A 56,477-nucleotide genomic window follows, 5' to 3' on the forward strand; every position below is an offset into this window, starting at 1 on the left:
TTGGTACTCCGACGAAACTACCTAAACCGAGGGGAAAATCTCCTGGTTGGGAAACAGGAAAGGTACGGATATCGGCACCACGATATCCCACTGTCAAAAAACGAGTCTCTCGACGCAAAAAGTCCTCAAGATTAGTTGTTTAATCTCCTCTATTTGGAATTATTGAGCAATAACTTGCCCGGTGTTGAAAGGCAGGTACTTTTAGATGCGATCGTTTTTTAGTCTAAACTCCAGTAATTCTTATTGAGAGGAAAAGACTCATTCATGACACAAACTCAATCCCGAATAAGCGAGCCCGGGGTTGTCGCCAACTTGGACGAGATGACGACCAATTCTTTTCCTGTTTGGCATAACTCTCTCGATCTGCTGAGTGTAGGCTACGCCATTAATGTCATTAATAAAGATCGGGCAACACGCCTTCTCCAAACGGATGAGGGGCAAAAACAGCTATCGCCTGAAAATCTGGCGGTTGCCGTCACCGACGACTTGCTAACACTGGGGCCTAAGGCGTTTTACTCGGAAACCTTTGGGAATGAAGTCTTTCAAAAGGATGCGGTTAGTGCTTTTGATAGCCCGATTAACCCTGTTACCCTTCAGAATTCTTCAACAAAATTTACCCAACGCCCGATGAACCCGGTTTCAACCAAACTATCAGGATGTCCGGTTAAAAGAATCACCAAGAATCGGATCGCCGATCGATAAAACTGATTTAGAGGATGAAAAATAATGCAATTAAAGCCCATCAATCAGCAAGTTGTTGCCGTCGTTGGGGCTTCCAGCGGCATCGGACGCGAGAGTGCTCTTCAGTTTGCTAAGCGAGGGGCAAAGTTAGTTGTCTCGGCTCGCAGTGAGTCGAAACTAGCCTCCCTGGTAGATGAGATTCGGGGCTTCGGTGGTGAAGCAACGGCTGTAGTTGCCGATGTGTCGGTGTTCGAGCAGGTCAAAGCGATCGCAGACCGTACCGTCGAAGTCTATGGGCGGCTCGATACGTGGGTACACGTCCCTGCCGTTGGCATCTTCGCGACATTCGACAACACCACACCCGAAGAGTTTAAGCGCGTCATAGATGTGAGCTTGATGGGGCAGGTATACGGTGCAATGGCGGCGCTACCACATCTCAAGCGTGAGGGACGGGGGGCGCTGATCCACATCTCTTCAATGGAGGGCGTGCGAAGTCTCCCTTACCAAAGTGCATACTCCGCCGCCAAGCACGGCATTGAGGGATTCATCGAAGCTATGCGCTTGGAGTTGCAACATGAGAACATACCTGTCAGCGTGACGAGCGTGAAACCAGCGGTCATCAATACACCCTTCTGGAACAATGGCCTCACCAAGCTAGGCGTTAAGCCAGCAGGGATACCGCCCTACTACGACCCCAGGTTGGTAGCTGACGCCATCCTCTACGTTGCTGAACATCCAACTCGTGACTTCTTGGTTGGGGATGCGGCTAGAGCTCTAGGTGCGCTACAGCGGCTCTCACCCGAACTGGCAGATGCCTTGTTGCTGCTTGTCGGCTTTCAGGCTCAACACACCAACGAGCCGAAGTCTCCAGACGATCGGAACAACCTTTACGAACCTGTCCCAAGCGATACCAGAGTTGATGGAGACTTTAGCCATATGGTCATACCGAGCGTTACGGACTGGCTGGCTAAGAATCCCGCTCTCCAGTGGGGGGCGATCGCTGGTGTGATGGCTTTAGCTTTGCTGGCAACACAATCCTTCAACAACGAAAAGTGATTTTAGGATGAAATCAGTAACGCCCGTACATCAACAAATGTGAGTAGAAAATGCTGCCTCATCAAATATTTAGGTAGATTTGAACGTTTCTGGGAGGGTAGCTAATCAAAAATTAGCTTTATCTGTTTTATACTCAGAGTTTTACGGATGGACGAGGGAACTAACTTATCGATCTGCCATCTACGGCACTGTTGTAGAAGTGGTAAATCGATGGTATCCCTCATCTAAAACTTGTTAAAACTGCGACCACGTTCAACTAATGCCACTTCAAGCGCGAGTATTTGTTTGTTAGCAGTGTGGCTCTAGTTGTAATAGAGGTTTGAACGGCGCTCTTAATTTAGCTTTAATCTCACAATAAAAAGTAAGGATGCGTCGTTCTGAATAGACGCCTGCCCAGTAGAAGGAGCCGACTCCCTACCGTGAAGCAAGAAGTAATTTTTAAGTGTACAAGATGTCGATATTGTGCCTTTCATATCAATCTTATGTAGCAGACGTAAATATGTGGGGAAGCTGGTTCGATTTCATCAAGTCTGCAACAACTCCCGCAACGCCTGGTGCGGTCAATGCTACTCAAAATCAAGCCGAGTTGTGGCAGATTTACCTGAAGGGGTTGCAAAAGTTGACTCAGCTTTGGGCAGAATCACTACAGCAGTCACAAGAAAGCGGAACCTGAGCAGTAGGGGGTTACGCTGGAGCATTGATTGAACTCAGCAACCTAGCTTAACGTTAATATCCATCTAACAGTAGACAAAAACAGAGCTTCATTGATGCTAGTTTATAAGCATCTATAAAGATAAGCAATCGCATGATTAGGACGTAATTCAACACCCCAAACTCAGCACGCCAGTGGGATGTTAATTAAAGCGAACGTTGAACTGCAAGAGCACCTTAGCTAACAAGGAGAGAGGCTGTATGGCTCAAACAAAAAACGATTCAGAGATCTTGCCGGAGGATGTTAGTGACCCATCCGCAGATAACGCTTTAATCGAGCCGAAAAAAGACAGATTAGGATATGCACCCTTCGCCAAACATCTTGCAGACAGTATTTGCCAAATGAACTTTCCTGAAGGGTTCGTTATTGCAGTTTACGGTTCCTCAGGTTTTGGCAAATCCACACTATTGAACTTTTTAACGTGCTATCTCAAGCAAAAGCCAGAGAGCGAACAACCTATTATTGTCCCTTTTAACCCCTGGTTTTTTTCTGGGGGCGAAGACATCACAAGGCGCTTTATTGGTCAATTACAGGCTATTTTGAGCCAATTTAAAGCTGTCCCCAAAGGCATCCTAGGTCGAATAACCAATCTGGCTAAAGCAGTTTCTGAAATTCCTATTCCTTACGCTCAAGCTAGCAAGGTACTTGTAAAATTATTTGACGATAAAGAAAAGGAAACTTCCGACTTAAAAGAAGAAGTCGAAGATACACTAGAAAAGCAGCATCCGCGAATCGTAGTAACGATTGATGATATTGACAGGCTCAGCGCTGAGGAAATTAGTCAATTATTTCATCTTATTAAAGCAATTCCGAATTTTACTAACGTTGTCTATTTGCTAGTTTTCGATCGAGAAGTGGTCATCAAAACTCTCGCAGATACACAACCTCTACCCGGACAAATCTATCTCGATCAGATTGTTCAAGCTTCTTTTGAGTTACCTCTCCCAGATAAAACCTCACTCCGCACGCTACTTTTTGAAAAACTAAATGGCATACTGACTGACGCACCAAAGCCACTATTCAATCAAAATCGCTGGGGCAATGTTTATTTACAAGGAATAGATCATTTTATTAGCAATCCTCGTGACATTGCTCGTCTGACCAACATCTTAACCGTGACATACCCAGCGGTGAAAGGTGAAGTGAACCCAGTTGATTTCATTGCTATTGAGTCTCTGCGAACCTTTCGCCCAAAAATATATGACATAATCCGCAAAAATCCTCAATTCTTTGCGGGAAATGCGGATGCGAAAGGTTCTCTAATCCCGACATTGGACGAAATCAAAGATTTTCACGATTCCTGGGTGACTAAGTTTGAAGATGACGAGGATAAAGAACCAGTTAAACGGCTGCTCTTACAGCTTTTTCCTAAGTTAGAAGCCGTTTGGCATAATACCTACTCGCCTGCACAAGATGAGTCAATATGGAGCAAACAATTACGGATTTGTAGCTTAGATATATTTCCAAAATACTTCCGTTTAGTCTTAACACAAGATGAATTCTCTCATGCTGAGATTAAAGCAATTTTTGCCTTGGCAAAAGATGCTAAGGCATTTGGGGAAAATCTTGTAGAACTCGCTCATCAAAAACGCTCTGATGGCACGACGCAAGTTCGGGCATTTCTTGAACGGCTTGAGGATTACCCTGAAAAAGAAATTCCTACCGATTGCATTCCTTCAATTGTGAAAGCTTTGTTTGATGTCGGCGACCAGCTTTTGCCTCCGGAAGACGAACCGCAGGGAATGTTTGATTTTGGCAATGACATGAGAATTGAACGCCTGATCTCACAACTGTTGCATCGGATTGACGAACAAGCACGGTTTGAAACCTTGAAAGAGGCAATGTCAAACGGTAACGCCTTATCCATAATTGTGTACGAAGTAGCAGCCTTGGGTCAGGAACAAGGTAAGTATGGAGCAGAGGAATTTATCCCCGCAGAGGAATGGCTCCAGAGTGTAGAACACCTGAAGGAGCTTGAAGGAATAGCCTTGAAGCGGCTGCGAGATGCTGCACAACAAAACTTCCTACTGCAATCCCCAAAGCTCTCTGGAAATTTACACTATTGGCAAAGTTGCGCAGGAGAAGAGGAAGTCAAGCAATGGGTTGAAAAGATTATTGACAATGATGAAGGGCTAGTTAATTTCTTGGAGAAGTTGCTGCAAAAAGATTTTAGTGAGGATGGCTCGAACTGGACTAAAAAAGCAGGCTATAAACTTGACCTTAACTGGCTCGAACCCTATCTCGAACCATCCGCGATCGTTGAGCGAATGAGTAGTCTCGCTGAAACGATCGACTTAACAGAAGATCGGAAAAATGCGATCGCCCAATTTATCCGAGAATATGAGATGCAGCAGCAGAGAGAAAGCCCGGATCAGTCAAGGATTTAGGCGATCGAATAGCAGTGCTAGAGCCTCGTCCGGTAATCCAAATGATGTAGAGGGTATGACGCAACTGACTGGCGACGAACGTTAGAAACTCATCGTTCAGGGAAGCAACCAGGGCTAGACGATAAATTTATTGCTATTCTTTTGCTTCAATCAGCTCTGTTGCTTGCCTGGCTGGGAATAGGGCGCGTATTAGCTGACCCACAGGCACAGAACGCTGCTCGCGAACAAACACCAAGGGCAGCAGAGCAAACAGTCGCAAGACGGCTGAGAGAGCAAACGCCGTTGCCAAACCACCAAAACCAGTCAGACTCGCGACATACCCGCCAACACTAATTCCGATCGCCCCAGTGATTCCAGGAACCGCCGCCGCAACAGCAAAATAAATCGACTGATTGCGTAGCGGTGTCACCGACATCATCAGATTGCCGCTGCACAGGTCGATCGCTGCCCAAGTCGCACCCCCGAGTATGTGCAACAAGGGGAACCAAGCCCAAAGGAAAATTGGAGAAGTTCCAGATTCTAGCCACAGTAGAGGCGTCAGAGCCACCAAGATTCCCACAGTTATCATCAGTGGGCGATTGCCAATCCGGTCAGCCAGTCTGCCCCAAAACATCAGCATCAGCAAGTTAGCACCAGCTCCCAAGCTGTTATAGAGCGTTACCACGCTGACATCTAGCTTGAGGTCGCCCAGTAAGTAGAGGTTAAAGAAGGGAGCGCTGACGTTAACCGCAAAGCTCCACAAGCCTGAGTAAAACAAAAACCTCAAAAAATTGGCATCCTGGAAGAAGCTAAAAACTTTCGCCCAGGGCGACCTGTGGTCATCCGAGTCGGCGGCGTGTACTAGCTGCGGGTTGACATCAGTTATCAAGAACTGAAAGACCAGACTGAGTATTGCGAACACAACTCCCACAACCAAGACCACACCGAAGCCATAGAGCGAACCACCCGGCCACTTCGATACTGCTAGACCCAGCAGCGGCACGCCGATGAGATTGGTTAAGGTCACAACACTATTGCGAAAGCCAAAATACCGCCCCCGCAATCGGTCTGGTACTAACACAGCCATCCAGCTAAGAAAGGAAGCACGGCCCAAAGCTTCCATGAAATTACTCAGGCAGATAATTGCCAATGTCAACAGCACCAACTGGCGCGGCTGGATACGGGATGAGCCGACCAACCAAATCCCTGGCACAATCAGCAACCACGGCAGGCGCGAGGAGCCAAAAATCAACAGGGAATACCAGTGGCGGCTCTTGATGCGGTCTCCCAGATAGGCTCCCAGCGGTTGCAGCAAATTGGTTAGCTGAGGAATTGAGGCGAGCAGACCTATTTCTACTGTACTGGCACCGAGATCCAGCAAGAAATTACTAAGCAACGCGCCGCCAATAATACTGTAAAATACGGTAGCAAAGGCACCTTCGGTAGTTAATGCCTTGAGGCTTTTCCGAATATCTCGCTTGGGAATTTTAAGATGCGGGTTTGTAGTAAGTACCGGCTCTGATAATGCCTTATGGTCTGGGATTTCCTGAATGGCGAGAGAAGCCAGAGGACTCGTTTCTACTAAAATCTTATCTTCTTGTGGATGCAGCATATTCTCTAGGCAATATTTAAACGCTCGACCGGAACTACATTACTCCATTGCTCTGAGTGCATTTCTAAAGACAAATGTCCTAAAAAATGCTTTATTTAAATCCTGTAATGGCAACCCCTTACCTGGTCGGCGTTAATTAGTAAACGCCATAAAGTATTTCAGAAATATAACCAGAACCTGTCCCAAACAGTCAGGTTTTTTATACAGAACTTATATAAAAATACTCTCTATTATAGTAGAGTAGAAATTTAATAATTTGCAAAAAGTTTTTATAGGAATTTTTTATTTATTGTAAACAAACTTTAAGCTTTCAGTTACAATATTTGCTTAAATTATTTTATTGTAAATCCTTAAAAGTTATTTCTCAAGATAGATGTGTTTGTCAACTCTGAGGATGATGCAGATATGCTAGCTCTCAGGTGTTGGGAGTTAGAAGTTGAGCTCGTAAATTTCAACTCGACCGAACTTTCCTAGAGTGACTTCATCTTCAAGCGGAAGATTTTTTAATGAGGATTTTAAGGAGTAGGCTCGATGCAACAGAAGCCAATAAATTAGCAGGTGGTTGTCGTTGTTGGGGCTTCGAGGGGCATCGGACTTGAGGTGAACCTCCTGTTTGTTTGATGAGGGAGCGGTAAAAGGAAGAGGTTGTCTCTGCTGGCAGTGAGGTGCGACTAAATTCCTAGGTGGGCGAGATTTCGATCTCTGGCGGTGAGGCAACCCCTTTCGTTTCAAGATAGGTCGATCGCCCTAGCAGTACATTCCATTAGCTAGAGGAGAGGAAATGGAGCGCAGCTTAGGATGTTTAATAAAATAGGGAATTTTATAGGGAACGATGAGCTTATTACTAATAGATATGGATGGTACGCTCCGCGAACCGCTCAGCGGACAACAATACTTCCAACATCCCAAAGATCAACGCATTGTTGAAGGTGCTCAGATTGCCATTGGCGCTTACAAAGACGATTGGATAATTGCCGGCATCACCAACCAAGGTGGAGTTGCCGCAGGTCATAAGTCTATGCAAGAGTGCATCAAGGAACAGCAATACACGCTTGAGTTATTCCCAGAGTTGAGAGAAATCTACTTCTGCCCCGACTTTGAGGGTAAAAAGTGTTTCCGCGTCACTCGTCACAATGTTTATAACCACAGCCAAACTAAGTGGTCTGGACAGTACCGCAAACCGCGATCGGGTATGTTGCAACTAGCAATGGTCAGACACAAACACACCCCGCAAAATTCGCTGTATGTGGGTGATCGACCCGAAGATGAACAAGCTGCCAAACGAGCTGGTATACCCTTTCAATGGGCATGGAACTGGATCGAGCAACATCAACAGGCGATCGTCCCCAACCTTACAGAAGTACAGTAATTCACAGGATGTCATGGAACGAGAGATTACAGATAGCAACGGCATTACCTGGATGTGTATTCAAGCCTATTCTGGGCTTTCCCACAACGCAGAAAACCAAGATGCGGCTCAGGTTAAAGGACAAGAAGATAGCTACTGGGTAGTCTGTACAGTGGTGGCGCAAAGTCGGTGCGGCTCAAGCTTGAGGGCGAATGGGAAACGTCCTACTCTGACGAGATGTTGCTCAACGAAATTGAAGCACGGCAGGGAGTATGACTACAGCCAAACCAAGTGGTCTCGACAGTATTGTAAATCGCGATCGGGTACGTTGCAACTAGCAATGTCAGAGAGAAACACACTCCGCAAAATTCGATGTATCTAGGCGCAAAAAAGTAGTCTTTGTAAGACTATTTTTTTGCGCCTAGAATAAGTGCAAAAGAGCGCAGAGGAAATAATTTCCAGCGGTAAGCATGAGAACCCTTTATCTACTTCGAGAAACTATTCTAGTTACACGCTAGCTTGAGCACTCGATGAACTCTGCATAGTGATTTCTGCTGACTTCACAAATCCGTAGTAGAAAGCGATACCAGCATTAAGGGCATTGAGCCAGATATTATTTCCAAAAAGCGGTGTAAGCCCGAACAAGGTATTTGCAAATGGCAGCAATCCTAAAATTGTACCTGCTGCATAAAGGATAGCGAAGATGCGATTGAACACAATTGACCCGCTTAAGCTAGTAAATGCAGCAATTCCCCAAACACCCACTAAAATACCAATTGCATTATGAAAATAGTTGGTGGGGAATACCCCGAATATATAGCCGAAGCCTGGTTGGGTCGCTCGGTTCATCAGGGAGCAACTGCGCGCAATCTCGATCGACAATTAATGCACGCCAGGGGGCTTCTTTCACGTCCTAGGGAAAAGTAAATGACCCACAGTTGACACGCTCAATTGCGAGTTCCGGAACGAGTTGCGATCGAGGGAGCTTGCTGGCAGCGCATCTCGCCTTACATGGATGAAGCTTTTGGTTCCGGCTACCAATAGAAATGAGTCAAACCGCGTTCTCAGGTGTTTGAGATTTAATAGTTTTTGACACCGTTGCTATAAAACTGTTTCTAATTGGTCTAAACTACTAAAATAGCGATTGGCTATTGGTTCATTGGTCTGAGATATTCCCACCTTCTTTGACGCCCGACTTTTTCACCATTGAGTTCGCTCATCCCATCGGCAAATGCACGCCCATTCCGTAGTCCACCATCAGGAAATTGTGGAAAGTGGCGGCGCAGCCGTAAGTTGCGATCGCACGATCGCAAAATTTACCCGTCGCGACAATCAGCGTTTACTCTTCTCCTAAAGTTCTAATAGTCCGGAGATGAACAATGCCTTACAAACAGATTGATGACTTACCCCCGTCCGTTAAGGATCACTTACCCAAGCACGCTCAAGAAATTTTTCGAGCAGCTTTTAACAGTGCTGTAGAAGAATATGGTGAAGAAGAGCGTGCATTCCGAGTCGCTTGGGGTGCAGTAAAACGTGATTACGAGAAGGGTGGCGACGGAAAGTGGCACCCCAAGTCCGAATAAGAGCCTGCTTTAAAAACTCATCGTTTACCTTCCCCAAATATAAGAATAATTAGCGGGGAATAATGGAAATGCCACCGCTGCGCTCTAACACAGCGTATTTGATTCGATCGGTTCGTTCCAATCCTTGCAGTTCCTGTGCTGCCGTCAACACATCATCACCAATGCGTGCCTGGTTCATCCGCTATCTCAAGGGTTGACCATCTTTCGCAACCACCATTGACACACCATCCAATGCGTTACTCAGGGATTAGCATTGAAGCGTTTCAGGTCGCTGGAGGTTTGCTGCTTCTGCAATGGAGCGAGATTTAGCTACATCGACAATCATCCAACCCAATTGGTGGATTTTGAGAATGGCGTACTGTCATTGAGCGGGCGTCAGGAAAATGGCGGTTAAGCAACTTTCATTACCAACAAACACCACGCGATCTCTATCAGCAGGCTTAAGCAGCCTGCCCGTGAATATGCCTCAAAAGTTGGAGGAAAAGATTGGTTTAGACTTTTAGACTGATTGCGTAAGTTGTCACCTCCCGCCCCGCCGAGCGGTGTATCAGTGACCGTCAAACCTTGCAGAAATAGGTCTTTGAGAAACGATGCCAAACGCCGCAGATACCAACATTGCTCGGGCTGTGCCACAGGTGGCTCATCCACTTACAAGTGCAGCCTCAGATTGCGATCCTCTGATGGATTTAATTGATGGTGCTCGCCTGGTGTTGATTGGCGGAGCAACGCATGGAACCCGCGAATTCTGTCAACGGCGGGCAGACATTACTAAACGACTCATTTAAGAAAAAGGTTTTACGGCGGTGGCAGTGGAAGCAGATTTTTCCGATGCCGATCGAGCCAACCGTTTTGTGCGAGGTGTGAATGATGTTCGACTTTGCCTGTTTGCCAGATCGGTTTGATGCCGTCATTAATGTTGACGGCACAAAAGCAGTGGAATCCCTCGATCGCCTTGAAGGGGAATCACTTGGCAACCGCACTGCTCACCCAGAATCAAGTGAAGCACCAGAAACATTTCCCTCAACGCTCTAACCGTGATTCAAACATGAGCCGCTTATGCATCTGTACAGTCCTGAATTTTTAGCGGGAACTTTTATTCCCTTTAAGTACACCTGTGATGGGGAGAACCATTCGCCTCCCTTGACCTGGGAAGACCCCCCTCCTGGAACCCAGAGTTTTGTGTTGATTGCGAGCGATCCAGATGCTCCAAATGGAACTTTCACGCACTGGGTTCTCTACAATCTGCCAGCAGATCTGCGACAGTTACCGGAAAGCGTCCCCAATCACGGTTCTCTACCCAATGGCAGCAGGCAGGGCAAAAACGATTTCGATCGGATCGGGTTTGACGGTCCTTGTCCGCCTAATGGCAACCATCGATATTTCTTCAAACTCCACGCGCTCGACAGAGCGATCGACATTGCGCCAGGAGCAAGTAAGGAAGATGTTTTGCAAGCGATGGACGCTCATGTTTTAGATGCGGCGGAATTGATGGGGCTATACGGCAGAGCCAATTTTTAAACGGGAAATTTTATATGTTTGACGCATTGCAGCGAGGACTGACGCGCCGCACCCTGTTGAACCGAACGGGTCTGGGGTTATTGGCGATGGGAGCGGCCGAAATCATCTACAAACCTGTACGAACGCTGGCACAAGCGGCTCCTTCCCCTTCTGAGGAACCCTCCCTTCCTCCAGAGCAGAAGCTAGGTTGGGCGGTTGTGGGGTTGGGCCAGTTTGCCACCGAACAAATCATGCCTTCTTTTGGGGAGTGCAAGCGATCGCGCTTAGTAGCCTTGGTGAGCGGCGACCGCGCCAAAGCTGAACGCTATGCCCGACCGTACGGGGTGAACCCTCAAAACATTTATAACTATCAAAACTACGACACGATTCGCGACAATCCTGAAGTCGATGTCGTCTACATCGTTTTGCCGAACGGAATGCACGCGGAGTACACTATTCGAGGTGCTAGAGCGGGCAAACACGTTATGTGTGAAAAGCCGATGGCAACCTCAGTAGCAGAGTGTCAGGCGATGATTGATGCGGCGCGGCAGGCAGGTAAAAAACTGATGATTGCCTATCGCGCGCAGTACGAACCCTATAACTTAGCGGCGATCGACCTTGCTAGAGGTCCGCGCAAAGAATTGGGCAAGTTGAAAGCAATTGTGGCCGATCACGGGCGGATTGTTAAGCCATCTGAACCCCAAGACCGCTGGCGAATTGATAAAAAACTAGCGGGAGGCGGTTCGCTGCCCGATATCGGGATTTACAGCCTGAATGCCGCCCGATACATCACAGGTGAAGAACCGATCGAAGTTAGCGCCATGCTGTACAGCACGCCCAACGATCCCCGCTTTGTTGAAGTCGAAGAGAACGTGAATTTTATGCTGCGGTTTCCCAGCGGTGTATTGGCAAACTGCACCTCAAGCTACGGCTACTCTGACACGAAACGAATTCAAGTTTTTGGCTCGGAAGGGACGCTAGAACTCAGTCCGGCAACAGACTATTACCAACATCGGCTGTTTGTCGAGAAGGGAAATGTGCGGGAAGAACGCAATATTGACGAGAAGAATCAGTTTGCGCTGGAGATGGATCATCTGTCGGAATCGATCGTGCAAAACCGAGAGCCGAAAACCCCAGGAGAGGAGGGCTTACAGGATATTCGGCTGATTCAAACCATCTATGAAGCCGCACGAACCGGACGCAAAATTCAACTTGAGCCGATGCAACCTCCCCGCAATGAGCGGAGTGTTTGAAAACGATTAACTAAACCATTATTATCAGGAGACTTTTCATGAAAGCAGTTGTATTTCACGGTATTGGTGATATTCGTCTGGATGATGTTCCAGAACCCAAGATTCAAGAACCCGCTGATGCCATCATCCGTTTGACTTCCAGTGCCATTTGCGGAACTGACCTGCACGTGATTCGGGGAACCTTTCCAGGTATGATACCGGGAACCATTCTGGGGCATGAAGGGGTTGGCATTGTGGAAGAAGTGGGGCGCAACGTGCGCAATTTGAAAGCGGGCGACCGCGTTGTTATCCCCTCGACCATTGCCTGCGGCTCTTGCTCCTACTGTCGCGCCGGATATCATTCCCAATGCGATACGGCCAATCCCAACGGTCCCCAAGCGGGAACTGCCTTCTTTGGAGGACCAGAAACCACAGGACCGTTTAATGGGTTGCAGGCAGAGTATGCCCGCATTCCCTACGCCAATGCTGGATTGGTGAAGCTGCCGCAGGAAGTGGATGACGATCGGGCAATTATGATCTCAGATATCTTCCCAACCGCTTACTTTGGAGCAGAGTTAGCTGAAATTAAACCGGGTGATACCGTTGCTATTTTTGGCTGCGGTCCTGTGGGACAGTTTGCGATCGCCAGCGCTAAATTGCTGGGAGCCGGACGAATTTTGGCAATCGATACAGTTCCCTCTCGCCTGGAAATGGCACAGGCACAGGGAGCCGAAATTATTGACTTCAACCAAGAAGACCCGATTGAGGCGATCCAAAGTTTAACGGGCGGCATTGGCGTGGATCGGGCGATCGATGCCGTAGGTGTGGATGCAGTTGCGCCCAACAGCGGTCCAGCGGCGGAGAAAGCTCAACAGCAAGCAGAACGTTTCCAGCAAGAACTTGAGAAGATTGCGCCTGAAACCAATCCTCAAAATGGCAATTGGCATCCCGGCAATGCCCCGTCTCAAGCGTTGGAATGGGCTGTACAGGGACTCGCCAAAGCTGGAACGCTTTCGATTATTGGTGTGTACCCGCTAACGCACAAGTTCTTCCCGATCGGCATGGCAATGAACAAAAATCTGACGCTGAAGATGGGGAACTGCAATCATCGCAAGTACATTCCATTGATTGTAGATCTCGTCCGTAGCGGTGTCGTAGATCCGACCGACATCCTCACCCAGATTGAACCCCTGACGAATGTAATTGATGCCTATAAAGCCTTTGACCAGCGCAAATCGGGTTGGGTGAAGGTGGAACTGGTGCCGGGTGCAAGCCGTGCCAACCAAAATCCTCAATTCCAGAATCATCAGATTTAAGCGAAGGTCAGGTACGACTTCTCACCCCCCTTGGGTAGTGCTAAACAAGTAATGATGCGTTATAGAACCCATTTGAGATCTAGCTATGCGCTAAACGCTTGAGCATTAGCCGAATGAAAAACAGCTTGAGCTTGGCGTTGGAACGTTGGAGTGTCCGGTCAAAATTCTTGACTAAACTTTTACATCGCTCCACCCAAGCATTTGACCGTTCAATTACCATCTAGCCGCAACAGGCACAAATCCAGATTGCCCTTTAGCCGCCTTTTCTGCTTTCGATGGTTTAGCTGAAAGTTCAAATTGAATCTTCGTCATAATCTCTGGATAAACCGTCTCTAAAGCTTGAGTTAGTTTCTCAGGATGATAGCTATTATCCAACAAGATTGTGGTCTTGGGCAGGTCGTCCGGTTTATATTTAAAGTAATCGATGTTGTGTGTGAGCATTTCAATTAACCCCGAAGGTCATCAGATACACTAGCTTTGGAGAGGGTGAGTAAAGAAGGGGAAACGTAGTATATCTACCGCTAGATGTCTTTTGATGCCATTCGTGCATTTATAGAAACAAAACCCTTTTGACTCAATACTGGCATTACAAGTATTTTTCACAGCTTGGGAGTCAATGATAATTAGAGTCGTCCACTGCGTTTTTTTTTGACTTGTTCGCGTACAGGGCTATGTAATTGTGTCTCAATCCGTTCGAGAGAGCCATGCTCAAACCAATTTTGGTAATGCCAGAAGACTGTTGAATATGGCGGTATATCTCTGGGTAAATCTCCCCAATTACAACCGTTCTTGAGCTGATAAAATATGCCCGAAAAGGAGTTGTCGCGCAAGTCCCCACTGGGGGTCGAGTTTTCTTCTTCTGGGATAGTAAAGGCTCGATTATTTCCCACTATGAGTCTTTCAAATCGCTTGAATATCCCATTTCTCACCCCAGCTCACTTGAATTTATCTACTCCGCCTTGATTCTACGCGATCGCCCAAAAGATGATATCAAATGGTTTCTATAAACGGACGCCTGCTGGCACGACCAACGCAGCCTACTGGAACGGCACCAAGCGGTCTGCAACCGTTGGGACTTTCCACCAAGCGGGACGGACTCCTCTACGTGCCTAAAAATTACCAAGCTTCCCGACCCGCACCACTGGTGGTGATGCTGCACGGCGCAGGTGGCGACGCACGCGGCGGTCTGACTCCGTTCCAAAACCTCGCCGATGCTGCTGGACTCATCCTGCTGGCACCTGCCTCGCGCCGCCAGACGTGGGATGTGCTGTTCGGTGAGTACGGCCCCGATATCGCCTTGATTGACCAGGCGCTGGCGCAGACGTTCAGCCACTACGCTGTAGACCCTACCCGCATTGCGATCGAGGGCTTCTCGGATGGGGCTTCCTATGCCCTAAGTGTCGGCATCACGAACGGCGACTTGTTCACCCATGTCATAGCGTTCTCGCCGGGGTTTATGGCACCAGCTTCACAGGTTGGCGAACCGCGTCTGTTCATCTCGCACGGCACGCGAGACTCTGTTTTACCGATCGATCCTTGTAGCCGTAAGATAGTGTCACAGGCGCGGGGTGCTGGCTACGATGTGGTTTATCGGGAGTTCGACGGCCCCCACACAATTCCCCCTGCGATTATAGAGTCTGCACTAGACTGGTTCACGGCGTAGCAGGGTATTCTCGCACAATCTAAATTTATTTACTGTTGCTCCAGCTCTCTCGATTACGTTCGCATCAGTTGCTGAATGCGCTGTGGCTCGTCTCCCAGCCAATCTAGATTCTGGGCAGTGCTGTCGAAAATTGATGAAGTTTTGAATGGCTCAAACTCGCCGCGTGATGCGGCTTCTGCCGTTTTTGCTAACAGCGATCGCACCTGCTCGTCATTCATTGGCTGGAACGTCCGCACCGCCTCAAACGCTTGATCGAGAATCTCCATGCTGTCAATTCCGGTAATCACAACCGATGTAGGTAGATTCAGCGCATAGTGCAGACACTCAATTGCCGTTACCGTATTTGACCGTAACAAAATCCCGTTTGCCATGCTTTTCATGCCAAGAATGCCGATGTCCTGTTTAACCAGTTCTGGCACAACCAGCTTCGCAAAGCTTCGGTAGTGTGCATCCATCACATTCAGCGGCATCTGAGCCGCATCAAACTTAAACCCATAACTATCTGCAACTTCCAGCATATGCAAATGAATCTGGGGGTCTTTGTGCCCGGTGAAGCCAATATATCGGAGTTTGCCAGCTTCCCGCGCCTCAATTAAGGCGGCATTTGCCCCTTCTGGATCGAAAACTCGATGCGGGTCCTCAAACCGGAGGATTTCGTGGTGCTGGACGAGATCGATGCAATCAACTTGCAGGCGTTGCAGCGATTCGTCTAGCTGTCTTGCGGCTTCTTTCTTGGAGCGACCGTCAATTTTCGTCATCAGGAATACTTTGTCTCGGTAGCCATCGCGCAGAGCTTTCCCCATGCGAATATCGCTGACTCCACCGTTGTAATCCCAACTGTTATCCATAAAAGTGATGCCGCGGTCGATCGCACTGCGAACAATCCGCATACCCAGTTGCTCGTCAACATATTTCAATCCGATGTGCCAACCACCCAATCCGATCGCGGAAACGTTCTCTCCTGTACTACCGAGAGTTCGGTATAACATTTCTGAATTTGACGTATTTTCTGACATCTGTTCTCCTTGTTTTGCAGCTATTGCTTAAGTGCATACAGCTATGATCAAATTCAAACGCAAGGAAACGTTTATAACATCTTGCTAGAGACACACTATAACTGAGTATTGGCAATTTAGGAGGTGTGGATTAATGGGTTGAGTTGAAGTAAGAAAATAGAAGTTTAGCCCAAGTCAGAATTAAAGTGGAGCCTATCATTTGATTCTTGCAGATATTCCGAATTTTGTCTGACCGTTATCGAAATCGAAGACAGCGATTTGGATTGCGAGTAAACCTGATTGCAGCAATTTATAATTACGATCTCAAAATAGCTAGATTATGTTAATTCCGCCAGAGTTCTATTGACTTCATAATCGCTCCGAAGTTCAATGTGCCAGTTGCGTAAGTCCTGGGCTTGTAAAGCTAGTTTAGGTTTTGTTTGGGCTTGAAATTTGTTTAAGTCCTGCTAACCAAGACCAGGGAAGTTGTCTATTTAAATTTAGAGTAGATTTCATCGTTACCTCCTCCCTCTGGAGCTTTCTTATAAATGCTGTGACTGGTGTGCCTCTAACTGTGCCTTCAACTGTGCAATTTCCTGAGCCATGTCTAAAACAATTGCGGCTCCCACTAAATTCAGCCCCAAATCCCGACGCAAGCGCTGAATTTGGCTGATGCGACCGATGTCGCGCGATCGCAGCATCGAACCCCTCGGTTCAATTAATCCCATTTCAACAAAGCGTTCCACTAAAGTGACAGAGGTTTCTGTCACTCTAGCTGCATACTCAAATGAATAAAGGCGATCGCCCTCTTGTGAAACAACAACCCGTGAAAGACTAACCTCGTTCATAGCCTTACCTCGTCTAAATTGGCACGCGGATTAAAACTGCTGTTGGCACGAATTTTTTCATAGCAGTCACGCTCAATCTGGCTTATATCCTTAGGAGATACAATCTGTAACTTGACAATTTGATCGCTGCGTCCATCCTTGGGTTTTGGCCATCCTTTGCCCCGCAACCGCAAAGATTGCCCAGAACGAACACCAGCAGGAATGCTCATTGTGACACTGCCGTCAGGCGTTGGTACTTTTATTTGAGAACCCAATACAGCTTCATCAGGCCTAATCGGAATTTCACTGACAATATCATCACCTTCAAACCGGAAAAATGAATGGGGCAGTAGCTCGATAGTCAGGTATAAATCTCCCCTAGATTGCGAGAAGGGACTAGCACGACCTTTGCCTTTAATGCGGATGCGGCTTCCGGGTTTGGCCCCTGCTGGAATTCGCACGTTAATCGTTTCATCGTCTAGTTGCAGCCGCTTCTGTACTCCATGAAAGGCTTCAGAAAAAGTGAGGGCGATCGCCGCTTCGGTATCGGGAGCAGGCGCAGAGGTGCGAGAACCGCCGCCAAAAATATCCTCATACTCATCAAATCCAGTGGCGTCGGCTGTACCCGTGCCATAGGTATAGACTCTGCGCCCAGTTCGACCTCCATCTCCAACGCGACCCAGCAGGTCATTGATGAAATCATCAAAATTGCTGTACTGGTCGAAATCAAATCCCTCCACCCCAACCCCAGCGCCTCTGGGGGAAGGTGCTGGGCCTGCCTCTGCCTGCCTCCAGTGCTGACCAAATTGGTCATACTTTTGGCGTTTCTGGGGATCGGAAAGCACCTCATTTGCTTCATTGAGATCTTTGAATTTTGCCTCGGCTTTTTTATCTCCAGGATTCAGGTCAGGGTGATATTTCCTGGCTAGTTTCCGGTAAGCCTTTTTAATCTCCTCTGGAGTTGCACTCTTGCTTACCCCTAGAATTTCATAATAATCCTTGAAGTCGGTTGCAGTTGGCATGGCTTTTCAAAAATAGGCGTGGCTGTGTCAGGGAAGAGTGATTTTCATAAGTTTTATCAGTCACATTTTCCATCACCCCCGTCACTCCCTAGACCCCCCTAGACCCTCTTATTCTTGGAAGAATATAAGGAAGAGCTTTTATTCTTGGGGGAACATAAGGAAGAAGTTTTATGCTTGGGAGAATTTAGCTCCCTCCCCTTACTAAGGGGAGGGGTAAAAAGGCTTGGTGCAAGATATGAAATTAGTCCTCGGTCATTAGTTATTAGTTTTTTTGCTAGTGACTGTTAAACAAAGTCCGCATCAATCACATCTTCATTGCCGCCACCACTAGAGCCAGCCTGACCACCTGTTGCTCCTGTTGTACCAGCACCCGCTTGGGCGTAGACGGCACTACCTATCTGCATGAGAGCTTGTTGTAATTCATTAGTCAGGGACTTGATGCGATCGCTATTTTCTTGGTTAATCGCTTCCTGCAGGTCTTTGATTAATCCTTCAGCGCGACTCTTATCAGCATCAGAAACTTTGCCGTCCAAGTCTTTCAATTGTTTCTGGGCTTGATAGACTAGCGAGTCCGCTATATTTTTGGTGTCGATTTGTTCGCGGCGTCTCTTATCTTCTTCAGCATGGGCTTCAGCATCCCTTACCATTTTCTCAACATCGCCTTTGTTGAGAGTAGAGGCACCCGTAATCGAAATCGACTGCTCTTTACCTGTGGCTTTATCTTTAGCAGTGACAGAGAGAATGCCGTTGGCATCAATATCGAACGTAACTTCGACTTGCGGCACACCTCTGGGTGCTGGGGGAATACCGTCCAAACGAAAAGTACCCAAGCTCTTGTTGTCAGATGACATTTCCCGTTCGCCTTGCAGAACGTGGATTTCCACGTTGCTTTGTCCATCAGCAGCGGTGGAGAAGGTTTCGGATTTCTTAACGGGGATGGTGGTGTTGCGAGGGATAATTTTTGTCATCACGCCGCCGAGAGTCTCCACACCCAGAGATAGCGGCGTAACATCCAACAGCAGCACATCTTTGACTTCGCCTGCGAGCACACCTGCTTGAATGCCAGCACCGACGGCAACAACTTCATCAGGATTAACGCCTTGATTTGGGTCTTTGCCAGTGATGCGCCGCACCAGTTGTTGCACAGCGGGAATTCGGGTGGAACCTCCCACCAGAACGACTTCATCAATATCCGCGTTGCTCAGTTTGACATCCTTGAGGGCTTGTTCAACGGGAATGCGACAACGGTCTAACAAATCCGAACACATTTCCTCAAACTTAGCCCTCGTCAGGGTCATTTCGAGGTGCTTAGATCCTTCTTGAGTAGCGGTGATGAAAGGAAGATTGATAGTAGTTTGGGTGGCGCTGGAAAGTTCGATTTTGGCTTTCTCAGCGGCTTCGGTCAGTCGTTGCAGTGCTTGCTTATCTTTGCGGAGGTCGATGCCTTCATTGCGTTGGAATTCGTTAGCAATCCAATCCACTATCTTTTTGTCGAAGTCGTCACCGCCGAGGTGGGTGTCACCGCTGGTGGCTTTAACTTCAAAAACACCATCGCCCACTTCCAGAATGGAAACGTCGAAGGTGCCACCGCCGAGGTCAAAGACGAGAATGGTTTCATTGCTCTTTTTGTCTAAACCGTAGGCGAGGGCAGCAGCCGTCGGTTCGTTGATGATGCGGAGGATTTCTAAACCAGCAATTCTGCCTGCATCTTTGGTGGCTTGTCGCTGCGAGTCGTTGAAGTAGGCGGGAACGGTGACGACAGCTTGGGTGACTTTTTCACCAAGGTATTTGCTGGCATCGTCCGCGAGTTTACGCAGAACTTGAGCGGAGATTTCTTCGGGGGCAAACTGTTTTCCGGCAGCGGGACAGTCGAGTTTGAGGTTACCGTTACTCTCACGCAGGACTTTATAGGTAACTTCTGTGAGTTCTTGAGTAACTTCCTCGTATTTGCGCCCGATGAAGCGTTTGACGGAATAAAAGGTATTTTCTGGGTTCATCACCGCTTGGCGTCTGGCAATCTGACCAACCAAGCGATCGCCTCCTTTGGTATAAGCTACAACGGATGGAGTAGTACGCTGTCCTTCTGCGTTTGCAATCACAAGGGGTTGCCCTCCCTCCATTACAGCAACGCAGGAGTTCGTTGTTCCTAAATCAATTCCAACTACTTTTGCCATGATGCTCCACTCTTGAAATTCAGTTGTTATGAATTTGGGTTGGCAAAGAATAAACAGGACTGACAGGGGAAAATTTTGGATGCCGATTTTCCTGTCAATCCTGCTGCTTATTCTTGCCTTTCAGTGTTTCTTAAAACGGTTCCAGGAGGAATATAAACGGCTAATTAATCAAAGCCTTGGGGAAGCTCAACCAATGTTTAAACTGCTTGGGCTTCAGTCTGAGGTTGGCGTGCAACTTGCCCGTCGCCCTGAGGTTGTCCTTGCTGAATTTGTTCTGGCTGGTTTTGTCCTCCCAAGTTAATTCTGACAACCTTGTTTTTTTCTTCCTCAGCTTTAGGCATGGTGAGGCAGAGAACGCCGTTATTAAATTCAGCTTGTACCTTGTCGTTTTGAATTCTCGCTGGCAACGGAACGATCCGTTGAAATCGGCCGTACCGGAATTCGGTACGATTCATGCCTTTGCCGTCGCTCTTGGTTTCAGATTTGCGCTCCCCAGTGATAGCCACTGCTTCCGCAGTAACTTTAATATCAAGGTCTTTGGCTTCTATGCCAGGAACTTCCATTTTGAGTTTGATGTCATCAGGCGTTTCGTGCATTTCCGCAGCCGGCATAAAAGAAGATCCACCGGGGAGAATGTCAGACTGCCCCTCATTACCAGGAGCCGACATCATTCGGTCAAACAGGCGGTTCATGTCCCGTTGCAGCATTTCCATTTCTCGGAAAGGTTCCCAACGAATTAATGCCATAGTTTTTTCCTCGACTTTTTTTGCAATTACAAGAGTTTGAACAGTCTTTTTTCAAGCATTTTTATGGTATTTAAAAGCACTAATTTGCTCCTCTATCACTAGACTTATATTATTGTTGTGTTAAGACCAATTCTTGAGGAATAGAAAACAACTAATTTGGACTTTTTGGCAGCCGTTATCGGACTTATCTGCTGTAGCCTAACTTCCTTTGTGGCACTAAATAACGGGCTTAACGATAAATTTCTTCTTTTTCTTTTTCCCTAACGGGAGAGGCTGGTGACGCAAATAATTACGAATTACCAAGACCGGATTGCGAATTATTCTGTCACTCATTTCTAATTCCTCAGTAAATCTGTCAAACAATTGCTTTTGTATTAATAGCATGGGGACGATCGCGCCGATCGCCTAGCGTCTTGTGAAAGACAACCGCGCACTTTCGCCTCACCCATCCTCACCGTCGGACACAGACGATCGGTAGCTCGATCGCTCAGCGATTCGATCGCCATCCGGTTGCTCTTGGCTGCCCATCTCATTGTTTTGCCGTGCGGCTTTGTCACTCAAAAAGGTTAACAGCGAAGGCGATAAAGATGAGTGGCTGTCTTTTCCAAAAGCGCGTTCGGTACCTATGCCACCTGTTCCAGGTAACAACCGATTTAACCAACCGATCGCAGTGGCAGAAAGCCCTGGAAAAAGAGCATAGAGTCTGGCACTAAACCAAGTCCAAAGTGGCACAATTACCTCTGCATCACCCCGTCGAAATCCAGCAATGGTCTCACGAGCCACTTTTTCGGCACTCGTCGAGATCCAGGGCAAGGAATCAGCAATGCTGAACCAGGTAAACTCCTTGCGGTGCTGACCTTTGAACATAGCGTGGTCTATCACGCCTGTGCGGATGAAACCGGGACATACCGTTGTGACAGCAATCCCGTCCTTTGCCAGTTCTGTCCGCATCCCTTCCGACAAACCCGTTAAAGCAAATTTGCTGGCGCAATAGGCCAACATATGCGGGGAAACTACCTTGCCGCCGATCGAAGAGATATTAACGATGCGTCCAGCCTGTCGTTGACGCATTTCCGGGAAAACCGCATAAGTAGTGTATAGCGGTGCCCAGAAATGCAGCTTCATCAAATCGTCGTAGTCCTCCATCGTCAATACGTCCATTGGCCCCACAAGGTCGGTGCCTGCGTTGTTAATGAGGATGTCGATCTGACCGAAGCGATCGCGCACTTGCTGCACCATCTGGTCAACCTGGGAGCGATCGGTCACATCACAGGAAACAGCCAGCACCTCTTCACTGTACTGGTCCAGCTCGACACGCGCCCTTTCGAGCTCTGCGCGATCGCGGGCACAAATTGCCAAACGCGCTCCTTGCTGCACCAACTGGCGTGCCATAACCAAACCAAGTCCGCGAGAACCACCCGTAAGCAGCACCGTCTTGCCTGTGAGATCGTATTGACGTTCCCGCCACGATCGCACCACCCAAAGCACGACGAGCAAAGCGCCCACGCCAACTGCAAAAAGAATCAGAAGATTTTGATTATTTATATAGAAATTCATGGTTAAAACTCAAATGCTGATGTATTGTGAAGCGCAGTCTACCTTATTACCTGAAACTGATTTAGCAATCCTAAATCATTTATGAATTTCTTACTCCCTCCCCTTAGTAAGGGGATGTTTGGGGTGGGGTAAAAAATTTACCACTCATTTAGGATTACTATACTAAAACCCTAACTTTCTCCTCTTGTCTGACTAAGAGGTTGTGATATTTGAGCTAATTCTGTGCCTAATATAGCAATCCTAAATCATTTGTGAATTTCTTACTCCCTCCCCTTACCAAGGGGAGGGCTGGGGTGGGGTAAAAATTTACGGCTCAAATTAGCACTACCTATCTACCTCTTCTTGTCCCGCTTTAAGTTGTTAGCCACAGTTTTTTATTCTAAACAGAAGTTGCCCTCAAAGGAGAACTTCTGTTTAGAAGCGGCTCTTATGGCGATCGCGACCTGCTAAAGTGTGGGAGCTAAAAAGCTATTTTCTTATTGCACAATCAGCTCCCCTCTCAATAAAAGCCATGCAGCCACTTACCGGGCAATGCTTTATCTTGTAATGAGAGGCTTAGCTGTTTTTGCAATTAGGCTGCCATTTGTTGCTGAATCTTGCTCTTGGCAGCTTTGAATTCGGTTGCCATTTGCTCTTTTTGCTCGTCGCTGCAATTGTCGTCAATCGCCGAGAACATGGTGAATTCTTCTTGGCGAATGTGGTCGCCAACCACATCCATCAGGTCTTTAATTTTCGATCTAAACTCGTCGGCATTAGTGGGGTCAATAGCCTTAATTTCATCGAGCATCTGCTTCATTTGCGCTTGCTCATCGTACAGCTCTTGAGTGTTGTCATCGCCGTAGAACGATCGAACTTTCGGATAGACGACTTCTTCTTCAGCTTGAGCGTGTACCAACAAATCTTTATAGATTTGCCCGAAATACTCTTGAAGCTTTTGAGGGTCTTTAGTAGCTCCGATTTCGGTGAAGATGGTATTCACCTTGTTATGATCCAGCCGGATGAGGGTCTGGATGTTCATATCTTGTTTGTCAGTGTTTTGGGTGGCTATGCTGCCAACTACACCCGACAATGCAGCAACTCCATCTTGCACCCGTGCCCAGAGTCCCTGGTCAGCGTCTTTACCAGTCATTTCGCGGACACCCACGAGTTCGAGCATTCCTTTGAGTTGTTCTTGGTGAGCGCGACCCTCAAAATTGACGGTATTCAAAGGCCCAATTGCCACTTCAATATCAGCTCCAACCTTCTGAGCGGCTTTGTGAATAATGATTCCACTCATGGCTTGACCATGCTTCATGAGTTCGTGGTGCATGAGTTTCTGATAATACGTAAACTCATCGCCTGACATCATCTTCTCAAACTGCGAAATAAATATCTTGGTCGCAGCACTAGGTTCAGCTTGAATGCCGTATTGAACCATCACTGTCTCTATAATGCCCAGGTTTTTCTGGTCATCCTCAAGCATATTCTGGAGACGCTTGCGAACATCTTCATCAGGGCAGGCATCTATTAGCTTTCGATCGTTCGAGATAATTAAATTTTGAAAGGCTTTCAAGTCTGCCAATCTTTCGCCAATCGCAACCCGTTTTGTATCCTCTAACGTTGTAACCATGTTTAGTTATCCTCGGTTAAATAATCTGATCGATCTTTGTTGTTATCTGTTTGACAGCCGATTTTTGCTCGGCATTAGTGGCAAATAAGGCAGTGTCTCGACCGCGTTATCTGCTGAGCTACCGTTCATCTCCCTCACCAACTTGCGCGATTTTCAAGAATCTTTTTAACGCGAGTCAGTTCCTTGATTTGGACTACCAACAACTTTGGGGGCAGCTCCTGGAGCTTCCGGTTCACTACCGGGACTAACCTCAGTACCGGATTGTTGACCTGTCATGCGATATGTCTCATCAACTGGAGTGTCACCCTCTTCTGTGGTCGGTATACTTGTTTGGGTTCCAGGATTATCTTGAGGGTCGTATTTTGCATCATCTTGCCGAGTGTCTGGAGGAGTATCTGATGCCATAATTTGCACCTGTTTTTGACTTTACTCTACAAGGCTATCATTCAGTTTCTAGTGGGTGTTCTATCCTTAGACATGACTCGTTCTACCACTAATTCTAGAGGGAACATTTAACAAAAATAATTGCATAAAATATGTGCAATCATTCTCGATCGGGCTTAACATTTGTTGTAAGCCCAACACCGCTGTAGAAAACCCGTACTTTTCCCCGTTGTATCGATTACCGTGTGTTGCCCTGTGCTTCGGTGTCCTGGTCACGGCGTCCCAGCAGGGTGCCAACAGCAGTAAGAACCTCCGGCACAGCGAGTACGATCGACGCGATCGAGCAAACCGTCGCAACTTGGCAGTATTCACAAAACGCCTTGTTCTCGCTCCACTCTTCACGAGCTAACTCGACATTGGTCACCCCGTCCAACACGAGCTTGATACCCATTGCAATTGGTAACAAAGGGTTGCGCCTAGCGCGGTCTAAACCGCCAGCAGCAGCCAGCCAAGCAGTGAGGGCATAATTAGCCACCATTATTGGCCCGTCGGGTGAGTTGAATTTGTTGTAATACCAATTCACTATGAAGATACACTAAATGAGGCTGATGTCTTCCTGGTTGGAACTATATCCTTAGCGTTATATTAAATGCAGCTTCATAGTGATTGGTATAAGCGTAATTAGAAGTGTCAACGCGGTCTGCATCGAAAAGCTTTTGTCCCGGCGGATCGGGTAGGTGATTAACGATCCCAGTCTGGTAGAGTGTAACGGCTTGTCCCATCGAACCCCCAAGCATAGATAAGCCGATAATCCATCGCCGACGGGTCATGTGAGGGTTCTGTCCTTTACGCAGCTCCTCACTCAGTTGTTTTGGGTCCATAAAGCGCAATCCTCAATAATAATGTATGCGTTAACGATCACATCAGCCATACACAAAGCGTTTCAATGAAAATGAATAGGATACGCACTAGGAACCCAATCCAACGATGCGATCGTCCTGCGCTGAGAGTGTATAGATTTCCCATCATTTTATGAATTCAATTTGATGCCTACCACTTACCTAAGAGGTACTTTAAATAAAGCGCTGTATTTCAAGCTCTTGTATAGAAAAGCTTCAACTCGGTTAATATTATGTCCTTTCTTTAGGTAGGCAGGGTAAGAGCGTCTCAATCATGCTTGACAAAAGGAAGCAGAAAAATCTAATATCTTGTCAAGAAAACAAGAACTGATAATTTGAATTAGATAATCATTATCCATAGCTGCCCGTTTCATTTTTTGTCGAAGACTACGTTTGTAAGTAGGTTCGCAGTTGAGGGCATTCAGCGCAATACGTCGCAGGACAGCAAAATTCCGGGGACTGTGGAAAGAGCGAATCCGGCAAGCATCTTCCGCAAAGGTACAATCTAAAGTCCAATGAGCCTCATTTTCAATCCCCCAATGTTTTCGGATGGCTCGACCCAAAAGTTAGGCATCACTATCTAAAGAAGTTAGATAGAATTGCACTTCCCGAGTAGTTTTGTTCCAAAGATGACGCACTCGAACCACCATGACCACACTTTTTAGTCCCGCCCATAATCGCGGTTGGTAAAGCTCACCAATGACCGTAATTGGCACCGACCAAACTTGACGGATTTCTCGCCGATGATGAGCGGACTCAATCCGTTGCTCATAACTGACATCAATCCCCCCAGAAAATTGCTGTGCAGAAGCTCTCTCAAACCATTCTTTAACCTGATGATGGAGAGTCGGATGATTAGCTTTAAGTGTCAGGACATAATTTCCTTTTTTTTCAATAATCTTTTGAGCAATTTCAGTTTGATTCCCCATAGCATCAATAGTAATGATCGAATCAGTGATGTCTAGCAACTCTAATAATGCCGGAATAGCCGTGATCTCATTCGATTTATCATCCACTTTCATCTGCGCCAAAACAAGACGTTGTTCAGAAGACCAAGCAGTAATAACATGAAGTGCCGATTTGCCTTGATTGCGGTCATAAGAACCTCTAATTGTCTTACCATCAATGGGAATAATTTCTCCTGCTGTCGCGAGTGACGAGAGTTTCTACCCATCGTCCAAAGCATCGATTTAATGCTTGTGGGTCAAGGAACTCAACTACTCGACGAAAAGTGTCATCGGAAGGGATGCCATAAGGTAATGTCAAAAACTCTTCTAACCACTTTTTTTGACTAAGGCCATAATTCTCGATGTCTTCCCACCCTTGCGCTCCGGCGATGATGGCGAAAATAGAGATAACTAGGATATCTGTGAGTTGATGTTTCTTAGTTCGCTCGACTCTGGGGTCTTTAATATCTGCAAAATGCGCGACTAAACGGGCGTTGAATATCTTGAATCTCTGCTACTTCCCGGAGCGGTAGCTGAGGAGGAGAGCTTTTTTTGCCAGAGGTAGATTTAATCTCAAAACCCTGAGACATAAAGGGTATTCCTAAATATTTTATTGGGTGGCATTGTTGTCATCTCACTTATTGGACTCATTGTCAAGTACGATGTATACCAAATTAGATGAGCTTAGCCTGTATATAGACCATTTTTTTTATTGAAATGGCCATTTAAAACAGAAATTGAAAAATTAAACATACTGCCCAAGTAACTTAATCTTTCTGATGGAAAGTAATGAGCTAATGTTTCTGATGGAAAGTAGGTAATCGGCTGATATGCTAGTTGGCTTTCTAATTGACGCATCAGTTGCATTGTTAATTCCGGTATCTGTGGATTTTCCAATTGACGGTTCAATGTCCCAATAAATTGACTTTTCACGTAATTTTTCCATTGATTCTTTCCTAATATGCTGGTAAGTTGGCTGTACAGTTGCCAATCTAGTATATCATTCGGTTGCTCCCACGGGTCGTTCCAAAACAAACTTTCCATTTGGCTAAAATTAGGGTGAAGCGCCGCATAAGGACTATCAGAAAAAAGGATGAGAGGTGGTTTTTTACCTAACAATGCGTAGGCTGCTGTTACCGCTTCTGCGGCTTTTTGCCGATCGATTGGTTCGGTAGAAAGTGCGATCGCTCTCCATTTCTCCCGATATACCGGAATCAAAGCCTCTTGTTCTGGAGTGAGCCGATCGATTGCATTCATAAGAAACCGGGTTTTTTGTCGCTTCTGCCATATGTAATGTATTATCGCAAAAAAACCCGGCTTCTGGGCCGTCGCGCGCAAGTCATCTTTAAGCGTAAGGCACCGGATCTTTTAATCCCAATTCCTCAAAAGCCGCCAGCCGCAGCCGACAAGAATCGCAAATGCCGCACGCAGTTTCGCCGCCTGCATAGCAAGACCAAGTTTGCTCCCAAGGCACTCCCAACTTGTTGCCAAATTGAATAATTTCTGTCTTTTTAAGTTCGATCAAAGGTGTTACAATATTAATAGCATTTCCTTCTCTTCCCTGCTTTGTTCCTAACCGAAATACTTCCTGCATCGCTTGGATGTAATCGAGGCGACAGTCGGGATAGCCGGAATAATCTAAAGCGTTGACGCCGATGTAAATTCGATCGGCTTCTAGGGTTTCTGCGTAGGCGAGGGCAAAACTGAGAAAGATTGTATTTCTAGCTGGAACGTAGGTACTGGGGATGTTTTGAGACATTTCTCCCAGAGTGCGATTGATCGGCAATTCCATCTCATCATCCGTCAAAGCTGAACCGCCCCACAGTGTCAAGTCAAAGTTTACGATCTGATGTGCCTTAACACCCGCCGAAAGTGCGATCGCCCTTGCTGATTCCAACTCCCGCCGATGTCTTTGCTTGTAGTCAAAGGAAATCGCGTAACACTCGCAGCCGTCGGCCTTGGCTTGATACAAAACAGTTGAGGAATCCAGCCCTCCCGACAATAAAATAACTGCTTTCACTTAAAACATCCTTGATTGAATCTGTTTTATATTTATATCAATTCTGTTGCCAATTGACAAGACAGCAATGCTAAATGCTTGTTGAAAGATATTTTTTAAACGAACCGCTTCAAGGTGTGTTCGGCGAAGCCGTTCCCGAAGGGTAGGGTAGGGTGCGAAGGAAGAAAAGAGAAGGGAAGTTGGTTGATTAATCTATGGTGTGTGTAGTGTATTTTATCTAATATCAAATCCGTTGGCATCGCAATTAATATTACCGGAAATTAGGAGACGGCAGTGCCGTTTCCCTACAATATTATTTTGGGGTAGGGACACGGCATTGCCGTGTCCTCTATCATGTCTGAGTCCAACCGGAATGGATTTAAATTGCTAATAAATCATCGAGTTCGCGGTAATCGGGCAAAGTTGTATCAATTTTAATGCCCTGCCGCAAAACAGTGCTATCGCCCTGCACTCTAGATAACAATTCGCTGAAATTCCGCGCCTTAAACAAAATCAAATCAGCGGCTAAACCAACTGCAATTCGTCCTAAATTAGGCAATCCCATCAAATCTGCTGGAGTCTTTGTCACTGCACAGGGCCAGTCTCCATAAGGCATATCTAAATGAGCGATCCGAACTGCCATATTGAAGACTTCTAAAACGTCGTGATCGCCAAATCCGTAAAACGGATCGCGACAATTGTCGCTAGCAACTGCAACTCGAATTCCTGCTGCTTTGAGTTCGTGCAGCAGTGTCACTCCCCGCCAGCGCGGTGTACGCTGAGATTGTCGGTCTTGCAGGTAAAGGTTGCACATCGGCAAGCTGACAATGCCAATATTTGCTGCCTTGACTAAAGCAAGGGTTTCTGTTACTAAATCTGGCGGTTGTACGGCTAAACTACAGCAGTGCCCGCAGATGATTTGACCGGAAAATTGATGGCGGAGGGCTGTTTTTGCTACTTGTTGCAGTGTTGTTGATTCTGGCTCGTCGTTTTCGTCGGTGTGGAAGTCGAGGTTTAAATTTCGTTCTTTGGCTAAGGCAAAAACTCGATCGAGTTGTTTGTCTAAGTCGGGGTTGATATAAGCGACGCCGCCGAGAATGCCGCCAATTTCAGCAATGCGATCGGCTAATTTTTCGCCGGCTGGTGTCAGGAAATAGTCGAGGGAAACCAGGGAAACTGCTTGCAAGATCAGCCGATCGCCCCATTCGGCTTGCAGCGCTTCAACTACTTCTAAACTAACGGTTCCCTGTTCCCCTGCGCTGTCGATGTGAGTTCGGATAGCGTTGGTTCCGTGGGCGTAGCTGCACTTTAGTCCGAACTCCATCCGCCGATAAACATCGTCTGCATTCCAGTTGTTTTGAGCATCAGCGCACGCTGCTTCGATCGCGCTGGCAAAAGTTCCATCGGGATTGGGCGATCGTTCCCAAATGTGGCCTTTGTCTAAATGGGTGTGCATATCCACAAAACAAGGCCAAACTAAGCCGTTGCACAAATCGAAAATTGGGATATCTGCAATTGGGAATAAATGCTCTGTACCTGATGGAATAATTTGAGCGATCGTACCCGCTGCAATTTCTATATCCACCAAACAAAAATTGTTCTCACTGCCCGTTATTGCGACAGTAGAAGCTGACTGGGTGCTCGATTTCATCTCTAGAAGAGACGCGGGTACGCGACCATTTTTAAGCAAATAATTAGATGTACTTGGCAACATTAATTTTGTGAGTTAGTATTTTCCTAAGAATTTAGCGCTACCGCAAAAATGCTACCGAACATCATTGTCTGTTGAGCGTCGGTTGCATTCTAGGTAACAAATGCTACCTTCTCAGTCTAACCATTTAGACATAAAATTGTACAGCGCCGATCGATCGGGGGTCGAGCGCCAACAAGCCCAGCATCTACAAATACTGATTGGCAAATAAACCTAGTTTTCGATCTGCTTGCAGGGGTGTACTCTACCAACCCAGCTAATGGTAATAAATTGTGGTCGTTCCACTGCCCTTAGCAACTGTACAAATCGTGAAACTGAACCATGCAACAACTGACAAATTGCCCTGTTTGCAATTCACAAAATATCCATTTTCGCAACAAAGCTGGCACTTCCGATGCCCCTAAAGAACCACTGAAATGGTCGCTTTTCGGCTGTGACGATTGCGGGCTAGGATTTCTCAATCCCCAACCTACATGGGAGGAATTGATTCCATATTATCCCCCAGATTATCTGTGCTACAACACTCGCGTTGAGGATGAGGAACGAGTAGTGAAAGAAGCAAAGCGGCGGGGCGAATACCGGCACATTCCTGTCCCTGTAGGCAAGCGGTTATTGGACGTAGGATGCGGCGGAGGCTCTTTTCTGCAAGTCTTCAAAAAGCTGGGAGTTGAAGTTAAAGGCGTCGATCCTGGGGTATCGGCTACGGCGGCGGCCCGCGATAGCGGACTCGATGTTTTTACAGGCACTTTGGAAGAATATATCGCACAACATGGTACGGACGAAAAGTTTGATGTTATCACCTGTTCTCATGTTTTGATGGCAACACCTTCGCCCACGCAAACACTCGACTGCATGAGGCAGTTGCTGGCACCAAACGGTTATATTTGGGTGGCTGTACCGAACGCTGATTGCGAATCGGCGCGCCTGCTTGGCTGGCGGTGGCACAGCACTTATTTCCCCCGCAACATCATACAATTCACTCCCAAAACTCTGAGTAAAGCTGGAGAAGTTGCTGGTTTGGAAATTCGGCGACAGTCCACTTATTCTTTCCCAGCAGCCGTGGGTTTTTCGCTTTGTTTGCGGTGGCGCCATCGGTGGTTTATACCGCACAAAATTTCCAGCCGCTTGCTGTCGGAAAACTATCTCAAGCGGGCCGCGCAGGAATTGGACTCGCGCGACGAAGGCGAGGCAATTTTAATGGAATTCTGTCACCCTCAAAGTCTGGATTAAGGCGTTTTGAGCAAAAATATTCGACTTGAGATTTGAGATTTGAGATTTGAGATTGACGGCACATCTGCGGCTAAGAATCTCAAATCTTTTTTTTTCGTATCTGTCAAAAATTTAACATTGGCGTTTGGCAGTTGTGCTGTCTTTGGTGTTGGCTATACTGGAAAAGATTGAACTCTGGACTTATATATAATCCGACGAAAACCTCCTGTTATCCTCAAACCTACGCCGAGAAAGGGTTGTGTGTGTAGCGCGATTGTTTCAATCAGGGAGGTGTGTAGTGTTGGTATGATGAATCACTGTTTCAGATTGCGATTCGGCTTACAACAAACAGCATCCATAGCAAGAGCAAAAAAAACTGTGTCAAAACCGAAGCATATAGTTTTAACATCTCATCCCGACAGATCCGGCACAAAACCTCATCCCATTTACTGGGGAGAAATCGATCCCGTGAAACGGGGGCCTGTTATTGGTAGCCTCAGCAAATCGTCTCACCGAAATGCGATCGGCACTCATTCGGGTTCCTACTCTGTTTATCGAGCGCTAGCAGTTGCTTCCGGCGCACTCCAAGCAGATCACCGCCCCGATTTTACCAACACATCTCCGGCGGCACACATCGGGCCACACCCGAGTTGGGGCGATCGCAATTTGATTGTTTCTCTCGATCCATTTGGAGGTTTGGTCAGCGAAATTTATACTTCATTTTTACAGCAAGGATACGATATTCGACCGACAATTGCTGTCACTCAAGCTCACATTAATATGCCGGAGTTGCAAGATGCTATTGCTAAGGGGCGGGTGCAAATAGATGGCAAAATAGTCAAAGCAGGCGGCAATTTAGCAGTCACTAAAATTGCGATCGACCCGGTATGGTATTTGCCGGGAATTGCTAGGCGGATCGGTGCCCAAGAAAGCGTTCTTCGCCGTGTCTTGTTCGAGCAAACAGGCGGAATGTTCTCGGACTTAGTGACGCGGCCGGACTTGCACGTTTTCTTGCCGCCAATTGGCGGAACTACGGTTTATATTATTGGCGATGTCGCGAATATTTCTGACCCGGATAAGCAGTTGGCGGTAAGGGTACACGATGAATGCAACGGTTCAGATGTCTTCAGTTCGGATATCTGCACTTGCCGCCCTTATTTGGTACACGGGATTGAAATTTGTATCCAAACGGCACAATCCGGCGGTTCAGGGGTAATAGTTTACTTCCGCAAGGAAGGGAGAGCTTTGGGGGAAGTGACTAAGTTTTTGGTGTACAATGCCAGAAAACGGCAGCAAGGCGGCGATCGCGCTGATGCCTATTTTACGCGCACTGAATGCGTGGCGGGAGTTCAAGATATGCGGTTTCAAGAACTAATGCCAGACGTGCTGCACTGGTTGGGGATCTCTCGCATTGACAGTTTAGTTTCTATGAGCGACATGAAATACAATGCGATTATCAATTCTGGAATTCAGGTGGTCGATCGCATCCCCATTCCTGAAGATTGGATTCCCGCAGACGCACAAGTCGAAATCGTCGCCAAAAAAGCCGCCGGCTACTACACGCCAGACCCTGTGCCAGATGCTACAATTCTTGCAGAAGCGATCGGACGCGATTTAGGAGATTGAGAGGGCAAAGACGCGATCGATCGGGCGCGAACAATTGCGTCTTTGCTAAATAAAATTTATTGCTGGTTTTTGATCAGTCAGGGTAGGTTATGGCTAATTTGCGTTCTACTGTGATCGTAAAAACAGATATTTGCGGATATACCGTCAGAGTCAAAAAATTATCTCAGTCGGACTTAAGTAGTTTGTTAAACGAGCATAAAAATTTTGTTTCAGATATTAGCACCAGAAATGAAGGCAGCGTGATAAAAGGGGAAGGTGATTCATTTTGGATAATTTTTCCCAGCGTCACAGCAGCGGCTGTAGCAGCCATAGAAATGCAGCAAGAATTGAGAGCGCAGCAATCTAGCAAGGCGAACGACGAACGATTGGCTATCCGCGTGTCGATTACATTAGGAGATGTCTTGCATCAAGATAAAGATATCTTTGGCGATACGGTGAATTTAACAGCGCGCATAGAATCAGTAACTCCGCCAGATGAAATATATTTGTCCCAAGCAGCATGGCTGGCGCTCAACAAAGCAGAAGTGCAAACCTCTTTTGTCAACGAGTTTTCTTTGAAAGGGATGAGCGAACCTGAAAAAGTCTACAAAGTTGACCAAAGTTACAAAACGCGAATCATAAAAAATCAAGCAATAATTAAAGCAGATTTGAGAGGTTTTATTGGTTATCAAGAATCTAATTCTATCAAAGACGTTGAATATTTACTCACCAACTTTGATACTTTTGAAAAAACAATTTGCGAAGAATACGGCGGTACAATTCGGAGTATTGTTGGGGATTCGCATTTGTTGACTTTCCCAGAATCTCACTCAGCCTTAGCGGCAATGGAAAGTTTGTGCGAGAATTGGAAACTTTTTATTCAGGCCAATCAAATACCTTGCGGCTTGTCGGTGGGAGTTGCTAAGGGGAATTTATATATATTTAGGTCTTGCACTTACGGAAAAGATATTAACATAGCCGACAGGCTGGAAGATTTAAGTAAAATAGTAACTCCGGGTAGAGAAAGAAATTCAGTCATAGTTTCCGATCAAATAAAACGCGAAGTCAGCGGGTCGAAGTGGGAATATAAGCTGATCAAAATCGATAAAAATGCGATTTTAGATAATCTTTTAGATTACAGTCAGTTTGACTTTTTTCAAGAAAACGATGTTTATCGGTGTTTGGTTGCATGAAGTTGCACAATATTGAACTTGAGACTGTAGAATATCTGAGAACGCCGGCTGCTATTCGCCAAAAGTGTGATCGGCTTTTTGATTTAGCCCGCCTTGACAAACTTCGCTACTTCCGCGTCGATTTATCCCAACTCGACAAAGCAGCAAATTATGTAATTGAGACAACGCGGGAACAGTATCCCGATTTTAACATTCCCTTTCACAGTCGCTGGCGACATTTTGAAGCCGGCAACCTGTCGCGACTCGCAGAATTGGATGCAGCTTTAGCAGAATTTTCGCTCATAGAGCAAGCTAAGATCAAATTTGATTTAGCAATTATCAGCGTTTTGCTTGATGCCGGTGCTGGTGCAGAATGGCAGTATTGCGAACCTGAAACCGGACAGGTTTACCGCCGTTCTGAAGGGTTAGCAATAGCCAGCTTGCGGATGTTTTGTCAAGGTGTTTTTTCCAGCAATCCCGATTTTCCTTGGCAAGCTGATTATCGCGGACTTTCTCAATTAAAACTAGAAACCTTAGCTGCTGGATTTCAGGTAAGTCGAGACAATCCGCTAGTTGGTTTAACAGGCAGATTAGAATTATTGCAGTGTTTGGGAAAGGCAATTTGCCAGCATCCATTATTATTTGGCAGCGAAAACCCGCGTCCCGGCAATTTGGCAAAATACTTGCTCGACAGTCGGGTTTCAGAATCCAAAACAGTGAATGCTGCTGAAGTATTGAGCGTTGTTTTGACAGGTTTTGGGGAAATTTGGCCGGGAAGATATGCAATTGGTGGCGTTAATTTAGGCGATGTTTGGCAGCATCGAGCCTTAACAGGAGAAAATCTGGGAGATGAATTCGTGCCGTTTCACAAACTATCGCAATGGTTGACTTATTCGCTGTTGGAACCGCTGCAAGAAATGGGTTTAGAAGTGACTGGATTGGATAAGTTAACGGGATTGCCGGAGTACCGAAACGGCGGTTTGTGTTTGGATATCGGGCTGCTGCAGGCAAAAGATTCGGCTATTTTTGAGCAGAGTTACTTGCCGGGTTCGGAAGTTATAGTAGAATGGCGATCGCTCACTGTTAATCTTTTAGATAAAATTGCCGCAGCCATTCGCGAAAAGCTGCATTTGAGTGCGGAGCAGTTGCCGCTGGTGAAGATTTTGCAAGGAGGAACTTGGGCGGCGGGGCGGAAAATTGCGGCCGAATTGAGGGCTGGTGGAGTGCCGCCAATTCAGATTGAAAGTGACGGCACTGTGTTTTAGAGGGAAAAAGGAAGAAGGAAGAGGGAAGAAGGAAGAAGGAAGAAGGAAGAGGGAGGAAGGAAGAGGGAAGAGGGAAGTTCGGCAACGGATTCTATAACGGATGTCAGGAAGAAGGAAGAGGGAAGAGGGAAAAAGGAAGAAGGAAGAGGGAAAATTATCCACTCTTCCAATTTAAAACTCAAAATTCCAAATTCAAACCTGAAAACTATTCCTCACACTACACTCCCCACAAGCTGCTTAGCGGCAAGTGCGATATTTGACGTGATAAACTAAACCGCGATGAGCCAAATCGAAGGAGTCAACGGTGGCCATGCCGGCACCGCGGGCGGTCATCGCAGCATTTACTCGCATATTTACACTGTCGCCGCAGCGAGACCAAACATTAGCTACAGTAGCTAAGCTATCTCGAACATTGTAGTTAGTTTCGCCGCTCAAATTCCGATTAAAAACTGGGCCGCGGGCTCCAGCGAAAAAGTATTCTGCTCGCAGGTTGCCTGTGGTTTTAGGAGCAACGTAGCCGCGGTAATCAGCATCGTAGATAGAAATTTGGTAGCCTTGGGGTACTTTGATGGGAATGCTCAGATTGCAGCTTTTCCGGCTTTCTGTTGAGACATTTCCCAGGGCTGCAAACTTGTCAAATAGGATGGTCAATTCTTGACCGTCGGGGCTGACGCTGACGCTGGCGGAGCGATCTGGGCAACCGCTACCGCCGTAGCTTGCACCTAAAATTTGAACTGCCGGATTAGCAAAGGCGGGGCTGATAGAAGCAGTCATTAATGCCGTAGCTAGCAATAGTTTTACAAACTTCATGGATGTTCTCCTTAATAAGTTAAGTTGTGTGTTAGGAGCACCCTAAAAAATTGAAGCTAAATTTAGATAAGCTTCTTTAAACTTGGATATGGACGCCTTGATGTGGAAAGATGAAAAGCCAGTCAAGCCAAGCTTATTACCTCATGTGCAGTTCCTCTTCAGGTTTTTTCGATTAGTGAATTAATCGAAAAAATAGGTTTTCTGCTGATACTTTCTAAGATTCATATCTGTTCCTAAAAGTTCCGGAAGATTTCGGTGCGAAACTCCGGATCTGTGTTAACAGGCTTGAACGAAGCGCGAGACAGCGAGTGAAACCAGTCGGGAGGCTTTTGAACCCGGATATGCGTTCCCAGGAAGAGGGCCGCAAGGAGAGGAAACGAGAGAATGAGATATTTGTGTATATTCAAACCTCGCATACTTAGTGTCGCGCTGCGCGGAAAAAAGATAAGTGTAGAAGCGAATTTTATTCCCTCGGTATTCGTGTTTTCTATACGAGTTTGATATAAGTAGTTTTGGACGCAGGGGCGGCTATAAACCGGTCTTTTTTGCGTCAAGAAGGGTTCGATGACTGATCAGTTAGAATAAAGCAAATTAATTGTTCAAAAAAATGAGTGCTAAAGTTACTGTTATAGACCATCCTTTGATACAGCACAAGTTAACTCTAATGCGGCAAACTCAAACGAGCACGGCTAAATTTCGCCAACTGCTGAAAGAGATTGGGATGCTGCTAGCTTATGAAGTGACGCGAGATTTGCCGCTAAAATACGAACAAATAGAAACGCCGATCGCCAAAATGAATGCACCGATGCTGGCTGCGGAAAAGAACATGGTCATTATTTCGATTATGCGCGCCGGTCAGGGATTATTAGATAGTATTTTAGAACTGATTCCGTCAGCGAGGGTAGGACATATTGGTTTGTACCGCGATCCGACAACTCGGATGGCGATCGAATATTATTTCAAAGTTCCACAGGATATCGAACAGCGAGATGTTTTAATTGTCGATCCGATGCTGGCTACTGGTAATTCAGCAGTCGCGGCAGTGGATAGGCTGAAAGAAGTTAATCCGAAGTCTATTAAATTTTTGTGCTTGCTGGCGGCACCGGAGGGACTTAAGCACTTTCACGAACAGCACCCTGACGTGCAGATTTATACGGCTGCTGTTGACGAGCGTTTGGACGAGCACGGCTATATTGTACCGGGACTCGGAGATGCGGGCGATCGGCTTTACGGCACTATGTGAATTCACTTAAATTATTATCTGCTGTATATGTCAATACATCCATTGCAAAATAAGTTTACTAACATAACTATTGCTTTGATAGTGTCAGGGAATGTAAATTGTAAGATTTTAATGTCAGGAAAAGCCTATATATAGCAAGGGTTGTAGGATTTTTTAACATTAAATTCGGAAATTGCATTATTTCAATGTATTTACTGCATTTTATGGTGTAATTCTCTGCCTTTAGTGTAATTAATCGCAGGAATTTGTTCATAAAATAGATATATGATGCTCATCGTTTGCGATCGACTATTAACAATTTTTGGACGAGGAAAAAAGAATGGAGACTACAGCACAGAAAAAAGCCCAACCTCAGCCTGTTGAGGAAGTGAAAATTAACAATATCAACAGTTTGGAGTTTGAGCTTTGGGCTAAAGCCGTGAAACGGCAGATGATTGCAGCACTCTCTAAAAAGGGCGCGATTTGACATCTCTGGGGTTTTTTTGCGCAAGTTGTGTTAATTAAATTAACAAAATTTTTGTCTGCATTGTTGTCCGAGAGCGATAACGGGGAGGGGAAGAGTTTTGAGATTGCGCCTCTTTCGGAGTTGCCGGAGGCGGAGAAGAAAGCATTTTCCTTCTTTCTAGTTTTGGACGCATGGGTGGCAGGAAACCGGGTTTTTTTACGAAAATACTTCTGTTGCAATCGGCAGAAACGGTAAAAAACCCGGTTTCTTGGTGTCGAGAGTGGGTTCGGGGCTGTTTTCTCTGCCGATTGCTTTCTGCCAGATCACGATCGCTTGTCAACCGCCGCCAGCAAGCGCAGACTTCCGTCTTGAATCTGCACTGCTTTCACCGTTCCCACAGCAACTCTTTGTTGACCGTTAGCCATCGCTACCTCAATCTTAATTTTGGGGTCAGCCTGCAAGCCCAGCCGCCCCCAGAGCCATTTGACTTGAGTAGCAGGAAAAGAGCGCACTTCTACATCTGAAAAGGGCGAATTAACCCAACGGCTACCGTCGTAAAAACTCGCTACTTGCACCTGATACCAAACTTGTTCTCCCGCCAATTTTAACTCGTTGTTCGGTTCTGGTTCCAGCCACTCAGCGGGATTGACACTGCTAATTAAAGTAGCAGAACCCATAATTTGACTTTTGTGGTCTTCTAGATTTTCAGCCTGAGAAACTGCTTCCTCAAGTTTGTTGACCAAATTCCGAATTCGACTTCTTGTTTCGCTGTCAGTATCTGATTGCTGGTCGAGCCAATTCATCGCCTCGCGAGTTCCGTCTTGAGACGCTACAATCAGGGCGCCCCAAGCCTTGACATCGGCGTCAGCGGCATTCACTCTCAAGGCGGCGTCTATGCGGTTCCAGATCCGCCCGCCGTCATTTTTGAGGGTTGTGGCAATTTCGTGACTGTTGCTCGGATCGGCTTCAAATACTTGCAAAGCTTCGCTCCAGCGGCCGTCGATCAATTCTGCGAGAACTTGTTGACCGGGACTGGCCCAAGATGCGATCGCCTGAGCCCGAGTAATTTTAGCGTGAAATTCGATCGTTTCTAGCTGAGCTTGCGCGACAGCGGGCCAATTTTTGCCGGCTTTCCCCTTCGCCACACGCATGACATTTAATGCTGGAGACCACAGCCCGCTTTTTGCCAGTCGCAGCCCATTTTTGTAAGTCTCGTCATTGAAGGCAAACTCTTCTAAAGAAATCGCCGTCAACTGAACTGGGTTCGGCAAAAATTTGCGCGGGCCAATTTGATAAAGGGTAAATTGCGGCTCTAAACCAACTGTTTGGTCGATCGCCAACTGCGGATTTGAACCCTTAACAATTTGCTGCCAATTCGGCGGTTGTCCGGCCGCACTCGCCCAATCCAACAGCGAGATTAAATGATTTTGACTGGGGTTGTAGCGAACGACTTGTCCGTAGGGAATTTTCTTGTCGCCCCGCATTAGTTTACCGCTGACATTAAACCAAATGCCCGAGGCGGGGGGCTTTCCGTCAAAGCGGCGCAGTTCTGTTAGGGGTAACGACTGATTGGAGGCTTGATTGTCAGATGTAGAGTCAGCTAAAGAAGCAATGACAAAAGATTCCGCAGGGCCTTCTACATTCACAGAACTTGCTAGCTGAAAATACTGCTCTTTATCGGAACTGCGATCGGCAAACTGCACCCGCTTGTACACCCGAAGTTCGACAATTTGACGGCAAGGATTTTTGCAAACAGTAGAAGCCTTAACAGTTCTTTCTACCATCACCGGCAATAGCAAATCGGAAATATAGTTATCGCCGGATTGAGCGACGGGAAGCGGGAGGGGTTCTCCGGTTACGAATCCCAATTTGCGGACGCTGGCTTTGATTTGATCGAGAGTTTGGATGGAATCTCTGCTACCTGTAGGCAGACGCGACCATTCCGGCACAAACTGAGAGATCAACTTGTTGCCGTTGGGATCGACAATTAGCTGATAACTCAGCCAAGCGCCGCCTCCCATCAAAGCTGCACAGCCACACAAGACGCTGAGGGCTGTCAAATTAGCTATCAGTCTTTTCCAGGGATATTTGGCGGGAGTTAGGGGAGCAGCTCTTAGAAGCTGGGACTCTTTAAGATTTTTGGGGCGCCGGGTTTGGCGGCGGCGTCTTGTCGGAGGAGGAGCAACTTTGCTATTTTCTGGGGGTTTGGCTCGATTTTTTGAGGGGTTAATTTTGTGTTCCATCGTCCCATTTTAGAATTTAGATTTTAGAATTTAGAGTTTAAAATTGCAATAGCCGATCGTACTGCCGACCTATGATATCCCAGGTGTAGTGGCTTTCAACCAGCGATCGCGCACTGGCAGAGAGATCCTGTCTTAGCTGCTGATTTTCAAACAAACTCGTAATCGCCTCAACATACTCCTGAACTTTGTTCGCCCGCAAGGCCCTTATCAGTTGTGGGCCGCCATCGACGGCTAAACCCTCCAAACCTCGATCGCTAGCAACCACGGGGGTTCCCGCCGCCATCGCCTCCAAAGTTTTATTTTTAATTCCAAAACCAATCCGCATCGGCACCACACAAACAGCAACCTGATGCAAATATTCTGCCACCCTTTGCACCCGGCCTACTACTTGAATTCCCGGAAGTTTCCCCAAGGCGAGCACTTCCGGGACTGGGGAAGCCCCTACTATGGTGAGGGTAGCATCGGGATAGCGCTGCTGCAAAGGCGGCAGTATTTGCAAACTCAGAAACCTCGCCGCGTCAATATTGGGCAAATTGTTCATTGCGCCTGCAAAAATTAAGGTGTGTCCTCCCGGATCGATCGACCGGTACGGAAATTGAGTTAAATCCACGCCGTTAGGAATTACATCAATGGGAGGTACAAAAAAATCTTGTTTTCCTCGCACCTGAACCGGAGGCGAAAGCAATTCTAGGAGTTGCTCTCTGTCTGTGGATGTTGTTGCGACTATGCGGGAAAATTTGGAACAGTAGCGTTTTTCGTAGCGGGCGAGTAGCGGTAAATTCAGTCGATCGCGCAGAGGTTTTTCGGAGGTGCCGGTTGCTAACATTTCCCTGCAAGTTCCCCAAACGGAACTGTGAATGTTTGCCACTGTCAGCACTTTTTGCCGCCATTCTGGACGCACGTAAATCTCGTTAACGCTGTGTTCGCAGGTGACAGCATCGCATTTGCCTGCTATTACCAATTCGTCTGCCCAATTCTGCATTGCTTGCGAGTAGCTTGAGAGTACGTTGGGAGGTGTTCCCGACTGCAAAAATCGACTGAATCTGTGGAATTTTCCTATTATTTCAGAGAACCCCCCCTCAGTCCCCCCCTTATTAAGGGGGGGAGGAAAGAAGCCCTCCTCAAGCCCCTGGTGCAGAGTTAGCCCCCCTTTGACAAGGGGGGGTTGGGGGGATACTTGCGGGTTGGGAAAAACTGCCAATTCTGCAACTTGCTGGCGCAATGTGTCGATTTGTGAGTCGGTGACATCGGGCGATCGCAGAGTGCCGAGAATTACATCATGCCGCTGGCTCAAGTATTGCAATAAATTAAACGTCCTTACCTGAGTTCCTCCGCGGCTTGGCGGATAGGGAAAAGTCGAGGAAAGCATCAAAATCTTCATGGGATGTGGGATAAATAAAGTTGCCGCTTGCGCGATAAAATTGATTGATAAAACCTTTTTAACAATCCTCGCACCTATGGACGAATTATCTGTCAAGGCGCTGCTCGAAGACTTGAAAAAGCCCGACGAAAGCGTGCGCGATCGGGCAACTACAGAACTCTGGCGCACTTGGTTTAACCAGAAGGGTGAGTATGGGATGCAAATTCTCAGGCGATCGCAACTTTCGATAGATGCAGGCGATGTTCCCCAAGCTTTGGATTTGCTGACACAACTGATCTCCGAAGCGCCTGATTTTGCTGAAGCTTGGAACCGGCGCGCCGTACTTCACTATACCCAAGGAAATTATATAAAGTCGATCCAGGATTGCGAAACCGTCCTCAAACTGAACCCGGTTCATTTTGGAGCGCTGCACGGTCTGGGTTTGTGCTACGCTGCCTTGGGAGAATACATAAATGCTATTCAAGCTTTTCGCCGCGCTTTGGAAATTCAACCCTTTGCTTTGGTGAATCAAAAGTTAATTCTCGAATGTACAGCTCGTTTGAGTTAAAATCAACTGTGGAGTGAAGGAAGAAGGAAGAAGGAAGAAGGAAGAAGGAAGAAGGAAGAAGGAAGAAGGAAGAAGGAAGAAGGCTTTAGTTATCTAGGAGAGAAGGCTTTAGTTATCTAGGAGATATTAAAAATACAAGAAAATCAATGATTGTCTTCATTTGTCCGCAATCTAAAATCTAAAATCTAAAATGTAAAATGGTCTAAGTTAGTGCCGAAAATTAGCGTTTGCATTCCTACTTGCAATCGAGTGCATCTGCTGGCTTGTGCGATCGCCAGCGTGTTAACTCAAACTTATACAGATTTTGAATTAATTGTCTGCGATGACGGCTCAACTGACAGCACTCCGCTGTTAATGTCGGAATTTGTCGATCGCGGGATTCGCTACATTCGCCACCCGCAGAATATCGGCAAGAGTAATAATATGCGATCGGGCTTTGCGGCGGCAAGGGGCGAATATTTTATCAAGTTTGACGATGACGATCGCCTGAGCGCGCAATTTCTAGAGCGGACATCTGCTATTTTAGATAAAGACCCCAGCATCGATTTTGTCAGTACCGATCACTGGGTGATCGACATTAACAATTATATTGATGAAAATCAGACGAAACTCAATTCGCAGCGGTGGGGCCGCACTGAGTTGTCGGCTGGATTTATTGAAGATTTGCTCTCCACAGTTTTTGTGAGACAAAGTTTGCAAATAGGGGCAACTTTGTTTCGCCGCCGCGCACTGGAAGAAGTGGGATTTCTGCGGCCGAATTTGCAAAATTGCGAAGATAACGATTTGTTTGTGAGACTTGCGATTGCGGGCAAAAAGTGCTATTACTTGCCGGAGCTGTTGATGGAGTATCGATTTCACGCAGGACAGCAAGGAGTCGATCGGGCAATTCCGTATTTGAGTGATAAATTGCGCTATTTGATCGGCTACGAATTTGATTCCGAGAAGTTGGAAACAGTCAGGCTCAAAAGGATTGCCGAAACTCAATTAGCGCTGGGTTTGCGGCTGATTGAGGTTGGTGAAACTGCAAAAGGGCGATCGATGGTGCGAGCTGGAAAGTCTGTTTCTGAGGCGAAAATGTGGGCGGGTTTGGGATTGTCGCTGCTGCCCGTCGAGTTGCGTCCAAGGGCTTTTGCGGCTGTACGGGAGTTGTTGAAACGGGAGTTGTGAAAGCGTAGGATTTTGACAGAATACCCGGCGGTTGAAACCGCATCTATACACAGAAAACCCGCAAGGCAAGAGTTGAAGAGTCGGCGGTTAAAATCACGTTTATACAGACAAAACCCACCAACACGGGTTGGAAATTGTTGATTTTCTTCAGTCTCCCTCTGTTGGGACGAGAGGCAAGTATAGACGAGGTTTTAACCGCCGAGTCTTCTGGCGTGTCGTTTTACGAGCAGAAATTATCCGAATGATATAGCGGGTAGCCACGGAATATCTGTAGCGCCTGGGTCGTAGCCAAGTTGTTTGAGCAGTGTGGTAATTTGTCCTCTATGGTGAGTTTGATGATTGAACATATGTGTCACCAGAATCCAAGTTGGTAGCACGCGGCATTTACCATCTACATTGCTTGTGTACTCAAACGGTTGACTCAACCAGTCAGAATTAAGGTTTGTAGACCATTCTATAATTTGCCGATCCATTGTCTCCCGTTCTGCTCTCAAAATGTCAAATTCAGCATACAGTTCTTGACCGATAACAGTTACCGAAAATGGCTGAAGAGTGAAACGACCCATCCATGCTTTGTCACCATACAGTAAGTGATTCAAAGTGCCATGAATAGACTTGAAAAAGGCACCCATATCCTGTTTGCGCTGTTCATCAGGAATTGCCGAACAGACAGAATATATTTTTTGATTCATCCAGCAATTGTACTCAGCCATTAGCTGGTAGTAGCTACCGTCGTACATACTCAAAACTTAACCACATAGTTTGAACAACTTACATTATACAAATAGGTCTTTCACAATACTCCTGACTCTAATTGGTCTAGATAAATAAATTCAGGAGCTTTAACTCCGGCTTCTTCTCTAATTTTAACCAGTCTAGGCGACTCAAAAAACGCCCTAGCATCTGTTGTTGATGTCCAGGCGGAGAAATGAACAATTTTGTTTGGTTCATTGTCATACTTCAAGACTTGATAGGAGCGCTCGCCAGCTTCTTTTCGGATGCTTTCAGCATTATCGAATACCTGTTTCCAAGCTTCATAGTTTTCTACTTCATGAATAATTAAGACATACTGCATAGTAATCAGATTCTCTGAGCCTCTCAAAACTTCAAACGACTAATTTGATTAGACTAACTCACTTTATCTCCAAAGCCGAGCACAGGAGAGCGAGTAAATTATACCGTAGTGACGGTAGAAAATCCTGCCAACACCGAACAGAGCGATCGCGCTTTCCACTAAAGTAGTAAACAGTGCCTGATGTAAATAAGTTTTTCCTAAATATCGTGTCTATATTTGCTGAAGTTCCGACTGTGTGGCTGCAAATTTCCCTCGTGGGAGTCTGGCTGGGCTTGATTTTACTGGTAGCTGAGGGCTTAAATCGCTTTACTTCTGTGGATGCTGAGGTATCGCGGAAGGTGGTTCACATCGGTACTGGGAACGTGATTTTGCTGGCGTGGTGGCTGGAAATACCCGGTTGGGTGGGGATTTCGGCGGGAATTTTAGCAGGTGCGATCGCCCTAATTTCCTACCAAGTTCCGATTTTGCCCAGTCTTAACAGTATCAACCGGAAGAGTATGGGGACTTTTTTCTATGCTGTTAGTATCAGCGTTCTCGTAGCTTGGTTTTGGCCGCTGGAACGTCAGGAATACGCTGCTTTGGGCATTTTAGTGATGACTTGGGGCGACGGATTAGCTGCTGTCATCGGCCAGAAATACGGCAAACATATTTATCGAGTTTGGGGAATGCAGAAGAGTTGGGAAGGTTCTGCAACTATGTATTTGGTTAGTTTTGCTGTTAGCAGTTTAATTTTGCTGGCGGTTCAAGGCGCAGTTTGGCAAACTTGGGCGGTGTCTGCTGTTGTGGCTTTGGTTGCTGCTACTTTAGAGTCGGTTTCTAAGTGGGGAATTGACAATTTGAGCGTGCCGATCGGCAGTGCTGCGATCGCCTTTTTCCTAAATCAATTTTGGGTAATTGGTAATTAATAATTGTAGGTTGGGTAGGACGAAGTGGAACAAAACCTACAATTACTATTGACAGTCAACGGTTAACAGTCAACAGTTAATAATAAACTCTTGACTGTTAAAAGAATACCTGTGTCGAACTCGCTATAAACTGCCTGAATGGCTGCTCATTTTCTCGATTTAGAGCTTTTGGAGAGCTTACCTTCAAAAGGTTGAACTCCACTATTGGGATAGTTATCATCGCTGGGGCTAAAAATCCGCACTGCTGCTTCCGAAACGTAACGCATCGCGTTTGTCAAAGATTTAGAAAGATTCATAGAATCTGCCTCTCTTATCTGAGTTCTGATACTTCTAATATTAGTCAGATTTTTGGGCTGTGGATGATTTTAGTAATATTTATTTGAATTACTTATTGGTCTGCAACATTCAAGCAAGCTGAAGGTTTTAGGAATTACGCATTTTTGGGCGATCGACCTTTTGCTGGTAGATTTTTCCTTGCTCAACTCATGCAGTGGCGATCGCACTCCCGACGCTCAGAAACCGGGTTTTCTAACTCGGTTCGAGGGCTGCAACCAGATATTTTCGTCAAAAACCTGGAACGCTTGAGTGTTTGCGGTTAATTCCTGAGTTTGTTCAATTAGGTATTTTTATGGATTCTACCATAATATTCATGCCTCAAAAACCTAAAATATGCTAATCAGCGCCGTAGTCAAGGAATTATTCAGAGAAATATCTGCCATCTTTATCAAAAGTTTACAAAAAGATATGGTGTTAGTCACTATAATTAAAACAAAGAAATTTGTTCGGGGTTTTTCTTATGAAAACTACCACTGAGAGCCTGCACCTCAAAAATTTTGAAGAAATCCAAGAAGATCGAGAACTGACGGTTTCCTCAGCAGATTACAGCCTTTTAACCGATCTCTACCAGCTAACGATGGCGGCTTGTTACGTTGGGGAAGGGCTCGACGGGCGGGCTGCGAGTTTTGAGTTGTTCGCGCGCAGGCTGCCAGAGGGTTTTGGCTACGCGATCGCGATGGGTTTGGCTCAAGTTATCGACTATCTGGAGAAATTTCGGTTTTCTCCGGCGCAAATTGAGACTTTGCAGTCCACTGGGATTTTTGCAGGTGCCCCGGAGCGATTTTGGACTCTACTCGCCACAGCCCGCTTTACTGGGGATGTTTGGGCAGTCCCGGAGGGGACAGCGGTGTTTGCCAATGAGCCGCTGCTGCGAATTGAGGCTCCTCTGTGGCAGGCTCAGTTGGTGGAAACTTATTTGTTGAATGCGATAAATTATCAAACTTTGATTGCGACTCGGGCTGCGCGGCTGCGGGATGTCGCGGGCCCGGATGCTAAGTTGCTGGAATTCGGGACGCGCAGGGCTTTTGGGCCTCAAGCTGCTGTGTGGGCGGCTAGGGCGGCTCTGGCTGCTGGGTTCGACGGAACTTCTAATGTTTTGGCTGCTTTGAAGTTGGGCCGCAAACCTGTAGGTACTATGGCTCATGCTTTGGTAATGGCTGTGGCGGCTCTAGAAGGTAGCGAAGAGGAGGCGTTTGCAGCTTTTCACCGCTGTTTTCCGGGGGCGCCGCTGCTGATCGATACTTATAATACTGTGGCGGCGGCGCAGATGTTGGCCGATCGAGTAAATAGCGGTGAAATGCAGTTGGAAGGCGTGCGGCTGGATTCGGGCGATTTGGCGGTGCTGTCTCGGGAAGTTCGATCGATCCTTCCGGGCGTTCCAATTTTTGCTAGCGGCGATTTGGACGATCGAGAAATTGCTAAATTAAAAAGTAGCGGCGCTTGCATTGACGGTTACGGTTTGGGAACGAAGTTGGTGAGCGGTTCGCCTGTGAACGGTGTTTATAAGTTGGTGGAAATTGACGGAATTCCGGTGATGAAGGAGGCAAGCGGCAAGGTAACATATCCAGGAAGAAAGCAAATTTTTAGACATATTGAAAATGGGCAAATTCTTGGAGATTGTTTGGGATTGTCAGGAGAAAATATTAAGAATTGCGATTCTTACTTACCATTAATGGAGTTGGTTGTCAAGGATGGGAAACGAGTGCAGAACCAGGAAAGTTTGGAGGATATCGCCAAACGAACTGCTGCTTCTGTCGCCAGTCTTCGAGCCGAAACTCGGCAACTTGACAACCCGATTTCGCCGCCGGTGGAAATTTCTCCAGATTTGCAGAGTCTCACTCAAAAAACGAAAAAGAGTCAATCGATTTTAGATTTTAGATTTTAGATTTTAGATTGAAGTCAGTAGTCAGCAGTCAACAGTCAACAGTCAACAGTCAACAATTCCCCATTACCGATTACCTATGCAGAAGATTGCTCTTTTTGGAACCAGTGCCGATCCGCCTACAGCGGGACACAAAACTATCCTGAATTGGCTTTCCCAAAATTTTGATTGGGTAGCAGTTTGGGCGTCGGACAATCCTTTTAAGTCGCACCAAACTTCTCTAGAACACCGATCGGCAATGCTGCTGTTAATGATTCAAGAAATTAATTCGCCGAGACACAATCTTTGCTTGCATCCAGAACTCAGCAGTCCGAGGACTCTAGAAACTGTGGAACAAGCAAGATTGCTGTGGCCGGATGCAGATTTGACGCTGGTAATAGGTTCGGACTTGGTGGGGCAACTGTCTCGCTGGTACAAATTTGAAGAATTGTTAAAACAAGTGGAGTTGCTGATAGTACCGCGACCGGGTTATCCGTCAGAAAAATTAGATTTGTGGCAGTTGAGGCGGATGGGTGCAGAGGTGGCGATCGCATCTTTGAGTGCTCCCAATGTTTCTTCTACCTCCTATCGGGAAACAGGAGACAGGGAAGCTTTGACTCCGACCATCGAAGATTACATCAATAGGGAGCATTTGTACGCATGGCACGAGGCACAAAAAAGGGCGAAGGTTGCTCATTAGCTGACTTTAAAGTAGGAGTAGATAATGTTATTTTCTCCGTCGATGCCGTGCAGAACCGCTTGTTGGTGCTGTTGGTAATGCGACAAGACGAACCGTTTATTGATTCTTGGAGTCTTCCCGGTACTTTGGTGCGGCACGGAGAGTCTCTTGAAAATGCGGCTTACCGGATTTTGTCGGAGAAAATCCGGGTAAAAAATTTGTATCTGGAGCAATTGTATACTTTCGGAGAACCGGGGCGCGATCCTCGGGAATATACCAGGGGCGATCGCTATCTTTCGGTGAGTTATTTTGCTTTGGTTCGCTTTGAGGAAGCTGAGTTAATTGCTGGGAGTGTAGTGGCGGGTGTCGGCCACCGCGTCGGCGGCATTGCTTGGTATCCCGTGCAACAAGTTCCTAAGCTGGCTTTCGATCACAATCAAATTCTCGAATACGGATATCGGCGACTGCGCAACAAACTTGAATACAGTCCGGTAGCTTTTGAAGTTTTGCCGGAGCTTTTTACTTTGAGCGATTTGTATCAATTGTATACAACTATTTTGGGAGAAAGTTTTTCTGATTATTCTAATTTTAGATCTCGATTGTTAAAATTGGGTTTTTTGTGCGATACCGGTGTTAAGGTTTCGCGGGGGGCTGGCCGCCCTGCTAGTTTGTACCGTTTTGATGCGGCAGCTTTTGCTCCTTTCAAAAATAAGCCACTGGTGTTTATCTAGCTGTTCCTTGGATGACATTCGGGGATCAATTGAGTAACATTAGAATAGAAGCTATTAAGGAGTGTCGGCCATGAAAGACCCTGATGAATGCGCTAATATTAACGAAGTTCGGGAGGAAATTGATATCATCGATCGAGAAGTGATCGACGCTTTGAGCAAGAGATTTAAATACGTCGTCGCGGCAGCAAGGTTCAAAACAAGTGAAGCTGGCGTTAGAGCGCCCGATCGCTTTCATGCTATGTTACAGCAGCGGCGCCAGTGGGCTTTAGAATCGGGTTTGAATCCTGATGTGGTTGAAAATATTTACCGGGATTTGGTAAATTATTATATTGAGGAAGAATTGAAACATTACAAATCTGAGTAATGTTTCCCTATATTCAAATCTAGGACTATAGGAAATCGAGTCCGCGCGGGCGGACTGTTAGCAATATTTATGGTAGTGATGCAGGTAATATGAAAATTGCGATCGCACAACTCAACCCTACTATTGGTGATATCTTTGGCAACTCCAACCTAATTCTGGAGGCTGCGAAAAAAGCAGAGGTTGAGGGCGCAAATTTATTGCTAACACCGGAACTTTCCCTGATCGGTTATCCGCCGCGCGATTTGTTGATAGATCCGAGTTTCATTGCAGCCGCAGGCGCACAGTTGCTGCAACTGGCGCAAGCTTTGCCGCCGGATTTGGCAGTCATAGTCGGCACTGCCGTACCTAATGCTGATGGTGTTAAATTAGGCGGAAAACCATTGTTTAACAGCGCTGTTTTGTTGCAAAATGGCGCCGTTAAACAAGTTTTTTATAAACGCTTGTTGCCTACTTATGATGTATTTGATGAAGACAGATATTTTGAACCGGGAAAAAACAGCAATTACTTTACTATTGGCGAGCTGAAAATCGGCGTGACAATTTGTGAAGATTTGTGGAACAATGAGGAGTTTTGGGGTAAACGCAGTTACGCGGGCGATCCTGTTTCCGATTTGGCAAAATTGGGCGTAGATTTAGTGGTGAATTTGTCGGCATCGCCTTACTGTGCGGGGAAGCGGAGAGTGCGATCGGCGATGTTGCAGCACAGCATCATCCGCTGCGGAATACCGATTATTTACGCTAATCAAATAGGGGGAAATGACGACATTATTTTTGACGGCAGCAGTTTTGCTGTGAATCGAAAGGGTGATTTGATTCAGGTATTAGCTTCTTTTGAAACTGATTTTGCGGTGCTGGAATATGACCAAGCTAAACAAGATTTAGTGGGCAGCAATCAGCAAAGTCCAGCAGGAATTGAGGCGGCGCCGTTGAGTTTTTATCCTGGCGAAGGAGATGCCGAAATTTGGGCGGCTTTGGTTTTGGGAGTGCGAGATTATGTTCGCAAGTGCGGTTTTTCTAAGGTTGTACTCGGTTTGAGTGGGGGGATAGATTCGGCTTTGGTAGCGGCGATCGCCAGTTGCGCGATCGGGCCCGAAAATGTTCTAGGGGTGCTGATGCCTTCTCCTTACAGTTCGGATCATTCGATTAATGATGCTTTGGAATTAGCCCGAAATCTGGGCGTTGCGATCGAACTATTGCCGATCGGCGATTTGATGAAAACTTACGATCGCACTCTCGCCAATTTGTTTGTCAACACACCTTTCGGGATTGCTGAGGAAAATATTCAATCGCGGATTCGAGGCAATCTGTTGATGGCAATTTCTAATAAGTTCGGACATTTGCTGCTTTCGACTGGTAATAAGTCGGAAATGGCGGTGGGTTACTGCACTCTCTACGGCGATATGAATGGGGGATTGGCGGTGATTTCTGATGTGCCGAAAACCCGCGTTTATTCGCTTTGTCGGTGGCTGAATTATGGGAGTGAGAAGCTCAAAAATCAGGCAGAGTTGGGAAAGGAAATTATTCCGGTTAATATTATTAGTAAAGCGCCTAGTGCTGAACTGAAACCAGGACAAATTGACCAAGATTCTTTGCCTGCTTACGATGTTTTAGATGACATCTTGCAGCGGTTGATTGAACATCACGAATCTTCCCAACAAATTGTCGAAGCCGGACACGATGAAGCGGTGATAAAACGTGTAGTAAAATTAGTGAGGCAAGCGGAGTTTAAACGGCGACAAGCAGCCCCGGGTTTGAAAATTAGCGATCGAGCTTTTGGTACCGGTTGGCGGATGCCGATCGCCAAAGTTTCCTCTTATTAAACGCAAAATGGTTAACATCGACGGTAGTTTCGGCTTCGATTTTCTCCTGGGAACTCTCAGCAACGATACGATTAGAGGATTTGCGGGTAATGATACTGTTCAAGGTTTGGGGGGAAACGACCGAGTTTTTGGCGATCGGGAAAATGACTTGCTAGCAGGAAATGAAGGCGCTGATACACTGTCTGGCGGTCAGGGAAGCGATACAATCTATGGAGGACAAGACTCCGATTGGATGTTTGGCGATCGGGGTAACGATTTGCTAACAGGCGGCGAAAGCGGGGATATCTTGACAGGAGGCGCGGGCGATGATTTATTTGTGATTGAAAGAACCGCCGCCGCATCTACTATTACAGAAGCTGATATAATTACAGATTTTGGCAACGGCAATGATAAAATTGTATTGACAGAAGGCATGAAGTTTAGCGATTTGGAGCTTTCTGTTTCCGACAACCAAACTGTTATGAAAGATAAAAACTCTGGTAATTATTTAGGAGTTGTTTCGGGAAACTCTAATCTGACTGAATCAAACTTTATCTCGCTGTTTGGCGGAATAGATAGGGGTCAGCTTTTGCCAATTTCTGTTAACACGATTGTAGCCGATCGCGCGATCGGACTGGAAGTGGCGCAAACTCCCCAAGAACAAGCGACAGGTTTAATGTTCCGGACAGAATTACCCGATGACAGGGGAATGTTTTTCCCGATCGAACCCGCGCGAAACGTGCGTTTTTGGATGAAAAACGTGTTGATTGAACTCGATATGGTTTTTCTGCGGGAAGGCGTAGTGCAGGCGATAATTCCTAACGTACCGCCGTGTTTGAGCGAAACCTGCCCCAACTACGGCCCGGATGTTCCCGTTGACGGAGTTATTGAACTCAAAGGCGGAAGGGCGGCCCAATTGGGATTGAAAGTGGGCGATCGGATTCCCAATTTGCCCTAAAAGGTATATGATTTTATCGCAGCATTTAACTTATTTGCATCCAATGAACCCTATTGAATTAAAAATAATCCCCAATCAAACTCAAGACGGTTTAGCTTACCAACATTTGCGCTTGCGGATTACAACTCAAGACGGTATTATCACACCCGATGATTTACAAGGTTTGAAACTTCCTCAAGATGTTCAATTCAGTCAAGGAATTGTCATTGAAGGTAGAGGAGCGATTTGGCTGTACGGGTATTTAGTGCATGAATGCCATCCTGCGGCTTGGGTTGGATGTTACGATCCGCGATTAGAAGGTGCGGTAGTAGTAGCGACGCACAAGCACGAGGTATCAGTTGGACAGGTATTAAAATTGAGTTTACCGAGTGATTAAATTAGATTGTGTTGGGTAAATTAACCGCAAGATTTGTAGGGGCGGGTTTTAGCAACAATCTTTGATTTACATATCCACAATAATTATAAACCCGCCCTGTCCCTATGTAATTTTTATTTGTAATAACTCCTATGTTGCACGATTCTCAAGAACAGGCTTTCCGACCTGTTCCACAAAAATTCAATTTTCTGGTGGGGTGGGCATCCTGCGCGCCCTAAAATGATTATTGAGAATGGTGCAAGATGTGAGTAATCACCTACTTAGTATCGCGCGATCGCCCAAAAAACCTTTAAGTTTAACTATAACAACACTTCGGAGACTTTCAGGATTCCCGTATGGGCGCGGATTCCTAGTTTATACGAATTTTTGCGTCTAGTAACGAGAAATATACGAATAAACCAGTTTTCATCAGTCAGTATGCGTGCAGGACTAATACCCGCACTCGCCCACAAAGAAACATTTATAGGACTTGCGCAAGAGAGCAATTTTTACACTATTTGTGGAGGTAAGGTGTGCGCTTCGCACCCTACAGATAGTGTCTGTGCCTAAGTCCTAATTTAATTTTAATTAAAATTTATCCTTTGACAGGCAAAACGATCGCAAACTCAGTGCCAATTCCTAGAGCCGCATTCACCTCGATACTTCCGCCATGTTTTTCTACCGCAATTTGGTGGACAATTGCCAACCCCAATCCAGTTCCTTTGCCGACACCTTTCGTCGTGAACAAATGGTCGAATATCTGCTGTTTCACTTCCTCTTTCATCCCGGTGCCGTTATCAGCAATTTTAATTTTAATGTGCGCTTCGCCCATTACATCAGTGCAAATTGTGATGCGGTTGGGATTAGCGGCAATTTCAGTAAAACTGCGTCCTAAATTTGACTCTTCTAAGGCATCGATCGCATTGGCAAGCAGGTTCATGAAAACTTGATTTAATTGACCGGGAAAACATTCGATTTTAGGAAGATTGCCGTATTTAGTCATCACTTCAATCTGCGGACGGTATTCGTTTGCTTTGAGGCGGTGTTTTAAAATTAAAATAGCGCTATTAATGCCTTCGTGAATATTAAAAGGAACTTTGTAGTCTTTGTCGCCTCGGGAGAAGGTACGCAAACTGGTGCTGATGCTACAAATGCGATCGCACCCGACTTGCATTGAATCAATCATCTTCGGTAAATCTTCCAAAAGATAATCGAGGTCTATCTCTTCGGCGTGGTCGGCCATTTCCGATTTCGGTGCAGCGGAGCGATACAATTTTAAGTGTTCTATCACATCTTCTAAACTCCTTTTAGCTTCATTTAAATTGCCAGAAATAAACCCAATCGGATTGTTAATTTCGTGGGCGACTCCGGCGACTAAATTGCCCAAAGCAGACATTTTTTCATTTTGAACGAGTTGCAGTTGCGCTTGCTGTAAATCTTTTAAAGTTTGTTCGAGCTGTTGGTTTTGCTCTTGCAAAAGTTCCGCTGCTCGCTTGCGATCGGTCGCATCAACACCTAAACCAATAATCCCGATCGTCTCACCCTGGCAATTTTTTAGCTGCACTTTCGTGATTTCTAAGTAGTGTAGTTGGCCGTCAACAAATTTGAAAATTTCGCTGGAGTAATGCGGCAAATCTTGGGCAAGGCAGGCGGCATCTGAAACCATACAGCCCGCTGCATCCTCCCCCATTAGATCTTTGTAATGATCGACAGCTAGGAAAGCGCTCACAGGCACGCCTATATGTTGAGAAAAGGTCTCGTTCAAAAACTGTACTTTACCGCTGAGATTAACCATCCAAATCCAAATCGGAGCGACATCAATAATCGCTTGGAGCATTTGTTTTTGATCGGCAAGCTGAGCTTCGGTTCGGGTGAATTTTGCTAGCGATCGCTCTAATTGTTGGTTGTAATCCTGATATGTTTTATAAAGCAGAGCATTTTGCAAACAGATGGCTGCCTGGGAACACAGGAGATTGAGAAGTTGCAGGCGATCGCGGGTAAAAACTCCTGCGGTTAACCGATTCTCCAGATACAAAATGCCGACTAACTTGCCTCGATCGAGAATCGGCCAACACAACGCGCTCAGCGGTTCGTATTTGAGGATGTAGGAGTCGGAATCCCAATCACATTTTTGAGCGATGTCCCGCACAATGACAGGTTTCAACAAGTTTTTAACGCAGTCAACAATTTTGAGGGGCAAGATATCGCTGTTTTCATCGAGTGTTGCGGATGATAAGTCGATCGCCCGATCGACTCCATAATTGTCGATCGCGCTTGTAGCAGCGATTTCCCATTGATTGCCGTTTGGCAAAATCAGCACTGCTTTGTCCGATCCTGTATTTGTCATTGCCAGTTGCATCAGTTTGGCAATCAGTCGATCGAGCTGAATTTCACTAGAAAGGGCTTGACAAGCTTTTAGCAGACTTGAAAAATTCCCAAAATCTGAGACACTAGCCGAAACAGACGGATGAATGGATGGATGAAGCGATTGATTTGGCCCCGCAGGTGTTGGAAAATTTGCTAATGGATTTGCAGAGAGTTTTGCGAGTTCTAAAATCGGTTTTAACAATTGAGGATAGCGTTTTTCTAAGTCGTCAACTTTCGCTTTATCTCCCCAGCGGACATAGCAATCATAGGCATCTATCATGTAGACTCGCGCAAATTTTTCTCTTTCCAATGACAGGTAAAACTTAGCAGCTAGTTCGCAGGCAAGAGCTTCTTCATTCAAATATTCGTTAGCTTTAGCTCCGGTAATAGCTCGATCGTACAGTTCCATTGCTTCTGCTGTCTGGCCCAAAACGCGGAGCAATTCTGCCTCAACCAGATCGAACTTGTGCTGGTAATTGAGCGGGGTATGGTGCGCGAATTCTTTGAGTTTTTTCTGACTAGCCCCAACGCGCTTAAGGATTTGTTGGCGCTCCGCCGGTGTGACATCTGCATAGATTGCCAAATCTGCCAGCGTATCATAAAACTCGTGCATCATTTTTACTAGCATTTAAACACAATTCTCAAGATAAGGTTTGCATCCATTTTTCCTGTCTAGCGGCTTCAGAGCGATCGAATATATCCCGAATCCGTCGCCTCTTTTTGCTCAATTTTATCCTCCTAAATATCGCCTGTAACAGTCAAGATTAATTCCCATATTGGGAGGTTTCATATATTTGTAAATAACTGGGCTTCGTTCGAGTTCGTTGAGAATGTCTGTTCGCTTAAGGACTATTTCGAGCGATGCAATTAACGGCGGCTGCTTTACTCGATCGTCTTCTCGGAATACCGCGCAGCCAAAAATTTCCGCGACAAAGACGTAACTGCGGGCGTAGGATTTTATACTGCGCGCAGCAATTGTGCGGGGAATATCGAGATTTTTGACCGTCGCCCGCCGGTTGCGAAACTGCAAGAGTTTGCTACAGCCGGGTTGCCGGTCAAGATGGCGCGCGCCCCGATCGACAGCCCTTCCAAAATTGGTGTACGATTGCGCGATCGGGTTAGATCCAGGCATTAGCGCAGTCAAATCTACTACATCTACTGTTCCGTCCATATCGGCTGACCTCAACTCCGACATTAGCTTGACAAAACTTAATGTATCTATATTAGGGCATAAACACCATAATTTTTGAGCGTCAGATCTAAAATTCTAATTATCTGTTAACGAACAATATTTTATACATTGGCGAGCGGGGTTGCAGGCTTTTACTTACGTATAAGTTTCTGCTGCTAATCTCAAATGCGGTTAAATAAACGCCAAAGACCGTATAAACACGGAAGTATGGTTTCTCTAAAAATACAACCTGTAATTAATTGAATTTAATAGAGATCGATCGACTCAAATTTCCGCTACGATATGGAAAAATTTTTAGCTTAAAAATTTAAAATAAAGCCTATACAAATAATAAAAAACTCGTCGTGGAATGAGTAGCACTTCAGTCCCGCCTAGAAAAAGACAGGGCAGTTTTATTCTGCTGAAACCCCTCCTGCACTCTACTTCCGGGCTAATAGCCCTCGCAGGGGTTAAAACCGAAATCAAATAGTAATATGCAGTTGTCTTCATAGCACTATAACTAGATTCCGACAGGGATTAAAACCCCTGTCGGAATCTAGTTTCCAAAGAAGGAAACAGCGTTATTTGAGATTAGTCGATCGCGTCTGCCACTCGTTGAGTTCTGTCAATATCTCGATTCACTTTCTAGGAAATATTGTCCCAGGCATCTTCAGCGTTCTATCTTGCATCTCGTGCTGCATCATTGATATTTTCTTGGCCTCCGCTGGTGTTATATCTCAGAGACTCAGTACCCTCTGCTGCTCTTTCTTTTGCTCCCTGGGTAGCTTCTTTAACAATATCTTTTGCTCCCTTCAAGCCTTCGCGAGTGTTTTCTTTAAGATTAGCAAAGCCT

The 56,477-nt window shown here is 46.3% G+C and carries 57 protein-coding genes and 3 pseudogenes (1 of these 60 running past the window's edge); 32 read left to right on the forward strand and 28 right to left on the reverse strand.

Annotated elements, in window-relative coordinates:
• The first annotated feature begins 264 nt into the window (after positions 1–264).
• From QUA13_RS11890 to QUA13_RS11905, 4 genes are all read left to right on the forward strand, one after another.
• Positions 265–702, forward strand: coding sequence for a hypothetical protein (locus tag QUA13_RS11890; protein ID WP_333198603.1), 438 nt, complete (start codon positions 265–267; stop codon positions 700–702).
• Between the two features lie 24 nt (positions 703–726).
• Positions 727–1,737, forward strand: coding sequence for an SDR family oxidoreductase (locus QUA13_RS11895; RefSeq protein WP_333198605.1), 1,011 nt, complete (start codon positions 727–729; stop codon positions 1,735–1,737).
• A 451-nt stretch (positions 1,738–2,188) separates the two neighbouring features.
• Complete coding sequence (locus QUA13_RS11900; protein WP_333198607.1) at positions 2,189–2,410, forward strand: hypothetical protein; 222 nt, start codon at positions 2,189–2,191, stop codon at positions 2,408–2,410.
• A 239-nt stretch (positions 2,411–2,649) separates the two neighbouring features.
• Positions 2,650–4,836 carry a P-loop NTPase fold protein gene (locus tag QUA13_RS11905; RefSeq protein WP_333198609.1) on the forward strand — a complete coding sequence of 729 codons (2,187 nt, stop codon included), beginning with the start codon at positions 2,650–2,652 and terminating at the stop codon, positions 4,834–4,836.
• 133 nt (positions 4,837–4,969) lie between these two features.
• On the opposite strand, the gene QUA13_RS11910 is transcribed toward QUA13_RS11905, so the two are convergent.
• Positions 4,970–6,427: an MFS transporter gene (locus QUA13_RS11910; protein ID WP_333198611.1), complete on the reverse strand. Its 1,458-nt coding sequence runs from the start codon at positions 6,425–6,427 to the stop codon at positions 4,970–4,972.
• Positions 6,428–7,259: 832 nt separating this feature from the next.
• On the opposite strand from QUA13_RS11910, the gene QUA13_RS11915 reads away from it, so the two are divergent.
• Both QUA13_RS11915 and QUA13_RS11920 read left to right on the forward strand, forming a co-directional pair.
• The gene (locus QUA13_RS11915) at positions 7,260–7,796 is read left to right on the forward strand and encodes an HAD-IIIA family hydrolase (RefSeq protein WP_333198613.1); all 537 of its coding nucleotides are present in this window, start codon (positions 7,260–7,262) and stop codon (positions 7,794–7,796) included.
• Positions 7,797–7,809: 13 nt separating this feature from the next.
• Positions 7,810–8,157: a hypothetical protein gene (locus tag QUA13_RS11920; protein WP_333198615.1), complete on the forward strand. Its 348-nt coding sequence runs from the start codon at positions 7,810–7,812 to the stop codon at positions 8,155–8,157.
• Positions 8,158–8,282: 125 nt separating this feature from the next.
• Here QUA13_RS11920 and QUA13_RS11925 read toward each other — a convergent pair whose 3' ends face one another.
• Positions 8,283–8,657 (reverse strand): DUF4383 domain-containing protein, encoded by a 375-nt coding sequence (locus QUA13_RS11925; RefSeq protein ID WP_333198616.1) that lies wholly within the window; start codon positions 8,655–8,657, stop codon positions 8,283–8,285.
• Positions 8,658–9,006: 349 nt separating this feature from the next.
• Here QUA13_RS11925 and QUA13_RS11930 point away from each other — a divergent pair, with 349 nt between their 5' ends.
• Positions 9,007–9,129, forward strand: a complete 123-nt coding sequence (locus QUA13_RS11930) for a hypothetical protein (RefSeq protein ID WP_333198618.1) — start codon at positions 9,007–9,009, stop codon at positions 9,127–9,129.
• A 25-nt stretch (positions 9,130–9,154) separates the two neighbouring features.
• Complete coding sequence (locus tag QUA13_RS11935) at positions 9,155–9,358, forward strand: ChaB family protein (RefSeq protein WP_333198620.1); 204 nt, start codon at positions 9,155–9,157, stop codon at positions 9,356–9,358.
• Positions 9,359–9,407: 49 nt separating this feature from the next.
• On the opposite strand, the gene QUA13_RS11940 is transcribed toward QUA13_RS11935, so the two are convergent.
• Positions 9,408–9,536 carry a hypothetical protein gene (locus tag QUA13_RS11940; RefSeq protein ID WP_333198622.1) on the reverse strand — a complete coding sequence of 43 codons (129 nt, stop codon included), beginning with the start codon at positions 9,534–9,536 and terminating at the stop codon, positions 9,408–9,410.
• Between the two features lie 412 nt (positions 9,537–9,948).
• Here QUA13_RS11940 and QUA13_RS11945 point away from each other — a divergent pair, with 412 nt between their 5' ends.
• The 6 genes and pseudogenes from QUA13_RS11945 to QUA13_RS11965 all read left to right on the forward strand — a co-directional run bounded on the left by QUA13_RS11945 (position 9,949) and on the right by QUA13_RS11965 (position 13,403).
• Positions 9,949–10,143 (forward strand): hypothetical protein, encoded by a 195-nt coding sequence (locus QUA13_RS11945; protein WP_333198624.1) that lies wholly within the window; start codon positions 9,949–9,951, stop codon positions 10,141–10,143.
• 12 nt (positions 10,144–10,155) lie between these two features.
• Positions 10,156–10,260 (forward strand): annotated as a pseudogene (locus QUA13_RS32760) (hypothetical protein); the annotation flags it as partial.
• Positions 10,223–10,390, forward strand: a complete 168-nt coding sequence (locus tag QUA13_RS11950; protein WP_333198626.1) for a hypothetical protein — start codon at positions 10,223–10,225, stop codon at positions 10,388–10,390. The pseudogene QUA13_RS32760 and the gene QUA13_RS11950, both read left to right, overlap by 38 nt.
• Before the next feature lie 24 nt (positions 10,391–10,414).
• The gene (locus QUA13_RS11955) at positions 10,415–10,876 is read left to right on the forward strand and encodes a YbhB/YbcL family Raf kinase inhibitor-like protein (RefSeq protein ID WP_333198628.1); all 462 of its coding nucleotides are present in this window, start codon (positions 10,415–10,417) and stop codon (positions 10,874–10,876) included.
• A 14-nt stretch (positions 10,877–10,890) separates the two neighbouring features.
• Complete coding sequence (locus QUA13_RS11960; protein WP_333198630.1) at positions 10,891–12,108, forward strand: Gfo/Idh/MocA family oxidoreductase; 1,218 nt, start codon at positions 10,891–10,893, stop codon at positions 12,106–12,108.
• Between the two features lie 38 nt (positions 12,109–12,146).
• Positions 12,147–13,403: a zinc-dependent alcohol dehydrogenase gene (locus QUA13_RS11965; protein ID WP_333198632.1), complete on the forward strand. Its 1,257-nt coding sequence runs from the start codon at positions 12,147–12,149 to the stop codon at positions 13,401–13,403.
• Positions 13,404–13,616: 213 nt separating this feature from the next.
• On the opposite strand, the gene QUA13_RS11970 is transcribed toward QUA13_RS11965, so the two are convergent.
• Positions 13,617–13,844: a hypothetical protein gene (locus tag QUA13_RS11970; protein WP_333198634.1), complete on the reverse strand. Its 228-nt coding sequence runs from the start codon at positions 13,842–13,844 to the stop codon at positions 13,617–13,619.
• A 182-nt stretch (positions 13,845–14,026) separates the two neighbouring features.
• Positions 14,027–14,332, reverse strand: coding sequence for a transposase (locus tag QUA13_RS32765; RefSeq protein ID WP_445242706.1), 306 nt, complete (start codon positions 14,330–14,332; stop codon positions 14,027–14,029).
• Between the two features lie 65 nt (positions 14,333–14,397).
• On the opposite strand from QUA13_RS32765, the gene QUA13_RS11975 reads away from it, so the two are divergent.
• Positions 14,398–15,066: a PHB depolymerase family esterase gene (locus QUA13_RS11975; protein WP_333198636.1), complete on the forward strand. Its 669-nt coding sequence runs from the start codon at positions 14,398–14,400 to the stop codon at positions 15,064–15,066.
• A 53-nt stretch (positions 15,067–15,119) separates the two neighbouring features.
• Here QUA13_RS11975 and QUA13_RS11980 read toward each other — a convergent pair whose 3' ends face one another.
• Complete coding sequence (locus QUA13_RS11980) at positions 15,120–16,082, reverse strand: aldo/keto reductase (protein ID WP_333198638.1); 963 nt, start codon at positions 16,080–16,082, stop codon at positions 15,120–15,122.
• Positions 16,083–16,288: 206 nt separating this feature from the next.
• On the opposite strand from QUA13_RS11980, the pseudogene QUA13_RS11985 reads away from it, so the two are divergent.
• A pseudogene (locus QUA13_RS11985) lies at positions 16,289–16,408 on the forward strand (IS5/IS1182 family transposase); the annotation flags it as partial.
• A 195-nt stretch (positions 16,409–16,603) separates the two neighbouring features.
• Here the strand turns inward: QUA13_RS11985 and QUA13_RS11990 are convergent.
• The 13 genes and pseudogenes from QUA13_RS11990 to QUA13_RS12050 form a co-directional block, all read right to left on the reverse strand.
• Positions 16,604–16,909 (reverse strand): chaperone modulator CbpM, encoded by a 306-nt coding sequence (locus tag QUA13_RS11990; RefSeq protein ID WP_333198640.1) that lies wholly within the window; start codon positions 16,907–16,909, stop codon positions 16,604–16,606.
• Positions 16,906–17,910 carry a DnaJ C-terminal domain-containing protein gene (locus tag QUA13_RS11995; RefSeq protein ID WP_333198642.1) on the reverse strand — a complete coding sequence of 335 codons (1,005 nt, stop codon included), beginning with the start codon at positions 17,908–17,910 and terminating at the stop codon, positions 16,906–16,908. Before QUA13_RS11995 ends, QUA13_RS11990 begins: the two co-directional genes overlap by 4 nt.
• Positions 17,911–18,194: 284 nt before the next feature.
• The gene (gene dnaK / locus QUA13_RS12000; protein ID WP_333198644.1) at positions 18,195–20,084 is read right to left on the reverse strand and encodes a molecular chaperone DnaK; all 1,890 of its coding nucleotides are present in this window, start codon (positions 20,082–20,084) and stop codon (positions 18,195–18,197) included.
• Between the two features lie 197 nt (positions 20,085–20,281).
• Entirely contained in the window at positions 20,282–20,830 is a 549-nt protein-coding gene (locus QUA13_RS12005) for an Hsp20/alpha crystallin family protein (RefSeq protein ID WP_333198646.1), read from the reverse strand.
• A 441-nt stretch (positions 20,831–21,271) separates the two neighbouring features.
• Positions 21,272–22,387, reverse strand: coding sequence for an SDR family NAD(P)-dependent oxidoreductase (locus tag QUA13_RS12010; protein WP_333198648.1), 1,116 nt, complete (start codon positions 22,385–22,387; stop codon positions 21,272–21,274).
• Between the two features lie 571 nt (positions 22,388–22,958).
• Positions 22,959–23,996: a hemerythrin domain-containing protein gene (locus QUA13_RS12015; protein WP_333198650.1), complete on the reverse strand. Its 1,038-nt coding sequence runs from the start codon at positions 23,994–23,996 to the stop codon at positions 22,959–22,961.
• A 165-nt stretch (positions 23,997–24,161) separates the two neighbouring features.
• Entirely contained in the window at positions 24,162–24,401 is a 240-nt protein-coding gene (locus QUA13_RS12020; RefSeq protein WP_333198652.1) for a hypothetical protein, read from the reverse strand.
• A gap of 217 nt (positions 24,402–24,618) precedes the next feature.
• Entirely contained in the window at positions 24,619–24,963 is a 345-nt protein-coding gene (locus QUA13_RS12025; protein WP_333198654.1) for a vitamin K epoxide reductase family protein, read from the reverse strand.
• A gap of 43 nt (positions 24,964–25,006) precedes the next feature.
• A complete protein-coding gene (locus QUA13_RS12030) occupies positions 25,007–25,210 on the reverse strand; it encodes a hypothetical protein (protein ID WP_333198656.1) in 204 nt (67 codons plus the stop codon).
• A gap of 341 nt (positions 25,211–25,551) precedes the next feature.
• Positions 25,552–26,816: pseudogene (locus QUA13_RS12035) on the reverse strand (ISAs1 family transposase).
• 94 nt (positions 26,817–26,910) lie between these two features.
• Positions 26,911–27,483, reverse strand: coding sequence for a hypothetical protein (locus tag QUA13_RS12040; protein ID WP_333198658.1), 573 nt, complete (start codon positions 27,481–27,483; stop codon positions 26,911–26,913).
• A gap of 88 nt (positions 27,484–27,571) precedes the next feature.
• Complete coding sequence (gene queC, locus QUA13_RS12045) at positions 27,572–28,246, reverse strand: 7-cyano-7-deazaguanine synthase QueC (protein ID WP_333198660.1); 675 nt, start codon at positions 28,244–28,246, stop codon at positions 27,572–27,574.
• A gap of 358 nt (positions 28,247–28,604) precedes the next feature.
• Positions 28,605–29,939 carry a cytosine deaminase gene (locus tag QUA13_RS12050; RefSeq protein ID WP_333198662.1) on the reverse strand — a complete coding sequence of 445 codons (1,335 nt, stop codon included), beginning with the start codon at positions 29,937–29,939 and terminating at the stop codon, positions 28,605–28,607.
• 318 nt (positions 29,940–30,257) lie between these two features.
• Between QUA13_RS12050 and QUA13_RS12055 the strand changes: the two genes are divergently transcribed.
• The 4 genes from QUA13_RS12055 to QUA13_RS12070 all read left to right on the forward strand — a co-directional run bounded on the left by QUA13_RS12055 (position 30,258) and on the right by QUA13_RS12070 (position 35,187).
• On the forward strand, positions 30,258–31,166 hold the full coding sequence (locus QUA13_RS12055; protein ID WP_333198664.1) for a class I SAM-dependent methyltransferase: 909 nt from the start codon (positions 30,258–30,260) through the stop codon (positions 31,164–31,166).
• A gap of 357 nt (positions 31,167–31,523) precedes the next feature.
• Positions 31,524–32,771, forward strand: a complete 1,248-nt coding sequence (locus QUA13_RS12060) for a GTP cyclohydrolase II (RefSeq protein ID WP_333198665.1) — start codon at positions 31,524–31,526, stop codon at positions 32,769–32,771.
• 89 nt (positions 32,772–32,860) lie between these two features.
• Positions 32,861–33,943 carry an adenylate/guanylate cyclase domain-containing protein gene (locus QUA13_RS12065; protein WP_172192872.1) on the forward strand — a complete coding sequence of 361 codons (1,083 nt, stop codon included), beginning with the start codon at positions 32,861–32,863 and terminating at the stop codon, positions 33,941–33,943.
• A complete protein-coding gene (locus QUA13_RS12070; protein WP_333198666.1) occupies positions 33,940–35,187 on the forward strand; it encodes a URC4/urg3 family protein in 1,248 nt (415 codons plus the stop codon). The genes QUA13_RS12065 and QUA13_RS12070 overlap by 4 nt, the downstream gene beginning before the upstream one ends.
• A gap of 237 nt (positions 35,188–35,424) precedes the next feature.
• Here the strand turns inward: QUA13_RS12070 and QUA13_RS12075 are convergent, their stop codons facing one another.
• Entirely contained in the window at positions 35,425–35,997 is a 573-nt protein-coding gene (locus QUA13_RS12075) for a DUF4360 domain-containing protein (protein ID WP_333198668.1), read from the reverse strand.
• A 607-nt stretch (positions 35,998–36,604) separates the two neighbouring features.
• On the opposite strand from QUA13_RS12075, the gene upp reads away from it, so the two are divergent.
• Together upp and QUA13_RS12085 are read left to right on the forward strand one after the other, a co-directional pair.
• Entirely contained in the window at positions 36,605–37,240 is a 636-nt protein-coding gene (gene upp / locus QUA13_RS12080; RefSeq protein ID WP_333187598.1) for a uracil phosphoribosyltransferase, read from the forward strand.
• 319 nt (positions 37,241–37,559) lie between these two features.
• On the forward strand, positions 37,560–37,706 hold the full coding sequence (locus QUA13_RS12085; protein ID WP_172192973.1) for a hypothetical protein: 147 nt from the start codon (positions 37,560–37,562) through the stop codon (positions 37,704–37,706).
• A 302-nt stretch (positions 37,707–38,008) separates the two neighbouring features.
• On the opposite strand, the gene QUA13_RS12090 is transcribed toward QUA13_RS12085, so the two are convergent.
• Both QUA13_RS12090 and QUA13_RS12095 read right to left on the reverse strand, forming a co-directional pair.
• Positions 38,009–39,928: a hypothetical protein gene (locus QUA13_RS12090; protein ID WP_333198670.1), complete on the reverse strand. Its 1,920-nt coding sequence runs from the start codon at positions 39,926–39,928 to the stop codon at positions 38,009–38,011.
• Positions 39,929–39,965: 37 nt separating this feature from the next.
• Positions 39,966–41,309 (reverse strand): glycosyltransferase family 4 protein, encoded by a 1,344-nt coding sequence (locus tag QUA13_RS12095; protein WP_333198672.1) that lies wholly within the window; start codon positions 41,307–41,309, stop codon positions 39,966–39,968.
• Between the two features lie 76 nt (positions 41,310–41,385).
• Here QUA13_RS12095 and QUA13_RS12100 point away from each other — a divergent pair, with 76 nt between their 5' ends.
• Both QUA13_RS12100 and QUA13_RS12105 read left to right on the forward strand, forming a co-directional pair.
• Entirely contained in the window at positions 41,386–41,856 is a 471-nt protein-coding gene (locus QUA13_RS12100; protein ID WP_172192967.1) for a tetratricopeptide repeat protein, read from the forward strand.
• Positions 41,857–42,066: 210 nt separating this feature from the next.
• A complete protein-coding gene (locus QUA13_RS12105) occupies positions 42,067–43,023 on the forward strand; it encodes a glycosyltransferase (RefSeq protein WP_333198674.1) in 957 nt (318 codons plus the stop codon).
• 233 nt (positions 43,024–43,256) lie between these two features.
• On the opposite strand, the gene QUA13_RS12110 is transcribed toward QUA13_RS12105, so the two are convergent.
• Together QUA13_RS12110 and QUA13_RS12115 are read right to left on the reverse strand one after the other, a co-directional pair.
• The gene (locus tag QUA13_RS12110; RefSeq protein ID WP_333198676.1) at positions 43,257–43,763 is read right to left on the reverse strand and encodes a DinB family protein; all 507 of its coding nucleotides are present in this window, start codon (positions 43,761–43,763) and stop codon (positions 43,257–43,259) included.
• Between the two features lie 53 nt (positions 43,764–43,816).
• On the reverse strand, positions 43,817–44,098 hold the full coding sequence (locus QUA13_RS12115; RefSeq protein WP_333198678.1) for an antibiotic biosynthesis monooxygenase: 282 nt from the start codon (positions 44,096–44,098) through the stop codon (positions 43,817–43,819).
• 206 nt (positions 44,099–44,304) lie between these two features.
• On the opposite strand from QUA13_RS12115, the gene QUA13_RS12120 reads away from it, so the two are divergent.
• Positions 44,305–45,003 carry a diacylglycerol/polyprenol kinase family protein gene (locus QUA13_RS12120; protein WP_333198681.1) on the forward strand — a complete coding sequence of 233 codons (699 nt, stop codon included), beginning with the start codon at positions 44,305–44,307 and terminating at the stop codon, positions 45,001–45,003.
• Between the two features lie 146 nt (positions 45,004–45,149).
• Here QUA13_RS12120 and QUA13_RS12125 read toward each other — a convergent pair whose 3' ends face one another.
• Entirely contained in the window at positions 45,150–45,299 is a 150-nt protein-coding gene (locus QUA13_RS12125; RefSeq protein WP_172191581.1) for an isochorismate synthase, read from the reverse strand.
• A 500-nt stretch (positions 45,300–45,799) separates the two neighbouring features.
• Here QUA13_RS12125 and QUA13_RS12130 point away from each other — a divergent pair, with 500 nt between their 5' ends.
• From QUA13_RS12130 to crn3, 7 genes are all read left to right on the forward strand, one after another.
• Positions 45,800–47,224 (forward strand): nicotinate phosphoribosyltransferase, encoded by a 1,425-nt coding sequence (locus tag QUA13_RS12130; protein ID WP_333198684.1) that lies wholly within the window; start codon positions 45,800–45,802, stop codon positions 47,222–47,224.
• 76 nt (positions 47,225–47,300) lie between these two features.
• Entirely contained in the window at positions 47,301–47,900 is a 600-nt protein-coding gene (locus tag QUA13_RS12135; protein WP_333198686.1) for a nicotinate-nucleotide adenylyltransferase, read from the forward strand.
• Positions 47,861–48,610, forward strand: coding sequence for an NrtR DNA-binding winged helix domain-containing protein (locus tag QUA13_RS12140; protein ID WP_333198688.1), 750 nt, complete (start codon positions 47,861–47,863; stop codon positions 48,608–48,610). The genes QUA13_RS12135 and QUA13_RS12140 overlap by 40 nt, the downstream gene beginning before the upstream one ends.
• Before the next feature lie 70 nt (positions 48,611–48,680).
• The gene (locus QUA13_RS12145; protein ID WP_333198690.1) at positions 48,681–48,974 is read left to right on the forward strand and encodes an isochorismate lyase; all 294 of its coding nucleotides are present in this window, start codon (positions 48,681–48,683) and stop codon (positions 48,972–48,974) included.
• Between the two features lie 89 nt (positions 48,975–49,063).
• On the forward strand, positions 49,064–50,794 hold the full coding sequence (locus QUA13_RS12150; RefSeq protein ID WP_333198692.1) for an NAD+ synthase: 1,731 nt from the start codon (positions 49,064–49,066) through the stop codon (positions 50,792–50,794).
• Positions 50,795–50,801: 7 nt separating this feature from the next.
• Entirely contained in the window at positions 50,802–51,731 is a 930-nt protein-coding gene (locus QUA13_RS12155) for a DUF192 domain-containing protein (protein ID WP_333198694.1), read from the forward strand.
• A 43-nt stretch (positions 51,732–51,774) separates the two neighbouring features.
• On the forward strand, positions 51,775–52,107 hold the full coding sequence (crn3, locus tag QUA13_RS12160) for a CRISPR-associated ring nuclease Crn3/Csx3 (RefSeq protein ID WP_333198696.1): 333 nt from the start codon (positions 51,775–51,777) through the stop codon (positions 52,105–52,107).
• Positions 52,108–52,681: 574 nt separating this feature from the next.
• On the opposite strand, the gene QUA13_RS12165 is transcribed toward crn3, so the two are convergent.
• The 3 genes from QUA13_RS12165 to QUA13_RS12175 all read right to left on the reverse strand — a co-directional run.
• Entirely contained in the window at positions 52,682–55,081 is a 2,400-nt protein-coding gene (locus QUA13_RS12165; protein WP_333198698.1) for an ATP-binding protein, read from the reverse strand.
• 102 nt (positions 55,082–55,183) lie between these two features.
• Complete coding sequence (locus QUA13_RS12170) at positions 55,184–55,624, reverse strand: hypothetical protein (protein WP_333198699.1); 441 nt, start codon at positions 55,622–55,624, stop codon at positions 55,184–55,186.
• Between the two features lie 678 nt (positions 55,625–56,302).
• A protein-coding gene (locus QUA13_RS12175) for a DUF6658 family protein (RefSeq protein ID WP_333198701.1) crosses the window boundary here: on the reverse strand, positions 56,303–56,477 show its 3' portion. 452 nt of this gene lie beyond the right edge of the window; only the last 175 of its 627 coding nucleotides appear in the window; the start codon falls outside the window, past its right edge; the stop codon is at positions 56,303–56,305.

The organism is Microcoleus sp. S28C3, assembly GCF_036700785.1.
GTDB lineage: Bacteria > Cyanobacteriota > Cyanobacteriia > Cyanobacteriales > Microcoleaceae > Microcoleus > Microcoleus asticus.

Coding starts and splice junctions, on each gene's coding strand:
- QUA13_RS11890 (WP_333198603.1), top strand. CDS start 265: ATGACACAAACTCAATCCCGAATAAGCGAGCCCGGGGTTGTCGCCAAC.
- QUA13_RS11895 (WP_333198605.1), top strand. CDS start 727: ATGCAATTAAAGCCCATCAATCAGCAAGTTGTTGCCGTCGTTGGGGCT.
- QUA13_RS11900 (WP_333198607.1), top strand. CDS start 2,189: ATGTCGATATTGTGCCTTTCATATCAATCTTATGTAGCAGACGTAAAT.
- QUA13_RS11905 (WP_333198609.1), top strand. CDS start 2,650: ATGGCTCAAACAAAAAACGATTCAGAGATCTTGCCGGAGGATGTTAGT.
- QUA13_RS11910 (WP_333198611.1), bottom strand. CDS start 6,427: ATGCTGCATCCACAAGAAGATAAGATTTTAGTAGAAACGAGTCCTCTG.
- QUA13_RS11915 (WP_333198613.1), top strand. CDS start 7,260: ATGAGCTTATTACTAATAGATATGGATGGTACGCTCCGCGAACCGCTC.
- QUA13_RS11920 (WP_333198615.1), top strand. CDS start 7,810: ATGGAACGAGAGATTACAGATAGCAACGGCATTACCTGGATGTGTATT.
- QUA13_RS11930 (WP_333198618.1), top strand. CDS start 9,007: ATGCACGCCCATTCCGTAGTCCACCATCAGGAAATTGTGGAAAGTGGC.
- QUA13_RS11935 (WP_333198620.1), top strand. CDS start 9,155: ATGCCTTACAAACAGATTGATGACTTACCCCCGTCCGTTAAGGATCAC.
- QUA13_RS11940 (WP_333198622.1), bottom strand. CDS start 9,536: ATGAACCAGGCACGCATTGGTGATGATGTGTTGACGGCAGCACAGGAA.
- QUA13_RS11945 (WP_333198624.1), top strand. CDS start 9,949: ATGCCAAACGCCGCAGATACCAACATTGCTCGGGCTGTGCCACAGGTG.
- QUA13_RS11950 (WP_333198626.1), top strand. CDS start 10,223: ATGATGTTCGACTTTGCCTGTTTGCCAGATCGGTTTGATGCCGTCATT.
- QUA13_RS11955 (WP_333198628.1), top strand. CDS start 10,415: ATGCATCTGTACAGTCCTGAATTTTTAGCGGGAACTTTTATTCCCTTT.
- QUA13_RS11960 (WP_333198630.1), top strand. CDS start 10,891: ATGTTTGACGCATTGCAGCGAGGACTGACGCGCCGCACCCTGTTGAAC.
- QUA13_RS11965 (WP_333198632.1), top strand. CDS start 12,147: ATGAAAGCAGTTGTATTTCACGGTATTGGTGATATTCGTCTGGATGAT.
- QUA13_RS11970 (WP_333198634.1), bottom strand. CDS start 13,844: ATGCTCACACACAACATCGATTACTTTAAATATAAACCGGACGACCTG.
- QUA13_RS11975 (WP_333198636.1), top strand. CDS start 14,398: ATGGTTTCTATAAACGGACGCCTGCTGGCACGACCAACGCAGCCTACT.
- QUA13_RS11980 (WP_333198638.1), bottom strand. CDS start 16,082: ATGTCAGAAAATACGTCAAATTCAGAAATGTTATACCGAACTCTCGGT.
- QUA13_RS11990 (WP_333198640.1), bottom strand. CDS start 16,909: ATGAACGAGGTTAGTCTTTCACGGGTTGTTGTTTCACAAGAGGGCGAT.
- QUA13_RS11995 (WP_333198642.1), bottom strand. CDS start 17,910: ATGCCAACTGCAACCGACTTCAAGGATTATTATGAAATTCTAGGGGTA.
- dnaK (WP_333198644.1), bottom strand. CDS start 20,084: ATGGCAAAAGTAGTTGGAATTGATTTAGGAACAACGAACTCCTGCGTT.
- QUA13_RS12005 (WP_333198646.1), bottom strand. CDS start 20,830: ATGGCATTAATTCGTTGGGAACCTTTCCGAGAAATGGAAATGCTGCAA.
- QUA13_RS12010 (WP_333198648.1), bottom strand. CDS start 22,387: ATGAATTTCTATATAAATAATCAAAATCTTCTGATTCTTTTTGCAGTT.
- QUA13_RS12015 (WP_333198650.1), bottom strand. CDS start 23,996: ATGGTTACAACGTTAGAGGATACAAAACGGGTTGCGATTGGCGAAAGA.
- QUA13_RS12020 (WP_333198652.1), bottom strand. CDS start 24,401: ATGGCATCAGATACTCCTCCAGACACTCGGCAAGATGATGCAAAATAC.
- QUA13_RS12030 (WP_333198656.1), bottom strand. CDS start 25,210: ATGACCCGTCGGCGATGGATTATCGGCTTATCTATGCTTGGGGGTTCG.
- QUA13_RS12040 (WP_333198658.1), bottom strand. CDS start 27,483: ATGAATGCAATCGATCGGCTCACTCCAGAACAAGAGGCTTTGATTCCG.
- QUA13_RS12050 (WP_333198662.1), bottom strand. CDS start 29,939: ATGTTGCCAAGTACATCTAATTATTTGCTTAAAAATGGTCGCGTACCC.
- QUA13_RS12055 (WP_333198664.1), top strand. CDS start 30,258: ATGCAACAACTGACAAATTGCCCTGTTTGCAATTCACAAAATATCCAT.
- QUA13_RS12065 (WP_172192872.1), top strand. CDS start 32,861: ATGGCTAATTTGCGTTCTACTGTGATCGTAAAAACAGATATTTGCGGA.
- QUA13_RS12070 (WP_333198666.1), top strand. CDS start 33,940: ATGAAGTTGCACAATATTGAACTTGAGACTGTAGAATATCTGAGAACG.
- QUA13_RS12075 (WP_333198668.1), bottom strand. CDS start 35,997: ATGAAGTTTGTAAAACTATTGCTAGCTACGGCATTAATGACTGCTTCT.
- upp (WP_333187598.1), top strand. CDS start 36,605: ATGAGTGCTAAAGTTACTGTTATAGACCATCCTTTGATACAGCACAAG.
- QUA13_RS12085 (WP_172192973.1), top strand. CDS start 37,560: ATGGAGACTACAGCACAGAAAAAAGCCCAACCTCAGCCTGTTGAGGAA.
- QUA13_RS12090 (WP_333198670.1), bottom strand. CDS start 39,928: ATGGAACACAAAATTAACCCCTCAAAAAATCGAGCCAAACCCCCAGAA.
- QUA13_RS12095 (WP_333198672.1), bottom strand. CDS start 41,309: ATGAAGATTTTGATGCTTTCCTCGACTTTTCCCTATCCGCCAAGCCGC.
- QUA13_RS12100 (WP_172192967.1), top strand. CDS start 41,386: ATGGACGAATTATCTGTCAAGGCGCTGCTCGAAGACTTGAAAAAGCCC.
- QUA13_RS12110 (WP_333198676.1), bottom strand. CDS start 43,763: ATGTACGACGGTAGCTACTACCAGCTAATGGCTGAGTACAATTGCTGG.
- QUA13_RS12115 (WP_333198678.1), bottom strand. CDS start 44,098: ATGCAGTATGTCTTAATTATTCATGAAGTAGAAAACTATGAAGCTTGG.
- QUA13_RS12125 (WP_172191581.1), bottom strand. CDS start 45,299: ATGAATCTTTCTAAATCTTTGACAAACGCGATGCGTTACGTTTCGGAA.
- QUA13_RS12130 (WP_333198684.1), top strand. CDS start 45,800: ATGAAAACTACCACTGAGAGCCTGCACCTCAAAAATTTTGAAGAAATC.
- QUA13_RS12135 (WP_333198686.1), top strand. CDS start 47,301: ATGCAGAAGATTGCTCTTTTTGGAACCAGTGCCGATCCGCCTACAGCG.
- QUA13_RS12140 (WP_333198688.1), top strand. CDS start 47,861: ATGGCACGAGGCACAAAAAAGGGCGAAGGTTGCTCATTAGCTGACTTT.
- QUA13_RS12145 (WP_333198690.1), top strand. CDS start 48,681: ATGAAAGACCCTGATGAATGCGCTAATATTAACGAAGTTCGGGAGGAA.
- QUA13_RS12150 (WP_333198692.1), top strand. CDS start 49,064: ATGAAAATTGCGATCGCACAACTCAACCCTACTATTGGTGATATCTTT.
- QUA13_RS12155 (WP_333198694.1), top strand. CDS start 50,802: ATGGTTAACATCGACGGTAGTTTCGGCTTCGATTTTCTCCTGGGAACT.
- crn3 (WP_333198696.1), top strand. CDS start 51,775: ATGAACCCTATTGAATTAAAAATAATCCCCAATCAAACTCAAGACGGT.
- QUA13_RS12165 (WP_333198698.1), bottom strand. CDS start 55,081: ATGCTAGTAAAAATGATGCACGAGTTTTATGATACGCTGGCAGATTTG.
- QUA13_RS12170 (WP_333198699.1), bottom strand. CDS start 55,624: ATGGACGGAACAGTAGATGTAGTAGATTTGACTGCGCTAATGCCTGGA.